The sequence below is a fragment of the Streptomyces sp. CB01201 genome (assembly GCF_002803085.1).
Taxonomy (GTDB): domain Bacteria; phylum Actinomycetota; class Actinomycetes; order Streptomycetales; family Streptomycetaceae; genus Streptomyces; species Streptomyces hundungensis.
The window spans coordinates 56533-110465 of sequence record NZ_NNBJ01000015.1; the positions used below are offsets into that span (position 1 = coordinate 56533).

Annotated in this window: 70 protein-coding genes and 1 pseudogene (1 of these 71 running past the window's edge); 56 read left to right on the forward strand and 15 right to left on the reverse strand. The window is 69.6% G+C overall.

The window, feature by feature from the left end; translation table 11 throughout:
- From CG740_RS28210 to CG740_RS28225, 4 genes are all read right to left on the reverse strand, one after another.
- On the reverse strand, positions 1-10 hold the beginning of the coding sequence (locus CG740_RS28210; RefSeq protein ID WP_442802857.1) for a hypothetical protein. The gene continues 230 nt to the left of window position 1, outside the view; 10 of the gene's 240 nt are visible here — the first part of the coding sequence; it begins with the start codon at positions 8-10; its stop codon lies beyond the left edge, outside the window.
- A 176-nt stretch (positions 11-186) separates the two neighbouring features.
- Positions 187-477, reverse strand: a complete 291-nt coding sequence (locus CG740_RS28215; protein ID WP_100578101.1) for a hypothetical protein — start codon at positions 475-477, stop codon at positions 187-189.
- A gap of 148 nt (positions 478-625) precedes the next feature.
- The gene (locus CG740_RS28220) at positions 626-1201 is read right to left on the reverse strand and encodes a phage tail tube protein (protein WP_100578102.1); all 576 of its coding nucleotides are present in this window, start codon (positions 1199-1201) and stop codon (positions 626-628) included.
- Between the two features lie 130 nt (positions 1202-1331).
- Positions 1332-1739: a hypothetical protein gene (locus CG740_RS28225; RefSeq protein WP_100578103.1), complete on the reverse strand. Its 408-nt coding sequence runs from the start codon at positions 1737-1739 to the stop codon at positions 1332-1334.
- 500 nt (positions 1740-2239) lie between these two features.
- Between CG740_RS28225 and CG740_RS28230 the strand changes: the two genes are divergently transcribed.
- Positions 2240-2539 carry a hypothetical protein gene (locus CG740_RS28230; protein ID WP_234376520.1) on the forward strand — a complete coding sequence of 100 codons (300 nt, stop codon included), beginning with the start codon at positions 2240-2242 and terminating at the stop codon, positions 2537-2539.
- Positions 2540-2776: 237 nt separating this feature from the next.
- Here CG740_RS28230 and CG740_RS28235 read toward each other — a convergent pair whose 3' ends face one another.
- Genes CG740_RS28235 through CG740_RS28245 form a run of 3 tightly spaced genes read right to left on the reverse strand, consistent with a single transcriptional unit; the run spans position 2777 to position 4028 of the window.
- The gene (locus CG740_RS28235; RefSeq protein WP_100578105.1) at positions 2777-3019 is read right to left on the reverse strand and encodes a hypothetical protein; all 243 of its coding nucleotides are present in this window, start codon (positions 3017-3019) and stop codon (positions 2777-2779) included.
- Positions 3016-3693 carry a hypothetical protein gene (locus tag CG740_RS28240; protein WP_100578106.1) on the reverse strand — a complete coding sequence of 226 codons (678 nt, stop codon included), beginning with the start codon at positions 3691-3693 and terminating at the stop codon, positions 3016-3018. The genes CG740_RS28235 and CG740_RS28240 overlap by 4 nt, the downstream gene beginning before the upstream one ends.
- Entirely contained in the window at positions 3690-4028 is a 339-nt protein-coding gene (locus CG740_RS28245) for a WhiB family transcriptional regulator (RefSeq protein WP_100578107.1), read from the reverse strand. Before CG740_RS28245 ends, CG740_RS28240 begins: the two co-directional genes overlap by 4 nt.
- Before the next feature lie 377 nt (positions 4029-4405).
- Here CG740_RS28245 and CG740_RS28250 point away from each other — a divergent pair, with 377 nt between their 5' ends.
- The 5 genes from CG740_RS28250 to tuf all read left to right on the forward strand — a co-directional run bounded on the left by CG740_RS28250 (position 4406) and on the right by tuf (position 9865).
- On the forward strand, positions 4406-4843 hold the full coding sequence (locus CG740_RS28250) for a helix-turn-helix domain-containing protein (protein ID WP_234376521.1): 438 nt from the start codon (positions 4406-4408) through the stop codon (positions 4841-4843).
- A 658-nt stretch (positions 4844-5501) separates the two neighbouring features.
- Positions 5502-5873, forward strand: coding sequence for a 30S ribosomal protein S12 (gene rpsL / locus CG740_RS28260; protein ID WP_003948652.1), 372 nt, complete (start codon positions 5502-5504; stop codon positions 5871-5873).
- 2 nt (positions 5874-5875) lie between these two features.
- Positions 5876-6346, forward strand: a complete 471-nt coding sequence (gene rpsG, locus CG740_RS28265) for a 30S ribosomal protein S7 (protein WP_053731192.1) — start codon at positions 5876-5878, stop codon at positions 6344-6346.
- A 39-nt stretch (positions 6347-6385) separates the two neighbouring features.
- Entirely contained in the window at positions 6386-8512 is a 2127-nt protein-coding gene (gene fusA, locus CG740_RS28270) for an elongation factor G (RefSeq protein ID WP_100578110.1), read from the forward strand.
- Positions 8513-8671: 159 nt separating this feature from the next.
- Positions 8672-9865 carry an elongation factor Tu gene (gene tuf, locus CG740_RS28275; RefSeq protein ID WP_100578111.1) on the forward strand — a complete coding sequence of 398 codons (1194 nt, stop codon included), beginning with the start codon at positions 8672-8674 and terminating at the stop codon, positions 9863-9865.
- A 155-nt stretch (positions 9866-10020) separates the two neighbouring features.
- Here tuf and CG740_RS28280 read toward each other — a convergent pair whose 3' ends face one another.
- Together CG740_RS28280 and CG740_RS28285 are read right to left on the reverse strand one after the other, a co-directional pair.
- Positions 10021-12060, reverse strand: coding sequence for a PIG-L family deacetylase (locus CG740_RS28280; protein WP_100578217.1), 2040 nt, complete (start codon positions 12058-12060; stop codon positions 10021-10023).
- Positions 12061-12168: 108 nt separating this feature from the next.
- A complete protein-coding gene (locus tag CG740_RS28285) occupies positions 12169-12609 on the reverse strand; it encodes an ATP-binding protein (protein ID WP_100578112.1) in 441 nt (146 codons plus the stop codon).
- 154 nt (positions 12610-12763) lie between these two features.
- On the opposite strand from CG740_RS28285, the gene CG740_RS28290 reads away from it, so the two are divergent.
- The gene (locus CG740_RS28290; protein WP_100578113.1) at positions 12764-13642 is read left to right on the forward strand and encodes a helix-turn-helix domain-containing protein; all 879 of its coding nucleotides are present in this window, start codon (positions 12764-12766) and stop codon (positions 13640-13642) included.
- Positions 13639-13848, forward strand: coding sequence for a DUF397 domain-containing protein (locus tag CG740_RS28295; RefSeq protein ID WP_100578114.1), 210 nt, complete (start codon positions 13639-13641; stop codon positions 13846-13848). The genes CG740_RS28290 and CG740_RS28295 overlap by 4 nt, the downstream gene beginning before the upstream one ends.
- 81 nt (positions 13849-13929) lie before the next feature.
- Here CG740_RS28295 and CG740_RS28300 read toward each other — a convergent pair.
- A pseudogene (locus tag CG740_RS28300) lies at positions 13930-14358 on the reverse strand (Uma2 family endonuclease); the annotation flags it as partial.
- Between the two features lie 35 nt (positions 14359-14393).
- On the reverse strand, positions 14394-15230 hold the full coding sequence (locus CG740_RS28305) for a DNA-binding protein (RefSeq protein WP_100578116.1): 837 nt from the start codon (positions 15228-15230) through the stop codon (positions 14394-14396).
- Positions 15231-15678: 448 nt separating this feature from the next.
- On the opposite strand from CG740_RS28305, the gene CG740_RS28310 reads away from it, so the two are divergent.
- The 32 genes from CG740_RS28310 (at position 15679) to truA (ending at position 33952) form a co-directional block, all read left to right on the forward strand.
- Positions 15679-16059 carry a hypothetical protein gene (locus tag CG740_RS28310; protein WP_159030424.1) on the forward strand — a complete coding sequence of 127 codons (381 nt, stop codon included), beginning with the start codon at positions 15679-15681 and terminating at the stop codon, positions 16057-16059.
- A gap of 390 nt (positions 16060-16449) precedes the next feature.
- Positions 16450-16758 carry a 30S ribosomal protein S10 gene (gene rpsJ / locus CG740_RS28315; protein WP_003948644.1) on the forward strand — a complete coding sequence of 103 codons (309 nt, stop codon included), beginning with the start codon at positions 16450-16452 and terminating at the stop codon, positions 16756-16758.
- Between the two features lie 14 nt (positions 16759-16772).
- A complete protein-coding gene (gene rplC, locus CG740_RS28320; RefSeq protein ID WP_100578118.1) occupies positions 16773-17417 on the forward strand; it encodes a 50S ribosomal protein L3 in 645 nt (214 codons plus the stop codon).
- A gap of 4 nt (positions 17418-17421) precedes the next feature.
- Positions 17422-18072: a 50S ribosomal protein L4 gene (rplD, locus tag CG740_RS28325; RefSeq protein WP_100578119.1), complete on the forward strand. Its 651-nt coding sequence runs from the start codon at positions 17422-17424 to the stop codon at positions 18070-18072.
- Positions 18072-18386: a 50S ribosomal protein L23 gene (rplW, locus tag CG740_RS28330; RefSeq protein ID WP_100578120.1), complete on the forward strand. Its 315-nt coding sequence runs from the start codon at positions 18072-18074 to the stop codon at positions 18384-18386. The genes rplD and rplW overlap by 1 nt, the downstream gene beginning before the upstream one ends.
- Before the next feature lie 39 nt (positions 18387-18425).
- Positions 18426-19262, forward strand: coding sequence for a 50S ribosomal protein L2 (gene rplB / locus CG740_RS28335; RefSeq protein ID WP_100578121.1), 837 nt, complete (start codon positions 18426-18428; stop codon positions 19260-19262).
- A 12-nt stretch (positions 19263-19274) separates the two neighbouring features.
- The gene (gene rpsS / locus CG740_RS28340; protein WP_100578122.1) at positions 19275-19556 is read left to right on the forward strand and encodes a 30S ribosomal protein S19; all 282 of its coding nucleotides are present in this window, start codon (positions 19275-19277) and stop codon (positions 19554-19556) included.
- Between the two features lie 43 nt (positions 19557-19599).
- On the forward strand, positions 19600-19947 hold the full coding sequence (gene rplV / locus CG740_RS28345; protein WP_004571827.1) for a 50S ribosomal protein L22: 348 nt from the start codon (positions 19600-19602) through the stop codon (positions 19945-19947).
- On the forward strand, positions 19947-20789 hold the full coding sequence (gene rpsC / locus CG740_RS28350; RefSeq protein ID WP_100578123.1) for a 30S ribosomal protein S3: 843 nt from the start codon (positions 19947-19949) through the stop codon (positions 20787-20789). The genes rplV and rpsC overlap by 1 nt, the downstream gene beginning before the upstream one ends.
- 5 nt (positions 20790-20794) lie before the next feature.
- Entirely contained in the window at positions 20795-21214 is a 420-nt protein-coding gene (gene rplP, locus CG740_RS28355; RefSeq protein ID WP_053727610.1) for a 50S ribosomal protein L16, read from the forward strand.
- A complete protein-coding gene (gene rpmC, locus CG740_RS28360; protein WP_100578218.1) occupies positions 21214-21438 on the forward strand; it encodes a 50S ribosomal protein L29 in 225 nt (74 codons plus the stop codon). Before rplP ends, rpmC begins: the two co-directional genes overlap by 1 nt.
- On the forward strand, positions 21438-21722 hold the full coding sequence (rpsQ, locus tag CG740_RS28365) for a 30S ribosomal protein S17 (protein WP_100578124.1): 285 nt from the start codon (positions 21438-21440) through the stop codon (positions 21720-21722). Before rpmC ends, rpsQ begins: the two co-directional genes overlap by 1 nt.
- A 100-nt stretch (positions 21723-21822) precedes the next feature.
- On the forward strand, positions 21823-22191 hold the full coding sequence (gene rplN / locus CG740_RS28370; RefSeq protein WP_053727611.1) for a 50S ribosomal protein L14: 369 nt from the start codon (positions 21823-21825) through the stop codon (positions 22189-22191).
- A gap of 2 nt (positions 22192-22193) precedes the next feature.
- A complete protein-coding gene (gene rplX / locus CG740_RS28375) occupies positions 22194-22517 on the forward strand; it encodes a 50S ribosomal protein L24 (protein ID WP_053727612.1) in 324 nt (107 codons plus the stop codon).
- Positions 22517-23074 carry a 50S ribosomal protein L5 gene (rplE, locus tag CG740_RS28380; protein WP_053727613.1) on the forward strand — a complete coding sequence of 186 codons (558 nt, stop codon included), beginning with the start codon at positions 22517-22519 and terminating at the stop codon, positions 23072-23074. Before rplX ends, rplE begins: the two co-directional genes overlap by 1 nt.
- A 5-nt stretch (positions 23075-23079) precedes the next feature.
- Positions 23080-23265, forward strand: a complete 186-nt coding sequence (locus CG740_RS28385) for a type Z 30S ribosomal protein S14 (RefSeq protein WP_003948630.1) — start codon at positions 23080-23082, stop codon at positions 23263-23265.
- Positions 23266-23488: 223 nt separating this feature from the next.
- Positions 23489-23887 carry a 30S ribosomal protein S8 gene (rpsH, locus tag CG740_RS28395; protein ID WP_003966947.1) on the forward strand — a complete coding sequence of 133 codons (399 nt, stop codon included), beginning with the start codon at positions 23489-23491 and terminating at the stop codon, positions 23885-23887.
- Between the two features lie 21 nt (positions 23888-23908).
- Positions 23909-24448 carry a 50S ribosomal protein L6 gene (gene rplF, locus CG740_RS28400; protein WP_100578125.1) on the forward strand — a complete coding sequence of 180 codons (540 nt, stop codon included), beginning with the start codon at positions 23909-23911 and terminating at the stop codon, positions 24446-24448.
- A gap of 3 nt (positions 24449-24451) precedes the next feature.
- Complete coding sequence (gene rplR / locus CG740_RS28405; protein ID WP_100578126.1) at positions 24452-24835, forward strand: 50S ribosomal protein L18; 384 nt, start codon at positions 24452-24454, stop codon at positions 24833-24835.
- A gap of 46 nt (positions 24836-24881) precedes the next feature.
- Entirely contained in the window at positions 24882-25484 is a 603-nt protein-coding gene (rpsE, locus tag CG740_RS28410) for a 30S ribosomal protein S5 (protein ID WP_100578127.1), read from the forward strand.
- Positions 25484-25666, forward strand: coding sequence for a 50S ribosomal protein L30 (gene rpmD, locus CG740_RS28415; protein WP_077971845.1), 183 nt, complete (start codon positions 25484-25486; stop codon positions 25664-25666). Before rpsE ends, rpmD begins: the two co-directional genes overlap by 1 nt.
- A gap of 1 nt (position 25667) precedes the next feature.
- Entirely contained in the window at positions 25668-26123 is a 456-nt protein-coding gene (gene rplO, locus CG740_RS28420; protein ID WP_100578128.1) for a 50S ribosomal protein L15, read from the forward strand.
- Positions 26124-26358: 235 nt separating this feature from the next.
- Positions 26359-27672: a preprotein translocase subunit SecY gene (gene secY, locus CG740_RS28425; protein WP_100578129.1), complete on the forward strand. Its 1314-nt coding sequence runs from the start codon at positions 26359-26361 to the stop codon at positions 27670-27672.
- Positions 27672-28328 (forward strand): adenylate kinase, encoded by a 657-nt coding sequence (locus tag CG740_RS28430; protein WP_100578130.1) that lies wholly within the window; start codon positions 27672-27674, stop codon positions 28326-28328. The genes secY and CG740_RS28430 overlap by 1 nt, the downstream gene beginning before the upstream one ends.
- Positions 28329-28590: 262 nt before the next feature.
- On the forward strand, positions 28591-29436 hold the full coding sequence (gene map / locus CG740_RS28435) for a type I methionyl aminopeptidase (protein WP_100578131.1): 846 nt from the start codon (positions 28591-28593) through the stop codon (positions 29434-29436).
- A gap of 277 nt (positions 29437-29713) precedes the next feature.
- Positions 29714-29935: a translation initiation factor IF-1 gene (gene infA / locus CG740_RS28440; RefSeq protein ID WP_003956442.1), complete on the forward strand. Its 222-nt coding sequence runs from the start codon at positions 29714-29716 to the stop codon at positions 29933-29935.
- Between the two features lie 60 nt (positions 29936-29995).
- On the forward strand, positions 29996-30109 hold the full coding sequence (gene rpmJ, locus CG740_RS28445) for a 50S ribosomal protein L36 (RefSeq protein WP_003956441.1): 114 nt from the start codon (positions 29996-29998) through the stop codon (positions 30107-30109).
- 189 nt (positions 30110-30298) lie between these two features.
- A complete protein-coding gene (gene rpsM / locus CG740_RS28450; protein ID WP_100578132.1) occupies positions 30299-30679 on the forward strand; it encodes a 30S ribosomal protein S13 in 381 nt (126 codons plus the stop codon).
- Positions 30680-30748: 69 nt separating this feature from the next.
- Complete coding sequence (gene rpsK, locus CG740_RS28455; protein ID WP_003956432.1) at positions 30749-31153, forward strand: 30S ribosomal protein S11; 405 nt, start codon at positions 30749-30751, stop codon at positions 31151-31153.
- A 168-nt stretch (positions 31154-31321) separates the two neighbouring features.
- Positions 31322-32344: a DNA-directed RNA polymerase subunit alpha gene (locus CG740_RS28460; RefSeq protein ID WP_010473911.1), complete on the forward strand. Its 1023-nt coding sequence runs from the start codon at positions 31322-31324 to the stop codon at positions 32342-32344.
- Between the two features lie 179 nt (positions 32345-32523).
- Positions 32524-32994 carry a 50S ribosomal protein L17 gene (rplQ, locus tag CG740_RS28465; RefSeq protein ID WP_100578133.1) on the forward strand — a complete coding sequence of 157 codons (471 nt, stop codon included), beginning with the start codon at positions 32524-32526 and terminating at the stop codon, positions 32992-32994.
- A gap of 85 nt (positions 32995-33079) precedes the next feature.
- Positions 33080-33952 (forward strand): tRNA pseudouridine(38-40) synthase TruA, encoded by an 873-nt coding sequence (truA, locus tag CG740_RS28470; protein ID WP_100578134.1) that lies wholly within the window; start codon positions 33080-33082, stop codon positions 33950-33952.
- Here the strand turns inward: truA and CG740_RS28475 are convergent.
- Positions 33923-34765 (reverse strand): hypothetical protein, encoded by an 843-nt coding sequence (locus tag CG740_RS28475; protein WP_100578220.1) that lies wholly within the window; start codon positions 34763-34765, stop codon positions 33923-33925. The genes truA and CG740_RS28475 overlap by 30 nt on opposite strands.
- A gap of 57 nt (positions 34766-34822) precedes the next feature.
- Here CG740_RS28475 and CG740_RS28480 point away from each other — a divergent pair, with 57 nt between their 5' ends.
- The 4 genes from CG740_RS28480 (at position 34823) to glmM (ending at position 39207) form a co-directional block, all read left to right on the forward strand.
- Positions 34823-36445 carry an ABC-F family ATP-binding cassette domain-containing protein gene (locus CG740_RS28480; RefSeq protein ID WP_199846600.1) on the forward strand — a complete coding sequence of 541 codons (1623 nt, stop codon included), beginning with the start codon at positions 34823-34825 and terminating at the stop codon, positions 36443-36445.
- A gap of 271 nt (positions 36446-36716) precedes the next feature.
- Complete coding sequence (gene rplM / locus CG740_RS28485) at positions 36717-37160, forward strand: 50S ribosomal protein L13 (protein ID WP_053727625.1); 444 nt, start codon at positions 36717-36719, stop codon at positions 37158-37160.
- Between the two features lie 47 nt (positions 37161-37207).
- A complete protein-coding gene (gene rpsI / locus CG740_RS28490) occupies positions 37208-37726 on the forward strand; it encodes a 30S ribosomal protein S9 (protein ID WP_100578135.1) in 519 nt (172 codons plus the stop codon).
- A gap of 122 nt (positions 37727-37848) precedes the next feature.
- Positions 37849-39207: a phosphoglucosamine mutase gene (glmM, locus tag CG740_RS28495; protein WP_100578136.1), complete on the forward strand. Its 1359-nt coding sequence runs from the start codon at positions 37849-37851 to the stop codon at positions 39205-39207.
- Here the strand turns inward: glmM and CG740_RS28500 are convergent.
- Positions 39204-40139 carry a DUF389 domain-containing protein gene (locus tag CG740_RS28500; protein ID WP_100578137.1) on the reverse strand — a complete coding sequence of 312 codons (936 nt, stop codon included), beginning with the start codon at positions 40137-40139 and terminating at the stop codon, positions 39204-39206. The two genes, glmM and CG740_RS28500, sit on opposite strands and share 4 nt — an antisense overlap.
- A gap of 46 nt (positions 40140-40185) precedes the next feature.
- Complete coding sequence (gene coaA, locus CG740_RS28505) at positions 40186-41175, reverse strand: type I pantothenate kinase (protein WP_100578138.1); 990 nt, start codon at positions 41173-41175, stop codon at positions 40186-40188.
- A gap of 209 nt (positions 41176-41384) precedes the next feature.
- On the opposite strand from coaA, the gene glmS reads away from it, so the two are divergent.
- The 8 genes from glmS to CG740_RS40455 all read left to right on the forward strand — a co-directional run bounded on the left by glmS (position 41385) and on the right by CG740_RS40455 (position 50478).
- Positions 41385-43232, forward strand: coding sequence for a glutamine--fructose-6-phosphate transaminase (isomerizing) (gene glmS / locus CG740_RS28510; protein ID WP_100578139.1), 1848 nt, complete (start codon positions 41385-41387; stop codon positions 43230-43232).
- A gap of 199 nt (positions 43233-43431) precedes the next feature.
- Positions 43432-43800, forward strand: coding sequence for a holo-ACP synthase (locus CG740_RS28515; protein WP_100578140.1), 369 nt, complete (start codon positions 43432-43434; stop codon positions 43798-43800).
- A gap of 798 nt (positions 43801-44598) precedes the next feature.
- On the forward strand, positions 44599-46032 hold the full coding sequence (locus CG740_RS28525; protein ID WP_100578142.1) for an NAD(P)H-hydrate dehydratase: 1434 nt from the start codon (positions 44599-44601) through the stop codon (positions 46030-46032).
- A 150-nt stretch (positions 46033-46182) separates the two neighbouring features.
- Positions 46183-47136: a L,D-transpeptidase family protein gene (locus tag CG740_RS28530; protein ID WP_100578143.1), complete on the forward strand. Its 954-nt coding sequence runs from the start codon at positions 46183-46185 to the stop codon at positions 47134-47136.
- Positions 47137-47236: 100 nt separating this feature from the next.
- Entirely contained in the window at positions 47237-48394 is a 1158-nt protein-coding gene (alr, locus tag CG740_RS28535; RefSeq protein WP_100578222.1) for an alanine racemase, read from the forward strand.
- 41 nt (positions 48395-48435) lie between these two features.
- Positions 48436-49671 carry an alpha/beta fold hydrolase gene (locus tag CG740_RS28540; RefSeq protein ID WP_100578144.1) on the forward strand — a complete coding sequence of 412 codons (1236 nt, stop codon included), beginning with the start codon at positions 48436-48438 and terminating at the stop codon, positions 49669-49671.
- The gene (gene tsaE / locus CG740_RS28545; RefSeq protein ID WP_100578145.1) at positions 49640-50149 is read left to right on the forward strand and encodes a tRNA (adenosine(37)-N6)-threonylcarbamoyltransferase complex ATPase subunit type 1 TsaE; all 510 of its coding nucleotides are present in this window, start codon (positions 49640-49642) and stop codon (positions 50147-50149) included. The genes CG740_RS28540 and tsaE overlap by 32 nt, the downstream gene beginning before the upstream one ends.
- 152 nt (positions 50150-50301) lie before the next feature.
- A complete protein-coding gene (locus CG740_RS40455) occupies positions 50302-50478 on the forward strand; it encodes a hypothetical protein (RefSeq protein ID WP_199846601.1) in 177 nt (58 codons plus the stop codon).
- A 129-nt stretch (positions 50479-50607) separates the two neighbouring features.
- On the opposite strand, the gene CG740_RS28550 is transcribed toward CG740_RS40455, so the two are convergent.
- Positions 50608-51156, reverse strand: coding sequence for a hypothetical protein (locus CG740_RS28550; RefSeq protein WP_100578146.1), 549 nt, complete (start codon positions 51154-51156; stop codon positions 50608-50610).
- Between the two features lie 145 nt (positions 51157-51301).
- On the opposite strand from CG740_RS28550, the gene tsaB reads away from it, so the two are divergent.
- Genes tsaB through CG740_RS28570 form a run of 4 tightly spaced genes read left to right on the forward strand, consistent with a single transcriptional unit; the run spans position 51302 to position 53854 of the window.
- Positions 51302-51955, forward strand: a complete 654-nt coding sequence (gene tsaB / locus CG740_RS28555; RefSeq protein WP_100578147.1) for a tRNA (adenosine(37)-N6)-threonylcarbamoyltransferase complex dimerization subunit type 1 TsaB — start codon at positions 51302-51304, stop codon at positions 51953-51955.
- Between the two features lie 20 nt (positions 51956-51975).
- Positions 51976-52449 carry a ribosomal protein S18-alanine N-acetyltransferase gene (gene rimI / locus CG740_RS28560; RefSeq protein ID WP_199846608.1) on the forward strand — a complete coding sequence of 158 codons (474 nt, stop codon included), beginning with the start codon at positions 51976-51978 and terminating at the stop codon, positions 52447-52449.
- On the forward strand, positions 52446-53594 hold the full coding sequence (gene tsaD, locus CG740_RS28565; protein WP_100578149.1) for a tRNA (adenosine(37)-N6)-threonylcarbamoyltransferase complex transferase subunit TsaD: 1149 nt from the start codon (positions 52446-52448) through the stop codon (positions 53592-53594). Before rimI ends, tsaD begins: the two co-directional genes overlap by 4 nt.
- Complete coding sequence (locus CG740_RS28570) at positions 53591-53854, forward strand: hypothetical protein (RefSeq protein ID WP_100578150.1); 264 nt, start codon at positions 53591-53593, stop codon at positions 53852-53854. The genes tsaD and CG740_RS28570 overlap by 4 nt, the downstream gene beginning before the upstream one ends.
- Positions 53855-53933: the final 79 nt, after the last annotated feature.

The following is a 53933-nucleotide window of genomic DNA, read 5'->3' on the forward strand; positions in this document are numbered from 1 at the left end:
CCCACTCCACCGCCTCGCCGTGCAGGTCGCGGTTGACCGCGCTGTCGCGCGGCAGGTGCTTGACCAGGACCGCGAGCCGGCGGGACGTCAGCGTGCCGCGGTGCCAGTCGAGGAGGTCGACGGCGTAGTGCCGCAGCAGGTCGGCTTCGAGAGCCTCGGCGTGTTCTTCGACGAACGCGTCGAGGCTCAGTCTTCCCCCAGGCCGAGCCCGGTCTCCTTGCCGTACGCCTCCAGGATCGCGGCGATGTCCTGCATCGTGATGTCGTGCTCCAGGAACTTCTTGAACTGCGCCTCGCCGAGCAGCAGTCCGAGGAGCCCATCGACATCGCTGTCGTCGAGCTCGCGCAGCGCACGGGCGGTGCGGTGGCCGATCTCGGTGGGGAGTTCGAAGGTGTCGCCGTCCAACTGGAAGGACCAGGCGGCCCCGTGGGCCTCCAGGCGCTGGGCGCGGGCCGCGTTGACGTCGAATCCGGGCATGGGGTGCTGCTCCTCAGGTAGGAAGAAGAAGGGGAAGGGGGGGGCGCCGCCCCGGGGAGGGGAGGGCGGGGCGGCGCCGATTCGGGTGGTGTGTGGAAACGGGCGGGGCCGACGCGGCCGAAGCGCGTCAACTCCCGCCCGCAGACGGCTACTTCGTGCCGAAGGACTTGTCCTTCATCAGCCACGTCGCCAGCGGCGCGTCCGCCTTCGCGGCCATCGCGGTGAAGGTGACGCCCAGCTTCACCGCGCCCTTGCGGTTGAGGTCGACGTCGTCGGAGACGGTCACCAGGCCGCGCGGGACCACGAAGCGGTAGCGCACCTCGGCGCCGTCGGAGAACTCGACGCCGAGCGCGCGCTCGTCCTCGCCCTGGTCGCTGTGGATCTCGTACTTGTAGAGACCCGAGTTCGGGGCGCTCTCGACGACCTCGCCGCCGCCGAAGAAGAACGGCAGCGTGTCCTCGTTGAGCTGGAGCATGCCGAACTTCAGGGTGAGCTCGCGCTCGGTGTAGATCGTGCGGGCCGGAGTCAGCGACTGCCAGGTGTCGATGTTGGCGGTCTTGCCCTTGCGGCCGAACTTCACGCCGTCGGTGCTGGTGTAACCCAGGTCGTGCCAGGCGGCGCCCCACTCCGTGGTGGTGTCGGCGGGGGCGTCGGTGCCGACCTTGGCGAGGAAGATGCGGCCGGTGCCGGCCACGCGGATCTCGCTCGGGTTCATTCCGGACATGTGGTTCTCCTTGTTCGTTGTTCGTTCGGGGTTCGGTCCGTTCGGGACCTGGCCCGTTCTGGCGCATGGCCCCTTCGGGACATGCGAAAGGCCCCGCCGATGTCGGCAGGGCCTCGATGGGGAGGGGCGGTCAGGACGGGCGCAGCGAGAGGCGCACCGTGGTGAGGTAGCGGTTGCCGGCCGGCCGGTTGTAGTCCGGCAGCCAGCGCACGGCCTCGGTCTCGACGGCATCGGTGACGACCGCCGTGCCGTATGTGGTGCCGCGGAGCTGGAGGAGCGCGGCGCGGACCGAGAGGGACACGGTGTGTGCCGCCGTCTTGGTCGGGCCGTACACCTCCAACTCGACGAGCGGGGTGTCGAGATGGAGGTCGTCGACCCAGGCGCCGCCGGTCCGGGAGACCAGCACCACCTGCTGCGTACCGTCGAAGCCGGCCGGCGGACGGTTGTCGACCGTCACCCCGGCCAGCTCCGGCCGGTACTTGAGGTGGTCGACGATCAGGCGCTCCACATCGGGGAACGTGAGCAGGGCCTCGCTCAACAGGGCCTCCTTTCGAAGGCTCGAAGGGTCGAAGGCTCGAAGACTTGGTGAGCCGAAGGGGAGGGGCGCGTCGAGCGGCCGGCGGGGCGCGGGCCGCGCGGGACAGTGCGGAGGGCGGGAGAGCGGGCTGCCGTTCGGCCCGTACGCCCCGTCGGAGCGCTCAACGCGAAGCGGCGGACGCCGACGCCCGGTTGAAGGCGCAGCTCCGCCGCTGCACTTATTGTGAACGAGATCGCGCGGGCGCGCAACTTGAAGTTTCTGGCGCGCAATTACGTGTGGGGGGGCAGGGGGTGCGGTCGAGCCGTCGGCCCATGGGCGGCGGGAGGTGCGGGCCTTAGGGAACACAGTGTCAGTTCCACGGGTTAGGTTTGTGGTTGTCGCGCGCTCCGGGACATCTCATGACGGATGGCCGGGGGCGGCAAGGAAGGGCGTATGAGCCGACGAAGAGCACCTGGGGGTGGCATGAGCGAGCAGGTCGTGGGGTGCGGGGGAGTCGCCCGGTGAGCGTGTACAGCGAGCGCGTCTCGGACGTGGTGATCGCCACCGTGGAAGTGGCCGCCGACTCGGCCAACTCCGGATCCTTCACGCCCGAAGTCGCCCAGGCGCTCACCGCGGTCGTCGGCAAGGTGGCTGAGCGGGCCATCGGAGACGCGGAGCTGAACGGGTTCGTCACCGGGTGGCAGGAGGCGATGGCCACCCTGGGGGACGACAGCCCGGCCGGCGCGCAGGTCTACCAGGTGCCGGCGTGGGACGTCCGGGGCCCGGTGGGCCGTGGCGCCCCGCGCCCCCGGGTGCGGTAGCCGTCGAACGCGTACGCAACAGTGCCCCGCAGCCACATCGGCTGCGGGGCACTGTTCGTATGGGGAGCGGAGGGGGCCGGGGAGGGCCGGCGTATGTATAGGAGCCCCGGCAGCACTGCACATGTAGCAGCACCGCACATATACATGTAGCAGCACCGCACATATAGGGGAGCCGGGCAGGCCGTATCTGTGGAGCCCTATCTCCCTGTCCATAGAGGCGGTACCTGTAGAGGAAGGTCAGGCACGGAGTTCGTGTGCTCGCCGGGTCGCGCGTTCGGCGGCGAAGACGTCCGCCAGGTGGAAGAGGTGGGATCGGCCGCTGCGGCCCGCCGGTGCGATGTGCCCGAGCTGGACCCACTTGCGGATGGTGCCCGGGGCGACCGCCGCCTCCTCGGCCGCCATCGCCGTGGTGATGAGGGCGGCGGTCGGCGGGTAGAGCGGTGTGGCACCGGCCGGTCGGACCGTACGCGTCGTACTCATCGTGCGCCCGCCCCCTTCGAGCCGGGCCGGTCGAGCCCGGCGGGACCCGGCCGCACCCCGTCCTGAGCCGACGTCAGCTCCGCCAGGTCGCCGGCCGTCGTCTCCGCCAGGTCCTGCCATTCGGCGCGGGTCCAGGCGTGCCGGTGCGCCGCGTCCGTGCGGCAGCCGCAGTCCGAAGTCGCGCAGCGGCAGCCCGGGTTGACGCACAGAACGGTCTCGCGGTGCGGGAAGACGCGCAGGGACACGGAGTCGCAGTGCGGGCAGCGGCCGCCGACGCGGACCGGGCTCTCGGCGTCGCCGAGCGCCAGCGAGCAGCGGCGGGCCATCCGGCGGGCCTCACCGCGTACGTGTTCGGCGAGGACCGGCCGCTCGGCGATCCGGTCGAGCAGGGCGACGAGCCGGCCCAGCCGGTCGGGCACCGTGCCGCGCGGCGGACGCGGCAGGCGGAGCTTCTCGCACACCGCCTCCTCCAGCTCGACCACGCCGTCCGTGATGTCGCGGATGGTGTCGGAGACGAAGAGGCGGATCGGCGCGGCCGGAGCGGTGGGCCGGCCCGAGTGCCCGCCGCCGAGCGGACGGGCGCCGCGGCTGGGGGCGAGCTCCTGGTGGAGCTCGGGAAACTGGCGGAGCAGGATGCCGAGCCAGACGGCGGCGGGGTCGGGACGGTGACTCATGACTGCTCCTGAAGACGGCCGGTACGGGACCGGGCGGTGACGGGGAGGGAGACGGGGGCGGCGACGGGAACTTCCTGGCCGTTGCGCCACAGCCGCCCGCCGCTCACGCCGTCGAACCAGCTGGTGCGCGGCGCGACGGCCTCCAGACAGGCGCGGCGGACGGGGCAGCCGCCGCAGGCGCGCAGGGCGGGCCGGGCGGCCTCGGGCTCGCGGGCGAAGACCGCACGGTCGGGCAGGCCGATGCAGGCGGCGCGGGTGCGCCAGTCCTGGGAGCGCCGGGCGGTGGGATGGGCTCCCCGGGACAGGGGTGCGCGGACGAGCGCGGGTGCGGGCATGGGATGGGATCCCTCTCGGGAAGCGTGAGTACGAAGTACGGAGTGCGGGGCTACGGGCTACGGGGAGCGCGAGGAGGCGAGGAGGCGAGAAGCGCGGGGAATGCGAGGGGTGGGGTGCGAACACCCTCTTGTTGCGGTTGCGCAATCAACGTTACCGATATTGCGTGCGAGTGCGCAACAAGCGTCGCTCGTTGTTGCGGGCCGCAGGCCGTCCGTCGTCTCTACGCCATACCTTCACGCTGGCAATACCGCGATTTTGCCTGCCGGGGTGGTTAGTTGCGGGCTCGCGCAGCATGCTGGTTATTGCGCGCGCGAACGAAACGGTAGGGTCGGGATGGTTGCGGAGGGAGCGTGCTATGGGCGAGAAAAGCTCGGATATGGAGCGGTTTGCGGGCTGGGTCGAGGACCTGATGCGCGAGCGCGGATATGACATCGACAGTCCGCGGGGCGGCGGCCGGTCCCGGCTCGCCGAGGACGCGGGCGTGCACCGGGCCGCGGTGACCCGGCTGTTGCAGCGGCAGAGCCTGCCCGACCTGGAGACCATGCGCGCTCTCGCGCGGGTCCTGGGGGTCGGCCTTCGGGACATGCTGATCGAGTCGGGCCGGGTCACGGCCGACGACCTGCCGGTGCCGGACGGGGCCGGCGGGGGCGCCGGGCGCGGCCGGGTCACACCGGCCGAGGCGGCCGAACTGCTCGGCATCCCGGACAGTCACCGCCGGCAGTTCGTCGAGATGGCGGAGATGATCATCGCGGTGAGCGGGGCCCGCCCCGAGGGCGTACACCCCAGGCGGCGCGACGCCTCGGCGAGCAGCTGAATGACGTGCCTCTTCGTCGACCTCGGTGCCAGACCCTGGACCGAAACCGGGGCCGACGAGGGGCCGACGAGGGGCCAACGCAGGGCCGCACCCGGGCCAACCTCGGCTCAACCCCGAGCCGAACCCCGGCCCAACCTCGGGCCGACCCCGGGGCCGACGAGGGGCCAACGCGGAGCCGATGCAGGGCCGACCCCGGCCCAAGCTCGGGTCGACCCCGGGCCCACCCCGGGCCAACCTCGGGCCGACCCCGGGGTCGAAGAGGGGCCAACGCGGAGCCGGTACAGGGCCGACCCCGCGCCAATCCCAGCCCAAGCTCGGGCCGACCCCGGGCCGGCCCTTAGGTCGACCGCGGCCCGGCGCGGGGTCGGGCCCCGGGATCGGGTGGCGCGGTCGCCGGGGCGTTCACCGGCGTGTCGGCGTGGACGGCATTTGTTTTGACCCAAGTCGATGAGGTAGGTACGCTCAGACCTTGTGCCTGGGGTGTGCCTGGGCTCCGCTGCGTGCCTACGTCCGCAGCGCGAGCTCCTAGACCGGCCGCCGCAATCTGCGCTTCTCCTGCCCTCGGGCGGGAGCATGCAGTATTCGACACACCCGACCGCGTGGGTCGGAGACGTGTTTCAGGTTAGTTTTACTACGGCACACAGAAACCGGAGAAGTAGTGCCTACGATCCAGCAGCTGGTCCGGAAGGGCCGGCAGGACAAGGTCGAGAAGAACAAGACGCCCGCGCTTGAGGGTTCCCCCCAGCGCCGTGGCGTCTGCACGCGTGTGTTCACGACCACCCCGAAGAAGCCGAACTCGGCACTCCGTAAGGTCGCGCGTGTGCGTCTGACCTCCGGCATCGAGGTCACGGCCTACATCCCGGGTGAGGGACACAACCTGCAGGAGCACTCGATCGTGCTCGTGCGCGGTGGCCGTGTGAAGGACCTGCCGGGTGTTCGTTACAAGATCATCCGCGGCTCGCTCGACACCCAGGGTGTCAAGAACCGCAAGCAGGCCCGCAGCCGCTACGGCGCCAAGAAGGAGAAGTAAGAATGCCTCGTAAGGGCCCCGCCCCGAAGCGCCCGGTCATCATCGACCCGGTCTACAGCTCTCCTCTTGTCACCTCGCTGATCAACAAGATCCTCCTGGACGGCAAGCGCTCCACCGCCGAGCGCATTGTCTACGGTGCCATGGAGGGTCTTCGCGAGAAGACCGGCAACGACCCGGTCATCACGCTGAAGCGCGCGCTGGAGAACGTCAAGCCGTCCCTTGAGGTCAAGTCCCGCCGTGTCGGTGGCGCGACCTACCAGGTCCCGGTTGAGGTCAAGCCCGGCCGCCAGTCGACCCTCGCGCTGCGCTGGCTCGTGGGTTACTCCCGCGCCCGCCGTGAGAAGACCATGACCGAACGCCTCATGAACGAGCTGCTCGACGCCTCCAACGGCCTCGGCGCTGCTGTCAAGAAGCGTGAGGACACCCACAAGATGGCCGAGTCCAACAAGGCCTTCGCGCACTACCGCTGGTAGTCGCTACCCACATCGAGACCGAGAGAAGACTGAGCCGATATGGCTACCACTTCACTTGACCTGGCCAAGGTCCGCAACATCGGGATCATGGCTCACATCGACGCGGGCAAGACGACCACCACCGAGCGGATCCTGTTCTACACCGGCGTCTCGTACAAGATCGGTGAGGTCCACGACGGCGCTGCCACGATGGACTGGATGGAGCAGGAGCAGGAGCGCGGCATCACGATCACGTCCGCCGCGACGACCTGCCACTGGCCGCTTGAGGACGTCGACCACACCATCAACATCATCGACACCCCGGGCCACGTGGACTTCACGGTCGAGGTGGAGCGTTCGCTCCGCGTCCTCGACGGTGCGGTCACCGTGTTCGACGGTGTCGCCGGTGTGGAGCCGCAGTCCGAGACGGTCTGGCGTCAGGCCGACCGTTACGGCGTTCCGCGTATCTGCTTCGTCAACAAGCTCGACCGCACCGGCGCTGAGTTCCACCGCTGCGTGGACATGATCGTGGACCGCCTCGGCGCGACCCCGATCGTGATGCAGCTGCCGATCGGTTCCGAGGCCAACTTCGAGGGCGTTGTGGACCTGGTCCGCATGAAGGCCCTCGTGTGGTCCGCGGAAGCGACCAAGGGCGAGATGTACGACGTCGTCGACATCCCGGCCACGCACACCGAGGCCGCTGAAGAGTGGCGCGGCAAGCTGGTCGAGACCGTCGCGGAGAACGACGACCAGATCATGGAGCTCTTCCTTGAGGGCGTCGAGCCCACCGAGGAGCAGCTGTACGCCGCGGTGCGTCGCATCACCATCGCGTCCGGCAAGGGCGGCGACACCACCGTCACCCCCGTGTTCTGTGGCACCGCGTTCAAGAACAAGGGCGTTCAGCCCCTGCTCGACGCCGTCGTCCGCTACCTGCCTTCCCCCCTGGACGTCGAGGCCATCGAGGGCCACGACGTCAAGGACCCGGAGGTCGTGGTCAAGCGCAAGCCGTCCGACGAGGAGCCCCTCTCGGCGCTGGCGTTCAAGATCGCGAGCGACCCGCACCTGGGCAAGCTCACCTTCATCCGGATCTACTCCGGACGCCTTGAGGCCGGCACCGCGGTGCTGAACCCCATCAAGGGCAAGAAGGAGCGCATCGGCAAGATCTACCGCATGCACGCGAACAAGCGTGAGGAGATCGAGTCGGTGGGCGCCGGTGACATCGTCGCCGTCATGGGCCTGAAGCAGACCACCACCGGTGAGACGCTGTGCGACGACAAGGCCCCGGTGATCCTGGAGTCCATGGACTTCCCGGCGCCGGTGATCCAGGTCGCCATCGAGCCCAAGTCCAAGGGTGACCAGGAGAAGCTGGGTGTCGCCATCCAGCGTCTCGCGGAGGAGGACCCCTCCTTCCAGGTGCACTCGGACGAGGAGACCGGCCAGACCATCATCGGTGGTATGGGCGAGCTTCACCTCGACGTCCTCGTCGACCGTATGCGTCGCGAGTTCAAGGTCGAGGCGAACGTCGGCAAGCCGCAGGTCGCGTACCGCGAGACGATCCGCAAGGTCGTCGAGCGCGTGGACTACACCCACAAGAAGCAGACCGGTGGTACCGGTCAGTTCGCCAAGGTGCAGATCGCGATCGAGCCCATCGAGGGCGGCGAGGCGTCGTACGAGTTCGTGAACAAGGTCACCGGTGGCCGCATCCCCCGGGAGTACATCCCGTCGGTGGACGCGGGTGCGCAGGAGGCCATGCAGTTCGGCATCCTGGCCGGCTACGAGATGACCGGCGTCCGCGTCATTCTTCTCGACGGTGGCTACCACGAGGTCGACTCCTCCGAGCTCGCGTTCAAGATCGCCGGTTCGCAGGCCTTCAAGGAGGCCGCGCGCAAGGCTTCGCCCGTGCTCCTTGAGCCGATGATGTCCGTCGAGGTCACCACGCCCGAGGACTACATGGGTGAAGTCATCGGTGACATCAACTCCCGCCGTGGCCAGATCCAGGCCATGGAGGAGCGCAGCGGCGCCCGCGTCGTGAAGGGCCTCGTGCCCCTCTCGGAGATGTTCGGCTACGTCGGCGACCTCCGCAGCAAGACCTCGGGTCGCGCAAGCTACTCGATGCAGTTCGACTCCTACGCCGAGGTTCCGCGGAACGTCGCCGAGGAGATCATCGCGAAGGCCAAGGGCGAGTAACTCTTCCGAGTTCACGCTTTAGGCTTGTCACCGGAGCCACTGGGGCATTCGGCGTAAACCATCAGGTTTACGGTGAATGCCCCGGGCCCCGGCATCCCAGCAAAGATCACCTGGCGCCGATGAAGCAAGGCGTACAGAACCACTCCACAGGAGGACCCAGTGGCGAAGGCGAAGTTCGAGCGGACTAAGCCGCACGTCAACATCGGCACCATCGGTCACATTGACCACGGTAAGACGACCCTCACGGCCGCCATTACCAAGGTGCTGCACGACGCGTACCCGGACCTGAACGAGGCCTCGGCCTTCGACCAGATCGACAAGGCTCCTGAGGAGCGCCAGCGCGGTATCACGATCTCGATCGCGCACGTCGAGTACCAGACCGAGTCGCGTCACTACGCCCACGTCGACTGCCCCGGTCACGCGGACTACATCAAGAACATGATCACGGGTGCCGCGCAGATGGACGGCGCGATCCTCGTGGTTGCCGCCACCGACGGCCCGATGCCGCAGACCAAGGAGCACGTGCTCCTGGCCCGCCAGGTCGGCGTTCCGTACATCGTCGTCGCGCTGAACAAGGCCGACATGGTGGACGACGAGGAGATCCTGGAGCTCGTCGAGCTTGAGGTCCGTGAGCTCCTCTCCGAGTACGAGTTCCCGGGCGACGACCTGCCGGTCGTCAAGGTCTCGGCGCTCAAGGCGCTTGAGGGCGACAAGGAGTGGGGCCAGTCGGTCCTGAACCTGATGGCCGCCGTCGACGAGGCGATCCCGCAGCCCGAGCGTGACGTCGACAAGCCGTTCCTGATGCCGATCGAGGACGTCTTCACGATCACCGGTCGTGGCACCGTCGTCACCGGTCGTATCGAGCGTGGTGTCCTGAAGGTCAACGAGACCGTCGACATCGTCGGTATCAAGACCGAGAAGACCACCACCACGGTCACCGGCATCGAGATGTTCCGCAAGCTGCTCGACGAGGGCCAGGCCGGTGAGAACGTCGGTCTGCTGCTTCGTGGCATCAAGCGCGAGGACGTCGAGCGCGGCCAGGTCATCATCAAGCCCGGTTCGGTCACGCCGCACACCGAGTTCGAGGCCCAGGCGTACATCCTGTCCAAGGACGAGGGTGGCCGTCACACGCCGTTCTTCAACAACTACCGCCCGCAGTTCTACTTCCGTACCACGGACGTGACCGGCGTCGTTACCCTCCCCGAGGGCACCGAGATGGTCATGCCGGGCGACAACACCGCCATGAACGTCGCGCTGATCCAGCCCGTCGCCATGGAGGAGGGCCTCAAGTTCGCCATCCGTGAGGGTGGCCGGACCGTGGGCGCCGGCCAGGTCGTCAAGATCGTCAAGTAAGTACTTGACCGTCTGACCTGGTAGCTCGCTGAGCTGTCAGAAGAGCCCCGCACCTTTCGAGGTGCGGGGCTCTTCGCCGTCCGTGCGGGGTTCGCCGTCCGTACGGGTTCGCTGTCCGTACGGGGTTCGCCGTCCGTACGGGGATCCGCGAGGCTTCAGGGCCGCCAGGACCAGGGAGCGGCGTCCACCCCGAGCCCCAGCGCGAGCGGGTGCCCTTCGCGGACGTACAGCGTGGGCGGGCCGACCGGGACCGTGCCCCGGGGCCGCTTCAACACCCGCCCCGCGCCCGCGAGTTGGACCTGCCCCTGCTCGTCCGTACCCAGCACGTATCCGCCGGCCGCGCCGACCGGCCCGTACCCGTCGAGGGAGACCGGCTTCGCCGCGCTGCCGTCCGCGTGCACGGAGGTGAGGCGCGCGGACGCGGGGGAGCCCGGGTCCTGGCGGGCCTTCTTCGGATCGGCCGAGGAGCGGTAGAGCAGCTGTACGCCGTCGCCGAGCGCGACCGGGGCCACCGCGTCCACGGCGAGCGGCAGCCGGGACGGCACGGGGGCGAGCGGGCGGCCGGGGGCGCTCTGGGTCCAGTGGTGCACGGTGTCGGCGCCGGCCGCGAAGACATGGACGCGCCCGCGCCCGTCCACGACGGCGCTCAGCCCCTCCTGCACGGACTCCCCGCCCAGATCGCGCCACGGCCCCCAGCTGCCGCCCGCCTCCCGGACACGGGAGCTGATGCCGCGCTCGGCGTTGCGCACGAAGAGGTGGACGCGGCCGTCCGGTGCGGCGACCGCGGTGGGCGGCCCGATCCGGCGCCCCCGGTCGTCCCCCCGCTCGGGGTTCCCGAGCCCCTTCCACGCCCCGAACTTCCCACCGGGCGCGCCCTGTTCAAGGGCGACGATCTCCCGGGTGTTGGCGCCGGCCCGCCCCTGGAGCGAGGAGAACCGCAGCGCGAAGAGCAGCTGCCGCCCGTCGGCCAGGGTGGCACCGCCGAGCACGGGGGCGAGCGGCGAGCCGCCCAGGTCCTCGGGCTCGCCCCAGCCGTCGTCGGCGTTGCGGCTCCACCGCACCGCCCGCAGCCCGAGCACGCCGTAGGCCTGGGCGCCGTCGCCGGACGCGAGCAGCCGGGCGCCGGGGTGTCGGTAGTGGGTGGAGCGCACCCACCCCTTCCAGTTGGTCAGCGGCCGGTTCCCGCCCACGTTGTAGTCCCCGCACCCACCGGGGTTCCCGCACTGCCAGTCCTTGCTGCCGCCGTACGGCACGAGATGCGCGGCCTTCTCGGCGAGCACCCTCGGCGGCAGGTTCTTGGGCCAGTGCCGGTTGTAGTACGCCCGGTAGGCGGTGGCGAGGAAGGCGTTGCCGCGCTCGGCGTGCCGGATCAGCGCGGCCCAGGCGAAGGAGGCGGCGGCGGTGTGGTCGGCGTGGTCGGAGTACCCCGGCTGTTCGGAGTCGTGCGACCGGTTGACCGGCGAGCTGTGCTGGATGTCCGGGTCGGGGTCGAGGGTCTGGACGAGGGTGGGCTCGTAGTCGGCGAGCAGCCCTTCGAGGACGTCCACCATGCTGTCGTACGTGTACGCCTTGGCCCGGGTGAGCGGGGACCCCTCGGCGATGACGACGGGCAGCTGGAGGTGACGGTCCTCCCAGAGGCTCGGCAGGCCCATCCTCCCCCCGAGCGGGGTGTGCATCGCGGTGTTGAGGAACACCAACTCCACGCTGCGGCCCCGGTGTTGGAGCCGGTTGACCTCGGCGCGGTGCCCGCCGCGCAGCTCGGCGACGGACTTCTCCCACGGGGTGTACCGGTCCATCCCGAGCAGGGTGGCGTACGCCTGCCGCAGCCCCTGGTGCCGGGCGGAGGAATAGGCGGCCTTGTCGTAGACGTGCGGCCCGGTGTCACTGACCACCCGGTTGTCCCCGTTGGCCTCCCCGCCGGTGACGTAGACGCTGACCAGCGGGACCCCGGAGTCCAGGGTGTGCTGGGTGTCCGGGTTCATGAAGTACAGGTCGTCGTCGGGGTGGGCGAGGATCTGGAGGAGGAGGGGGCGGTGGGATGCGGCGCCGAGCGGGGCGGCCGGGCCCGCCACGCGCCCCCGGCCCGTACTGGGCACGGAGCATCCGGCGAGGCCCACGGTGAGCCCTGCGGCGGCGCCCCCCAGCACGGCCCTTCGTCCCGGCCCCGCGGGCCTTGCCGTCTCGTCCACGTCCATCCCGTCCACCACTCGCCCCGGTTCCCGGCGATCCGGTGGGATCGCGCGTCCAGGTAGATGGGAGAGCGGCGGGAGGGGTTGCGTGCCAGGGTTGGCGGGGCCTCCGCTTTACCGTGCTTTCACCGGAAGAAGATCGACTTCGGCCCAGACGGTCTTTCTGGGGACGGGCCCGAGTGCGACGCCCCAGCGGTCGGCGAACGCCTCCACGAGGATCAGGCCGCGTCCCGATGTGGCATCCGGGGACGGGGGCCGGCGTCGGGGGAGATCGTCACCCCGGGTGTCCGTCACCTCGATGCGGAGCACGTCCGTGGTGGCGTGGAGGGCAAGCCGGAAGTCCCGCCCGGGGAGCCGGCCGTGCGTGGCGGCGTTCGCGGCGAGCTCGGCGACGAGGTGTTCGGCGGTGTCGATGACGCCGGGTGGCAGGCCCCAGGTGCGCAGCCACTCCGTGGCGAGGAAGCGGGCCAGGTGCGCGCCGCGTGGCGTGGAGGACAGCAGCACGCTGAACTGCCGTACGGGGGCGAGGGGTTGGGTGGAGTTTTTCGGATTCACGTGACCGAGCGTGGTGGTGCGCGCCTACCGTGAATAGTGACTTGGCGGGTCCGTACGGTGACTGTCCGGAGTTTGTCCGGCGTTGTCGTGGCTGTCGGCGCGGGCCGGACGGGTAGGGGCGTTGCGGCGTGTGCGTACGACGGAGGGGTGCGGGATGCGGCAGGTGGACGGCGAGGCGGCCCGGCTCAAGGGCGAGGCGGACGAGCCGGGCTGGGAGGTCGACCCGGACGACGACTGGGGCGTGGCCGTGGTCACGACGGTTGGGCGCCAGTTGAAGCTGCGGCGCGAGACGAGGGGGATGCGGGCCGCCGAGTTCGGGGTTGCGGTGGGGTACGGCGAGGACATGGTCTACAAGATCGAGGGAGGCAAGCGGATCCCTCAGCCCGAGTATCTGGACAAGGCGGACGAGGTCTTGGGGGCGGGTGGGCTCATCGCGGCGATGAAGGAGGACGTGGCGAAGGTCCGGTATCCGAAGAAGGTTCGGGAGTTGAAGAAGCTGGAGGCCAAGGCGGTCGAGATCGCCGTCTACGAGTGCAACATCATCGCGGGGCTGTTGCAGACGCCGGAGCACGCGTGGGCCCTGATCGGCGCAGCGCAGCCGCCGTACTCGCCGGACGATGTGGAGCGCATGGTGGCCGCACGCTTGTCTCGACAGGCGATCTTCGAGCGCGAGCCGGCTCCCTCGATCCACTTTGTGCTGGAAGAGGCCCCGCTGCGCCGACAGGTTGGGGGCACAATGGCGTGGGGACAGCAACTCGAACGTCTGCTGGAGGTGGGGCGATTGCGCAACGTCACGCTTCAGGTCATGCCGACGAACACCGAGGCGCATCCAGGCTTGGACGGCAGGATCGAGTTCCTGAAGTTCCCGGACGGGACGGCGGTGGGGCGTGCCGACGGCGAATTCAACGGGCGACCGACCACTGACCCAAAACAGCTTCGCATCATCGAGCTGCAATATGGCACCATCCGGGCGCAAGCTCTCCCGCCTCGGGAGTCGCTGGCCTTCATTGGACGACTGCTGGGAGAGACATGATCCGCAATGCCCCCACCAGGGACGCCTCCGGTTTGGCGTGGTTCAAGAGCAGCTACAGCGGCGGCACCAACGGCGAGTCCTGTGTCGAGGTGGCTACAGCCCCAGGCGCGGTCCGCGTCCGCGACTCCAAGACCATAGGCGGCCCCCAGCTTGCGCTGACGCCGGACGCGTGGGCGGATTTCGTGTTGTACGCGTCGAAGAGCTGATCCTTCAACTGGTGCTGCCCCACGCCTGGTTGGCGCCGGGTGCGGGGCGCAGAGGACGGCATGCGGCTGCGCGAGGAGACGCTACGGGTAGCGCGGCAGTGAATCGGTGGAGATCGTCCACTCCGCGATGGCGACGTCCTCGCCGTAGACGAAGTCCTTCCGCGTCGCGTAACGGGGGCCGTCGGTGGTGGAGTGGATCTCGGACAGAACGGCGCCGGTCCCCGTGCGGGGGTCGAAGACCGCGTAGACGGGGACGCCGAGCAGGGGGTAGTCCCGCATCTTGCCCACCCAGTCATTGTCCGGGTTGGAGCGGGAGACGACTTCGATGGCGGCGATGAGGGTGCGGGGGTCGAAGGAGCCGTCGCCTTCCATGTCGGGTTCGCGGATCACGATGATGTCGGGGCGACGCATGATGTGCGCCACCTCGTCCTCGACGTCGGGTGCTCCCGCATGGGTGACGAGATCCTCCGGCATCACCTTCTCCAGGCGTTTGCGCACCCGCACGGCGGTGAACCAGCCTTCGCATCGCCCGGTATCGGTGCACGTCAGGCAGCATCGTGGACATCGGGCCGGCAGTCGCGGCAGTGGCCGGGGGCGGGTCCCCGGAAGGCCCGGTCGCAGGCTTCGCAATTCTGGAGCGGATCCGGACGCACCTGCACGGGGATGGGTGGCGGGAGCAGCGCCGCGAGGCGGTGGGCCAGCAGGGACGCCGGGTGATGCAGCGGCTCGGGGAGGTTCGCCGTCAGGGTGCGGCGTACGGCGTCGGGGTGGGCCCCGCGGTCGAGCCATGCGGCTACGAGTGGCGTGAGGCGGTCTACGTCCCGTTCCGCGAGCAGGAGGCGGGGTTCGTCACCGCGCAGCCCCTTGAGGAGTTGTGCGGCCTCGGGTGAGGGCACGGGGGCAGCCGGGGGTGGTGTGGGCGAGGACACGGAGGCCGACGGGGCAGGGGGCATGGTTCTGCGGGGCCTCGGCTCCGGGCGACGCGCGTCGGGTGGGCTGCACGGCGTCGCGCGGCCGTGCCCGGGCTGATTGCAGGACACCGTACGGGTGACGACCCGGCCGCTGGGCAGCCGCTCCCGGCTGCGCCTCAGGTACCCGTGCGCCTCCAGCTCGCGCAGCGCCGCGGCGATGCGGGCCTCGCCCTCGGGGAAGCGGTCGGCGAGGACCTTGATGCCGATGCGGGCCCCGGCGGGCAGGGACTGGATGTGTACGGCGAGGCCGATCGCGAGCAGGGAGAGCTCGCGGTGCTGGGCGAGGTGGTTGCCGACGACCGTGTAGCGATTGGTGTGCCGGGTGTTGGCGTGTACGACACCGGAGTGGGTGGTGCCGTCGGGAACGCGGGACGAGGGGCGCGGGGGCGCGCTAGGGTTCTGAAGAGCCATCGGGAAGGTTGTGCTTCCTAGTTGGTCAGGCCCTCGATCGGGATGCCAGTCCCGGCCGGGGGCCGATGCATGTGTGGGGTTGTCGTCGCCTCGGAGGCCAGGGCTCCCGAGGCTGTCGGCGCGAGCATATGCCAGTCAACTGCCAGCAAATCCAGCGGAGTTGGGCGATGTCACCCGTGTGAGTGACGGGAGGCTGGAGGGGTTGGGAGGGGGATTTCCCTTCGGGAATTGAGGGCTTTTGATGGCGCGGGGCGCCGGGTCGCGGTGTGCCGGGCCGTGGGGAACCGAGTCGTGGGGGGTGCGACCCGGCGCCACCAACAGGAGGGGCATCGAGTGGTGTGCGGGGCTACGCGCGGCACTACCTGCCGCACGGGCAGTGCCGCGCGCCGGGGGAGTGTGAGGCAGGTGGGGATCGGTGGCAGGCCGGGGGCGGGGTTCTGTGGGGCCGGTGGCTGAGGTGCGGGTCCGGGGCCGGTCGGTCGAGGAGGTGGGCGCAACCGTTGCCGTCTGCTCGGTCGAGGAGGTGGGCGCAACCGCTGTCGTCTGCGTCGTCCGGTGCGTGGCCGGCGTCGTGCGCGTGGGGCAGGTGTTCGCCGTGGTGGAACCGGCGGTCCGGGCCCGGAGCATCGGGCGGGGCGGTCGCATCGAGCTCGACGGGCTGGAGCGGTACGGCCGTGCCGTGGACTTCGTCGATCCGCCGCACGCCGCGAGGGCCAGGCTCACCGGGCCCGGGATCGGACTGCCGGCGCCGGGGGTGATCATGGTCGCGGTGGCTCAGGGCGCCGGGGAAGAGGGGTCCGCACCGCACGGCTGCGTGCCGAATGCGTGAGCGCATGTGACGTGGGGTACGCTTCCCGGCTGCGATTGGCCAGGCCCTGCCCCGGTGTGGCAGACTATCGGGGTTGCTCGGTTGAGTGCCGATGCTGCGCGCCTCCCGCCGGGAGGACCGGAAGCGAGTCCCATCGTACTCGTCGCCCCTGATCAGAGGCGGACGTACGGGAATCTTCCGGGAAGTGTCAGCGGGGCTCCAGCCAGGCGTCCGGTGGGTGTTCTGCCCCCGTCCGCGAGGTCCTGTGGCCCGCGTCCCCTTGGTTGGGAAATTCCGTATGGGATTTCTGCGTAGAGGGAATGCGACACGCCCGACCGCGTGGGTCGGAGACAGAGTCGGTAGAGCCCCCGGGTTCCAGAGCGTTACGAGACAAAGGACTACTAGGTAGCCATGGCGGGACAGAAGATCCGCATCCGGCTCAAGGCCTACGACCACGAGGTCATCGACTCCTCGGCGAAGAAGATCGTCGAGACGGTGACCCGCACTGGTGCGTCGGTCGCAGGCCCGGTGCCGCTGCCCACTGAGAAGAACGTGTACTGCGTCATCAAGTCGCCGCACAAGTACAAGGACTCTCGCGAGCACTTCGAGATGCGCACGCACAAGCGCCTCATCGACATTCTCGACCCCACGCCGAAGACGGTTGACTCGCTGATGCGCCTCGACCTGCCGGCCGGTGTCGACATCGAGATCAAGCTCTGAAGGGACGGGCCGAGATGAGCAAGAACATCAAGGGCGTCCTGGGCGAGAAGCTCGGCATGACCCAGGTCTGGGACGAGAACAACCGGGTTGTCCCGGTCACCGTCATCAAGGCCGGGCCGTGCGTCGTGACGCAGGTCCGCACGAACGACGTCGACGGTTACGAGTCGGTCCAGATCGCCTTCGGCGAGATTGACCCGCGCAAGGTGAACAAGCCCCTCAAGGGTCACTTCGCCAAGGCCGACGTGACTCCCCGCCGTCACCTCGTGGAGCTCCGCACCTCCGACGCCAGCGAGTACACGCTGGGCCAGGAGATCACTGCCGAGGTGTTCGAGTCCGGCGTCAAGGTTGACGTCACGGGCAAGAGCAAGGGCAAGGGCTTCGCCGGTGGCATGAAGCGTCACAACTTCAAGGGCCTCGGCGCCGGACACGGCGTCCAGCGCAAGCACCGCTCGCCCGGTTCCATCGGTGGCTGCGCCACCCCTGGCCGTGTGTTCAAGGGCACCCGCATGGCGGGCCGCATGGGCAACGAGCGTGTCACCACCCAGAACCTGACCATCCACGCGGTTGACGCGGAGAAGGGTCTGCTCCTCATCAAGGGCGCGGTCCCCGGTCCGAACGGCGGCCTCGTCCTGGTCCGTACCGCGGCCAAGGGGGCTTGAGGTAATGAGCACCATTGACATCCTTTCGCCGGCAGGCGACAAGGCCGGTACCGTCGAGCTCCCCGCGGAGATCTTCGACGCGAAGACCAGCGTTCCGCTGATCCACCAGGTCGTTGTCGCGCAGCTGGCTGCTGCCCGTCAGGGCACGCACAAGACCAAGACTCGCGGCGAAGTCCGTGGTGGTGGCCGCAAGCCGTACCGCCAGAAGGGCACCGGCCGCGCGCGCCAGGGTTCGACCCGCGCGCCGCAGTTCGCCGGCGGTGGCGTCGTCCACGGCCCGCAGCCGCGTGACTACTCGCAGCGCACCCCGAAGAAGATGAAGGCCGCCGCCCTGCGCGGTGCCCTCTCCGACCGGGCGCGCCACTCCCGCATCCACGTCGTCACCGGCGTGGTCGAGGGCACGGCTTCCACCAAGGCCGCCAAGACGCTGTTCGGCAAGATCTCGGAGCGCGCCAACCTGCTCCTGGTCGTCGAGCGCGCCGACGAGGCCGCGTGGCTGTCCGCCCGCAACCTGCCCCAGGTCCACATCCTGGAGCCGGGCCAGCTGAACACGTACGACGTGATCGTCTCCGACGACGTGGTCTTCACCCAGGCCGCTTTCGAGTCCTTCGTGTCTGGCCCCAAGGCCGATGACAACGAGGGGAGCGAGGCCTGATGGCCGAGATCACCAGCAAGACCTTCACGGACCCGCGCGACATTCTTGTCAAGCCGGTTGTGTCCGAGAAGAGCTACGCGCTGCTCGACGAGAACAAGTACACGTTCGTCGTCAAGCCGGGCTCCAACAAGACCCAGATCAAGCAGGCCGTGGAAGCGGTCTTCTCGGTCAAGGTCACCGGGGTCAACACGATCAACCGCCAGGGCAAGCGCAAGCGCACGAAGACCGGTTTCGGCAAGCGCGCCGACACCAAGCGCGCCATCGTGACCCTTGCTGAGGGCGACCGTATCGACATCTTCGGCCAGGCCTCCTAACGGAGCGCCCTGGTCCGAATATCGGACGAGGACTGAGAAATGGGTATCCGCAAGTACAAGCCGACGACTCCGGGCCGTCGTGGCTCCAGCGTCGCCGACTTCGTCGAGATCACGCGGTCCACGCCGGAGAAGTCGCTGGTCCGCCCCCTGCACAGCAAGGGCGGCCGTAACAACACCGGTCGTGTGACCGTCCGTCACCAGGGCGGTGGCCACAAGCGCGCCTACCGCGTGATCGACTTCCGTCGTCACGACAAGGACGGCGTGCCGGCCAAGGTCGCTCACATCGAGTACGACCCGAACCGCACCGCGCGCATCGCGCTCCTGCACTACGCGGACGGCGAGAAGCGCTACATCATTGCGCCCCGTGGCCTGAGCCAGGGTGACCGCATTGAGAACGGCCCCGGGGCCGACATCAAGCCGGGCAACAACCTGGCGCTGCGCAACATCCCGGTCGGTACGACCATCCACGCCATCGAGCTGCGTCCCGGCGGCGGTGCGAAGTTCGCCCGCTCCGCGGGTGCTTCGGTGCAGCTGCTGGCGAAGGAGGGCACGATGGCCCACCTTCGTATGCCGTCCGGCGAAATTCGCCTGGTCGACGCCCGCTGCCGCGCCACCGTCGGTGAGGTCGGCAACGCCGAGCAGTCGAACATCAACTGGGGCAAGGCCGGCCGTATGCGCTGGAAGGGCGTTCGCCCGACCGTCCGCGGTGTCGCGATGAACCCGGTTGACCACCCGCACGGTGGTGGTGAGGGCAAGACCAGTGGTGGTCGCCACCCGGTCTCCCCGTGGGGTCAGAAGGAGGGTCGTACTCGCTCGCCGAAGAAGGCATCGAGCAAGTACATCGTCCGCCGCCGCAAGACGAACAAGAAGCGCTAGGAGCGGGTTTAGATGCCGCGCAGTCTCAAGAAGGGACCCTTCGTTGACGGCCACCTCGTAAAGAAGGTGGACGCTCAGAACGAAGCCGGTACCAAGAACGTCATCAAGACCTGGTCCCGTCGCTCGATGATCATCCCGGCCATGCTCGGCCACACGATCGCGGTGCACAACGGCAAGACCCACGTCCCGGTGTTTGTCTCCGAGTCGATGGTCGGCCACAAGCTCGGCGAGTTCTCGCCGACTCGCACCTTCCGCGGCCACGTCAAGGACGACCGGAAGTCGAAGCGCCGCTAACGCGGGGTGGGTAACGACTATGACTTACACCGAAGGGACAACCATGGAAGCCAGGGCCCAGGCGCGGTACATCCGCGTCACGCCCATGAAGGCCCGCCGCGTGGTGGACCTTATCCGTGGCATGGATGCCACGGAGGCTCAGGCGGTCCTGCGTTTCGCCCCGCAGGCCGCGAGCGTGCCGGTCGGCAAGGTGCTGGACAGCGCCATTGCCAACGCCGCGCACAACTACGACCACACCGACGCCTCTTCGCTGGTCATCAGCGAGGCGTACGTGGACGAGGGCCCGACCCTGAAGCGGTTCCGTCCGCGTGCTCAGGGCCGTGCCTACCGGATCCGTAAGCGGACCAGCCACATCACCGTGGTCGTCAGCAGCAAGGAAGGAACCCGGTAATGGGCCAGAAGGTAAACCCGCACGGGTTCCGACTCGGCATTACCACGGACTTCAAGTCCCGTTGGTACGCCGACAAGCTGTACAAGGACTACGTCAAGGAAGACGTCGCCATCCGTCGGATGATGACGTCCGGCATGGAGCGCGCCGGCATCTCGAAGGTTGAGATCGAGCGCACCCGTGACCGCGTGCGGGTGGACATCCACACCGCGCGTCCCGGCATCGTCATCGGCCGCCGTGGCGCCGAGGCCGACCGCATCCGCGGCGACCTCGAAAAGCTCACGGGCAAGCAGGTCCAGCTGAACATCCTTGAGGTCAAGAACCCCGAGATGGACGCTCAGCTGGTTGCTCAGGCCGTTGCCGAGCAGCTCTCCTCCCGCGTCTCCTTCCGTCGTGCCATGCGCAAGAGCATGCAGGGCACCATGAAGGCCGGCGCCAAGGGCATCAAGATCCAGTGTGGTGGCCGTCTCGGCGGCGCCGAGATGTCCCGCTCGGAGTTCTACCGCGAAGGCCGTGTGCCGCTGCACACCCTGCGCGCGAACATCGACTACGGCTTCTTCGAGGCCAAGACGACCTTCGGCCGCATCGGCGTGAAGGTCTGGATCTACAAGGGCGATGTCAAGAACATCGCCGAGGTTCGCGCCGAGAACGCAGCGGCCCGTGCGGGTAACCGCCCGGCCCGTGGTGGCGCCAACGACCGTCCGGCCGGTGGCCGTGGCGGACGTGGCGGCGAGCGTGGCGGTCGCGGCCGCAAGCCGCAGCAGGCTGCGCCGGCTGCCGAGGCCCCCCAGGCCGAGGCTCCCGCCGCTGCCGCTCCGGCTGAGAGCACCGGAACGGAGGCCTGACCGAAATGCTGATCCCCCGTAGGGTCAAGCACCGCAAGCAGCACCACCCCAAGCGCCGCGGTATGGCCAAGGGTGGTACGACGGTTGCGTTCGGCGAGTACGGCATTCAGGCCCTCACGCCGGCGTACGTGACCAACCGCCAGATCGAGGCGGCTCGTATCGCGATGACCCGCCACATCAAGCGTGGCGGCAAGGTCTGGATCAACATCTACCCGGACCGCCCCCTGACGAAGAAGCCTGCCGAGACCCGCATGGGTTCCGGTAAGGGTTCTCCGGAGTGGTGGGTCGCGAACGTTCACCCGGGCCGGGTGATGTTCGAGCTGTCCTACCCGAACGAGAAGATTGCTCGTGAGGCGCTCACCCGAGCCGCTCACAAGCTCCCGATGAAGTGCCGCATCGTCCGGCGCGAGGCAGGTGAGGCGTGATGTCGGCCGGAACCAAGGCGTCCGAACTGCGCGAGCTGGGTGACGAGGAGCTTCTCGGCAAGCTCCGCGAAGCCAAGGAAGAGCTGTTCAACCTCCGCTTCCAGGCGGCGACGGGCCAGCTCGAAAACCACGGCCGGCTCAAGTCCGTCCGTAAGGACATCGCCCGGATCTACACCCTGATGCGCGAGCGCGAGCTGGGCATCGAGACGGTGGAGAGCGCCTGATGAGCGAGAAGAATGTGACTGAGACGACTGAAGCGCGCGGTTTCCGCAAGACCCGCGAGGGTCTGGTCGTCAGCGACAAGATGGACAAGACCGTCGTCGTCGCTGTCGAGGACCGGGTGAAGCACGCGCTGTACGGCAAGGTCATCCGCCGTACGAACAAGCTCAAGGCGCACGACGAGCAGAACGCTGCCGGTGTCGGCGACCGCGTCCTCATCATGGAGACGCGTCCGCTGTCGGCGAGCAAGCGCTGGCGCATCGTCGAGATCCTTGAGAAGGCCAAGTAATTATCTGAGGGGTTTTCCCTTGGGTTAGTTCCGCCAGGCTCGGCCGGGGCTTGAGTCATCAGGCCCCGGCCGGGAACCGGCAGACGATCAGGAGATAGACGTGATCCAGCAGGAGTCGCGACTGCGTGTCGCCGACAACACTGGTGCGAAGGAAATCCTTTGCATCCGTGTGCTCGGTGGCTCCGGTCGCCGCTACGCGGGTATCGGTGACGTCATCGTCGCCACCGTCAAGGACGCGATCCCCGGTGGCAACGTGAAGAAGGGCGACGTCGTCAAGGCTGTCGTCGTGCGCACCGTCAAGGAGCGTCGTCGTCAGGACGGCTCGTACATCCGCTTCGACGAGAACGCGGCCGTCATCCTCAAGAACGATGGCGACCCCCGCGGCACCCGCATCTTCGGCCCGGTGGGCCGGGAGCTGCGCGAGAAGAAGTTCATGAAGATCATCTCGCTCGCGCCGGAGGTGCTGTAAGCATGAAGATCAAGAAGGGCGACCTGGTTCAGGTCATCACCGGTAAGGACAAGGGCAAGCAGGGCAAGGTCATCGCGGCCTTCCCCCGCGAGGACCGCGTCCTGGTCGAGGGTGTCAACCGGGTCAAGAAGCACACCAAGGCCGGCCAGACCGCTCGCGGTTCGCAGACCGGTGGCATTGTGACGACCGAGGCCCCGATCCACGTGAGCAACGTTCAGCTCGTCGTGGAGAAGGACGGCAACAAGGTCGTTACCCGCGTCGGTTTCCGCTTCGACGACGAGGGCAACAAGATCCGCGTTGCCAAGCGGACGGGTGAGGACATCTGATGGCTACCACCACCACTCCGCGTCTCAAGACGAAGTACCGCGAGGAGATCGCGGGCAAGCTGCGTGAGGAGTTCTCGTACGAGAACGTCATGCAGGTTCCCGGCCTCGTGAAGATCGTGGTCAACATGGGTGTGGGCGACGCCGCCCGCGACTCCAAGCTGATGGACGGCGCGGTTCGCGACCTCACCACGATCACCGGCCAGAAGCCGGCCGTCACCAAGGCCCGCAAGTCGATCGCGCAGTTCAAGCTGCGCGAGGGGCAGCCGATCGGCTGCCACGTCACCCTCCGCGGTGACCGCATGTGGGAGTTCCTGGACCGTACGCTGTCGCTCGCGCTGCCGCGTATCCGTGACTTCCGTGGTCTGTCGCCGAAGCAGTTCGACGGCCGTGGCAACTACACCTTCGGTCTCACCGAGCAGGTCATGTTCCACGAGATCGACCAGGACAAGATCGACCGTACCCGGGGTATGGACATCACCGTGGTCACCACGGCGACCAACGACGACGAGGGCCGCGCGCTCCTCCGTCACCTCGGCTTCCCCTTCAAGGAGGCGTAAGCGAGATGGCGAAGAAGGCTCTTATCGCGAAGGCTGCCCGCAAGCCCAAGTTCGGTGTGCGTGGCTACACGCGCTGCCAGCGCTGCGGCCGTCCGCACTCCGTGTACCGCAAGTTCGGCCTGTGCCGTGTGTGCCTTCGTGAGATGGCTCACCGTGGCGAGCTGCCGGGCGTGACCAAGAGCTCCTGGTAATTCCCCTCTGTCCCTTGGGACTTGGGAATTACCGGACGCTCTCGGTAAGTATCTGGTCGGTGGGTGCCCTCCTCCACATGCCGTAGGCTTGTGGGGTTGGGCGTCCGCCGCCCATAACGACTTACTACGCCGTAGGTCCCCGCACCGCACCCGTCCCGCCACTGAGTGGGGAGAGGGATGGCGCATACAGGAAACCGCGGCGAGAGAGGCCGAAGGCCGATTCATGACCATGACTGACCCGATCGCAGACATGCTGACTCGTCTGCGCAACGCGAACTCGGCGTACCACGACTCCGTCGTGATGCCGCACAGCAAGATCAAGTCGCACATCGCGGAGATCCTCCAGCAGGAGGGCTTCATCACCGGCTGGAAGGTCGAGGACGCCGAAGTCGGCAAGAACCTCGTCCTTGAGCTGAAGTTCGGGCCGAACCGTGAGCGCTCCATCGCGGGCATCAAGCGGATCTCGAAGCCCGGTCTGCGCGTGTACGCGAAGTCCACCAACCTGCCGAAGGTGCTCGGCGGCCTGGGCGTGGCGATCATCTCCACGTCGCACGGTCTGCTCACCGGCCAGCAGGCAGGCAAGAAGGGCGTAGGTGGGGAAGTCCTCGCCTACGTCTGGTAGTCGGGAACGGAGGAAAAGCTAATGTCGCGAATCGGCAAGCTCCCCATCCAGGTTCCCGCCGGTGTGGACGTCACCATCGATGGCCGTACGGTCCACGTGAAGGGCCCCAAGGGTTCCCTCACGCACGCCGTTGCGGCGCCCATCGAGATCGTGAAGGGTGAGGACGGCGTTCTGAACGTCACCCGCCCCAACGACGAGCGTCAGAACAAGGCCCTGCACGGCCTGTCCCGCACGCTGGTGGCCAACATGATCACCGGCGTGACCCAGGGTTACACCAAGGCGCTCGAAATCAGCGGTGTCGGTTACCGCGTCCAGGCGAAGGGCTCCAACCTGGAGTTCGCGCTCGGATACAGCCACCCGATCACCGTCGAGGCCCCCGAGGGCATCACCTTCAAGGTCGAGTCGCCCACGAAGCTCAGCGTCGAGGGCATCGACAAGCAGAAGGTCGGCGAGGTCGCCGCCAACATCCGCAAGCTGCGCAAGCCCGACCCGTACAAGGCCAAGGGTGTCAAGTACGCCGGCGAGGTCATCCGCCGCAAGGTCGGAAAGGCTGGTAAGTAAGCCATGGCATACGGTGTGAAGATCGCCAAGGGCGACGCTTACAAGCGTGCCGCCAAGGCACGTCGCCACGTCCGCATCCGCAAGCACGTGTCCGGTACGGCGGAGCGTCCGCGCCTCGTCGTGACGCGTTCCAACCGCGGTATCACCGCTCAGGTCATCGACGACCTCAAGGGTCACACCCTGGCGTCGGCGTCGACTCTGGACGCGTCGATCCGTGGTGGCGAGGGCGACAAGTCCGCGCAGGCCAAGTCGGTCGGCGCCCTGGTCGCCGAGCGCGCCAAGGCGGCCGGCGTCGAGACCGTCGTGTTCGACCGTGGTGGCAACAGGTACGCCGGGCGCATTGCCGCTCTGGCTGACGCCGCCCGCGAAGCCGGGCTGAAGTTCTAAGCCCCGGTTCCGGGACTAACGGACGTAACAGAGAGAGGTAAATCCAATGGCTGGACCCCAGCGCCGCGGAAGCGGTGCCGGTGGCGGCGAGCGGCGGGACCGGAAGGGTCGCGACGGTGGCGCTGCCGCCGAGAAGACCGCTTATGTTGAGCGCGTTGTCGCGATCAACCGCGTTGCCAAGGTTGTCAAGGGTGGTCGCCGCTTCAGCTTCACCGCGCTGGTCGTGGTGGGCGACGGTGACGGCACCGTAGGTGTCGGTTACGGCAAGGCCAAGGAAGTTCCCGCGGCCATCGCCAAGGGTGTCGAGGAAGCCAAGAAGAACTTCTTCAAGGTTCCGCGCATCCAGGGCACGATCCCTCACCCGATCACGGGCGAGCGTGCCGCCGGCGTCGTGCTCCTGAAGCCGGCTGCTCCCGGTACCGGTGTTATCGCCGGTGGCCCGGTGCGCGCCGTTCTGGAGTGCGCGGGCGTGCACGACATCCTGTCGAAGTCGCTCGGCTCCTCCAACGCGATCAACATCGTGCACGCGACCGTGGCGGCCCTCAAGGGCCTGCAGCGTCCCGAGGAGATCGCGGCCCGCCGCGGTCTGCCCCTTGAGGCCGTTGCCCCCGCGGCTCTGCTTCGTGCTCGTGCGGGAGCGGGTGCGTAATGGCCCGTCTCAAGATCACGCAGACGAAGTCGTACATCGGCAGCAAGCAGAACCACCGCGACACCCTTCGTTCGCTCGGGCTCAAGCGCCTGAACGACACGGTTGTCAAGGAGGACCGCCCCGAGTTCCGCGGCATGGTGCAGACCGTCCGCCACCTCGTGACGGTTGAGGAGGTTGACTGACATGGGTGAGAACAGCCCGCTGAAGGCCCATAACCTCCGTCCTGCCCCGGGCGCCAAGACCGCCAAGACCCGTGTGGGTCGTGGTGAGGCGTCCAAGGGTAAGACCGCAGGTCGTGGTACCAAGGGTACGAAGGCCCGTTACCAGGTTCCGGAGCGCTTCGAGGGTGGCCAGATGCCCCTCCACATGCGTCTTCCGAAGCTGAAGGGCTTCAAGAACCCGTTCCGCACCGAGTACCAGGTTGTCAACCTGGACAAGCTCGGCGCTCTCTACCCCGAGGGTGGAGAGGTCACGGTGGCCGACCTGGTCGCCAAGGGCGCGGTGCGCAAGAACAGCCTCGTCAAGGTCCTGGGCCAGGGCGAGATCTCCGTGGCGCTGCAGGTGACGGTTGACGCCGTCTCCGGCTCCGCCAAGGAGAAGATTGCCGCCGCCGGCGGCACCGTCACCGAGCTTGTCTGAGACAGCTTGATGGCTTGAACATCCGACCGGGGATGCCTCTCAAATGGGGCATCCCCGGTTGGTCGTTCCTAGGGGGGCACGGTCGCCGGTAAGGTGGCGTGCACTGTCTAAGTTCCGTGCTGTGTGCCTGGACGGCTACAGTACGGATTTTTGGCAGATCAAGACTTCTATCCTTATTCGTCGATCCTCAAGACCGTCACCCTGACGCACTTGCGCGGGGGTCGCAGGAGGCACCGTGCTCACCGCGTTCGCCCAGGCGTTCAAGACGCCTGACCTGCGCAAGAAGCTGCTCTTCACACTCGGCATCATCGTGGTCTACCGGCTCGGTACGCACATTCCGATGCCCGGGGTGAGCTACAAGAACGTACAGACCTGTGTCGACCAGGCTCAGCAGAACAGCGGCCTGTTCAGTCTGGTGAACATGTTCAGCGGCGGCGCGCTGCTGCAGATCACGATCTTCGCGCTCGGCATCATGCCGTACATCACCGCGAGCATCATCCTGCAGCTGTTGACCGTGGTGATCCCGCGCCTGGAAGCCCTCAAGAAGGAGGGCCAGGCGGGTACGACGAAGATCACGCAGTACACGCGTTACCTGACCGTCGCGCTGGCGATCCTCCAGGGCACCGGCCTGGTGGCCACCGCCCGCAACGGCGCCCTCTTCAGCGGCTGCCAGGTCGCCACCGAGATCATCCCGAACCGGTCGATCTTCACGACCATCACGATGGTCATCACGATGACCGCCGGTACCGCCTGCGTCATGTGGCTCGGCGAGATCATCACCGACCGCGGCATCGGCAACGGCATGTCCATCCTGATGTTCATCTCGATCGCCGCCAGCTTCCCGAGCTCCCTGTGGGCCATCAAGAAGCAGGGCCACCTGGCCGGCGGCTGGATCGAGTTCGGCACGGTGGTGCTGGTCGGCCTGGTCATGGTCGGGCTCGTGGTCTTCGTCGAACAGGCCCAGCGACGCATCCCGGTGCAGTACGCGAAGCGCATGATCGGACGCCGGTCCTACGGCGGGACCTCGACCTACATCCCGCTGAAGGTCAACCAGGCGGGTGTGATCCCGGTCATCTTCGCCTCGTCGCTGCTCTACATCCCGGCGCTGATCGTCCAGTTCTCCAACTCGACGGCCGGCTGGGCGACCTGGATCAAGGACAACTTGACCAAGGGCGACCATCCTTACTACATCGTCAGCTACTTCCTCCTGATCGTGTTCTTCGCCTTCTTCTACGTGGCGATCTCGTTCAACCCCGAGGAAGTCGCCGACAACATGAAGAAGTATGGTGGCTTCATCCCGGGCATCCGGGCTGGCCGACCGACCGCTGAGTACCTGAGCTACGTACTCAACCGGATCACCTGGCCGGGGTCGCTGTATCTGGGGCTGATCGCGCTCGTACCGACAATGGCGTTGATCATCTTCGGCGGCGTCCAGAGCTTCCCGCTCGGCGGGACGAGCATCCTCATCATCGTGGGTGTGGGTCTGGAAACCGTTAAGCAGATCGAGAGCCAGCTTCAGCAGCGCAATTACGAAGGGTTCCTCCGCTGATGCGAATCGTCCTCGTTGGACCGCCCGGTGCCGGCAAGGGAACGCAGGCCGCGTTCCTTGCCAAGAACCTGGCGATCCCGCACATCTCCACGGGCGACCTCTTCCGTGCCAACATCAGCCAGGGCACGGACCTGGGCAAGGCAGCCAAGGCGTACATGGACGCCGGCAACCTGGTGCCGGACGAGGTCACCATCGGGATGGCCAAGGACCGCATGGAGCAGTCGGACGCCGTGAACGGCTTCCTGCTCGACGGCTTCCCGCGCAACGTGGTGCAGGCCGAGGCGCTGGACGAGGTGCTGAAGGCGGACGGCGTGAAGCTGGACGCCGTGCTCGACCTCGAAGTCCCCGAGGACGAGGTCGTCAAGCGGATCGCCGGCCGGCGGATCTGCCGCAACAACAGCGCGCATGTCTTCCACGTGGCGTACAACGCCCCGAAGGCGGACGGCGTCTGCGACCAGTGCGGCGGTGAGCTGTACCAGCGCGGTGACGACACCGAGGAGACGGTGCGCAAGCGCCTGGAGGTCTACCACAGCGAGACCGAGCCGATCATCGACTACTACCGTGCGCAGGGTCTGGTCATCACGATCAGCGCGCTCGGCAAGGTGGACGAGGTCACGAAGAAGGCGATGGAGGCGTTGCGCCGCGAAGCGGCGTAGTCCCCGGCTTCCCTGAACGGCCGCGGTGCCCCCTGGCGGGGGGTGCCGCGGCCGTTCCGCGTCCTGGCCCGGGGCTCCGCCCGTCCTGGGGCTCCGCCCCAGACCCCGTATCGCGCCTGAACGGCGCTCGTCCTCAATTACCGGACGGGCTGGGTATGCCGGCACTGAGCCGCTCGGCCCCGGGCGGCCCGGTCGAGGCCGGTCCCGGAAGCCTTATCGTTGAGGGTGACCCATACCCGTACCGGAAAGGCGTGAGCCGCACATGGTGGAGATCAAGACCCCCGAGCAGATCGCGAAGATGCGCGAGGCGGGGCTTGTCGTCGCCGCGATCCACGCCGCCACCCGCGAGGCCGCGGTGCCGGGGTCCACGACGAAGGACCTGGACGAGGTCGCCCGCAAGGTGATCGCCGAGCACGGCGCGAAGTCGAACTTCCTGGGGTACGGCGGGTTCCCCGCCACGATCTGCACCTCGGTCAACGAGGTCGTCGTGCACGGCATCCCGGACGACAAGACCGTCCTGAAGGACGGCGACATCATCTCCATCGACGCCGGCGCGATCATCGACGGCTGGCACGGTGACGCCGCGTACACCGCCTTCGTCGGCGGCGGGCACGCCCCCGAGCTGATCGAGCTCTCCCGGGTGACCGAGGAGTCGATGTGGGCCGGCATCGCCGCGGTCAAGAAGGGCAACAAGCTCATCGACGTCTCGCGCGCGATCGAGTCGTACATCCGCCGCCAGCCTCGTCCCTCGACCGGTAAGTACGGGATCGTCGAGGACTACGGGGGCCACGGCATCGGCTCCGAGATGCACATGGACCCGCACCTCCTGAACTACGTCGACAAGCGCCGCATGCTGGGCCGCCACAACCCGAAGCTGATCCCCGGCTTCTGCCTGGCGATCGAGCCGATGGTCTCCCTCGGCACCGCCCGCACGGAGGTCCTGGAGGACGACTGGACCGTCATCACGACCGACGGTTCCTGGTCCTCGCACTGGGAGCACTCGGTCGCCCTGACGGAGAGCGGCCCGCTGGTCCTGACGATGCCGGACGGCGGCAAGGCGAAGCTGGCGGAGCTCGGGGTTGCGACGGCTCCGGATCCGTTGGGCTGAGCCCTGAGGCCCGGGATCGCCGGTCGGAGGCCGGCGCAGCCGCTCGAAGCTTGTGAGGCGCCCCGGCGCCGAGCCCGCGAGGGGGGCTTGGCCGGGCCGGGGGGTCGGGGGATAGGTGGCCCCGGCACCTGGCGTAACGATCTCCTCGTTGGGGCAAACTCATCTGATTCGTCTTTTCGAGTGCCCTGACGTAGACTGATGCGTCGGCTCTCGTGTACCCGTGTGTCCACACACGGCTGCGGGAGTCGATCAAGGTAGCCGATTCGAAAGGCGAAGCGTGGCCAAGAAGCAAGGTGCCATCGAAATCGAGGGCACCGTGATCGAGTCCCTCCCGAACGCCATGTTCAAGGTGGAACTCCAGAACGGTCACAAGGTCCTCGCGCACATCAGCGGCAAGATGCGGATGCACTACATCCGTATCCTCCCGGATGACCGGGTTGTGGTGGAGCTTTCTCCCTACGACCTGACGCGTGGCCGGATCGTCTACCGGTACAAGTAGATCTTGCCCACGTCGTCCTCACGGGCGGCGGTGGCACTGACCCGGAGAACCTGACATCCCATGAAGGTCAAGCCGAGCGTCAAGAAGATCTGCGACAAGTGCAAGGTGATCCGCCGTCACGGCCGGGTCATGGTCATCTGCGACAACCTGCGCCACAAGCAGCGCCAGGGCTGACGCACGCCGACCGACCTGCATTTCGCAGTTCTTCCCGCGACGCGAGCAAAACGTACATACGCAGCATCCACCTGGCCGGTTTCCCCGGCTGGTGACACCTCCGGCGGGGGCCGGGGACCCGAAACGTACCTAGTACGGCGGTCGGGAGCGGTGCTGTGGAAGACCCCCGAAAACAACTGGAGCCAGTAAATGGCACGCGTTTCAGGTGTTGACATCCCGCGCGAAAAGCGTGTGGAGATCGCACTCACCTACGTCTTCGGTATCGGGCGCACCCGGTCCAAGGAGATCCTCGACTCGACCGGTGTGAACCCGAACACCCGCGTTCGCGACCTGGCCGAAGAGGACCTGGTCAAGATCCGCGAGTACGTGGACGCCAACCTCCGCACCGAGGGTGACCTTCGCCGTGAGGTTGCCGCCGACATCCGCCGCAAGGTCGAGATCGGCTGCTACCAGGGTCTGCGCCACCGTCGTGGTCTGCCGGTCCACGGTCAGCGCACCAGCACGAACGCTCGTACCCGCAAGGGCCCGCGTCGCGCCATCGCCGGTAAGAAGAAGCCGGGCAAGAAGTAGTCCACAGCGGACGCTTTTCAGCGGTCTTCGCTGTAGGACCGATCACCTCCCCTCCATCTGGAGTAAGACATGCCCCCCAAGGGTCGTCAGGGCGCTGCCAAGAAGGTGCGCCGCAAGGAAAAGAAGAACGTCGCTCACGGCCACGCGCACATCAAGAGCACGTTCAACAACACCATCGTCTCGATCACGGACCCCTCGGGCAACGTGATCTCCTGGGCGTCCGCCGGCCACGTCGGCTTCAAGGGCTCCCGCAAGTCGACTCCGTTCGCCGCGCAGATGGCCGCCGAGTCGGCCGCCCGCCGCGCGCAGGAGCACGGCATGCGCAAGGTTGACGTCTTCGTCAAGGGTCCGGGCTCCGGCCGCGAGACCGCGATCCGCTCCCTCCAGGCCACTGGCCTTGAGGTCGGCTCGATCCAGGACGTCACCCCGACGCCGCACAACGGCTGCCGTCCCCCGAAGCGCCGCCGCGTCTGATCCGGGGCGGCGCTCCCCGCGCCGCCGCGTCTGACGCGAGGTTGCTTCAAGGATTGCCTTGAGGCTCGGGCGGTACGGCTCATTCGGGCCGTGCCGCCCGTACCCTTGCAGTACGCAGTACCCAGCAGGGCATCAAATAGTGGGTGCCCATGACTGAAGGATCTCCACATGCTTATCGCTCAGCGCCCTTCGCTGACCGAAGAGGTTGTTGACGAGTACCGCTCGCGGTTCGTCATCGAGCCCCTGGAGCCGGGCTTCGGCTACACGCTCGGCAACTCCCTGCGTCGTACGCTCCTCTCCTCGATCCCCGGTGCCGCTGTCACCAGCATCCGGATCGACGGTGTCCTGCACGAGTTCACCACCGTGCCGGGCGTCAAGGAGGACGTCACCGACCTCATCCTCAACATCAAGCAGCTGGTCGTCTCCTCGGAGCACGACGAGCCGGTCGTGATGTACCTGCGCAAGCAGGGTCCCGGCCTGGTCACCGCTGCTGACATCGCCCCGCCGGCCGGTGTCGAGGTGCACAACCCCGACCTGGTGCTCGCCACGCTCAACGGCAAGGGCAAGCTGGAGATGGAGCTGACCGTCGAGCGCGGTCGCGGCTACGTCTCCGCCGTGCAGAACAAGCAGCTGGGCCAGGAGATCGGCCGTATCCCGGTCGACTCCATCTACTCCCCGGTGCTCAAGGTCACGTACAAGGTCGAGGCGACCCGTGTCGAGCAGCGCACCGACTTCGACAAGCTGATCGTCGACGTCGAGACCAAGCAGGCCATGCGTCCCCGCGACGCCATGGCGTCGGCCGGTAAGACCCTGGTCGAGCTGTTCGGTCTGGCGCGCGAGCTCAACATCGACGCCGAGGGCATCGACATGGGCCCGTCCCCCACGGACGCCGCCCTCGCCGCCGATCTGGCGCTGCCGATCGAGGAGCTTGAGCTCACCGTTCGGTCGTACAACTGCCTCAAGCGTGAGGGCATCCACTCCGTGGGTGAGCTCGTGGCGCGCTCCGAGGCGGACCTGCTCGACATCCGCAACTTCGGTGCGAAGTCGATCGACGAGGTCAAGGCGAAGCTGGCCGGTATGGGCCTCGCCCTGAAGGACTCGCCTCCCGGCTTCGACCCGACCGCCGCGGCTGACGCCTTCGGCGCCGATGATGACGCGGACGCCGGGTTCGTGGAGACCGAGCAGTACTAAGAGCTCGGGCCATCCGGTCCGTTCTTGGGTGCGGGTCCGCTGTGCTTGATCGCGCAGTTCCCCGCGCCCCTTCCGGGCGCCCCCTTCGGGGAGCTCCCGGATCTCCGACGGGCGACCGCCTGCTCGGATACTGACCCTGGTACCTGATACGGCCGGGGCAGACACCAAGGAGAAACACCATGCCGCGTCCCGCAAAGGGTGCTCGTCTCGGCGGCAGCGCCGCGCACGAGAAGCTGCTCCTCGCCAACCTGGCGAAGTCGCTCTTCGAGCACGGCCGGATCACGACGACCGAGGCCAAGGCCCGTCGCCTGCGTCCCGTCGCCGAGCGCCTGATCACCAAGGCGAAGAAGGGCGACATCCACAACCGTCGCCTGGTGCTCCAGACGATCACCGACAAGGGCATCGTCCACACCCTCTTCACCGAGATCGCGCCCCGCTACGAGGAGCGTCCGGGTGGTTACACCCGTATCACCAAGATCGGCAACCGTCGTGGTGACAACGCTCCGATGGCCGTGATCGAGCTGGTCGAGGGCGAGATCGCCAAGAAGGCGACCGTCGCCGAGGCCGAGGCCGCCACCGTGCGCGCCGTCAAGGAGTCCGAGGCCAAGGCCGAGGACGCCGCGCCGGCCGACGAGGCGAAGGACGCGTAAGCGTTCTGAAGGCTGGTGAACGGGCCCGTTCCCTTCGGGGGGCGGGCCCGTTCCGCTGTGTGGACGCTTTGAGAGGATCTGTTACGTGAGTGATGAGGTGGAGCCCGGCCTCGTCCGGGTGCGTCTTGATCTGTCGTACGACGGCAAGGACTTCTCCGGCTGGGCCCGGCAGCCGCTCGGGCGCCGGACCGTGCAGGGGGAGATCGAGGACGCGCTGCGCACGGTGACCCGGTCGGACGTGACGTACGACCTGACGGTCGCCGGGCGCACCGACGCCGGGGTGCACGCGCGCGGCCAGGTCGCGCACGTGGACCTGCCCGAGCAGGTGTGGGCCGAGCACCGCGAGAAGCTGCTGCGGCGCCTGGCGGGGCGGCTGCCGCACGATGTGCGGATCTGGCGGGTGGCCGAGGCGCCGAGCGGGTTCAACGCGCGGTTCTCGGCGATCTGGCGGCGGTACGCGTACCGGGTGACGGACAACGTGGGCGGTGTCGATCCGCTGTTGCGGGGTCATGTCCTGTGGCACGACTGGGAGTTGGACGTCGAGGCGATGAACGCGGCCTCGGCTGCGCTGCTCGGCGAGCACGACTTCGCGGCGTACTGCAAGAAGCGCGAGGGCGCCACCACCATCCGCACGCTCCAGGAGCTGTCCTGGGTGCGCGGTGACGACGGGATCGTCACCGCGACCGTGCGCGCCGATGCCTTCTGCCACAACATGGTCCGCTCACTGGTGGGCGCGCTGCTGCACGTCGGCGACGGCCACCGCGGCCCGGAGTGGCCTGGCAGGGTGCTCGCGGCGGCGGTGCGCGACTCCTCCGTCCACGTGGTCAAGCCGCACGGCCTGACCCTGGAGGAAGTCGGTTACCCCGCCGACGAGTTGCTCGCCGCGCGCAGCAAGGAGGCGCGCAACCTGCGTACGCTTCCAGGGAGTTCAGCCGGCGGGGCGGGCGGCTGCTGCTGACGCCTGGTTGCGGCCGCGGGCGACGATCTGGTCGAAGGTGAACTTCGCGAGGTCGTCGCCGGCGGTGAAGACGGCCGCGTCGCTCTTCGTCACGCTCTTCCCGTTGGCGAAGCCGCCGATCGTGAAGTAGGCATAGCGGCCGTAGGAGTTGGTCGTGTTGCGGCAGACCGACCCGCCCCGGCAGAAGGTGTTCACGCCCGAGCCGGAGAGCGAGGCGATGCCGCCGTTCGCCTGCTGCTTGGCCTTCGTGGCCTGGCCGTCCGTGTCGAACACCGCGACGCCGACGGTGACCGCGACGCCGTCCTTGGTGAACGTGGCCCGGATGACCTGGCGGCAGCCGTTGCTGTTGAGGATCGGGCCGAGCGAACCCTGGGTGGCCGAGGAGCAGTCGGTGACCCTGTCGGTGGGGCCCTTGGTGTAGGCGCCGCTGCCCAGGGTGAGGGCCTTGCCGGGGAAGAGGGTGTCGGCGCTCAGCGGGGCCGTGTCCTTCTTCGCGCTCGCGACGTAGTCGTACGGGTTGGGCGGGGGCGGCGGGGCCACGTGCGAGAACGAGGGCCCCGGCTGGGCGCTGTTGCTCGGCAGCGCCGGGGGCGAGGGCAGATCGCTCGCGGACTTCCCGTCGTCCTTGGACCCCGCGGTGACGATGACGGTGGCCACCACCGCGACGACCGCCGCCGTGGCGAGCGCACCGCCGCCTATGAACAGCCACTTCCTGCGCCGGTTGCGCGCGGCCGACGCATCGGCCAGCGCCGCCCAGTCCGGCGTCTGCTGATCCCCCGGGCCCCACCCGGGTCCCCCTTGCCCAAAGCTCATGCCGCGCATCCTAATTCGATTGTTCAGGGGGGTAGTCGCTGGGCGACAATCCGCAGCATGGGACATCTAGAGGCTGCACACCTGGAGTACTACCTGCCGGACGGGCGGGTGCTGCTCGGCGACGCTTCGTTCCGGGTGGCGGAGGGCTCGGTGGTGGCCCTGGTGGGCGCCAACGGGGCCGGCAAGACGACGCTGCTCCGCATGATCTCCGGCGAGCTCCAGCCGCACGGCGGCTCGGTGTCGGTGAGCGGCGGGCTCGGGGTGATGCCGCAGTTCGTCGGTTCGGTGCGCGACGAGCGGACCGTGCGTGACCTGCTGGTCTCCGTGGCGCAACCCCGGATCAAGCAGGCCGCCGCGGAGGTCGACGCGGCCGAGCACCTGATCATGACGGTCGACGACGAGGCCGCGCAGATGAAGTACGCGCAGGCGCTCAGCGACTGGGCCGAGGCGCGCGGGTACGAGGCCGAGACGGTCTGGGACATGTGCACGATGGCCGCGCTCGGGATGCCGTACGACAAGGCGCAGTTCCGCGAGGTGCGCACGCTCAGCGGCGGCGAGCAGAAGCGTCTGGTGCTCGAAGCGCTGCTGCGCGGGCCGGACGAGGTGCTGCTCCTGGACGAGCCGGACAACTATCTGGACGTGCCGGGCAAGCGCTGGCTGGAGGAGCGGCTGCGCGAGACCCGTAAGACGGTCCTGTTCGTCTCGCACGACCGGGAGCTGCTGTCGCGGGCCGCCGAGCGGATCGTGAGCCTGGAGCCGAGCCCCGCGGGGACGGACGTGTGGGTGCACGGCGCCGGGTTCGGCACGTACCACGAGGCCCGCCGCGAGCGGTTCGCGCGCTTCGAGGAGCTCAAGCGGCGCTGGGACGAGGAGCACGCCCGCCTGAAGGCGCTGGTCCTCCGGCTGCGCAACCAGGCGGCGATCAGCCCCGACATGGCGTCCCGCTACCACGCGATGCAGACGCGCTTCAAGCGGTTCGAGGACGCGGGCCCGCCGCCGGAGCCGCCGCGCGAGCAGGAGATCACCATGCGGCTGCGCGGCGGCCGCACCGGTGTGCGCGCGCTGACCTGCGAGAACCTTGAGCTGACCGGTCTGATGAAGCCGTTCTCGCTCGAAGTCTTCTACGGCGAGCGGGTCGCGGTCCTCGGCTCCAACGGCTCCGGCAAGTCGCACTTCCTGCGGCTGCTCGCGGGGGATCCGTCGGTGGCGCACACCGGGAACTGGAAGCTGGGCGCGCGGGTCGTGCCCGGGCACTTCGCACAGACCCACGCCCACCCCGAGCTGCTCGGGCGCACCCTCGTCGACATCCTGTGGAGCGAGCACGCCAAGGACCGCGGGGCCGCGATGTCGGTACTGCGGCGCTATGAGCTGGAGCGGCAGGGGGACCAGCCGTTCGAGAAGCTCTCGGGCGGCCAGCAGGCCCGCTTCCAGATCCTGCTCCTGGAGCTGGCCGGCACCACCGCGCTGCTGCTGGACGAGCCGACCGACAACCTGGACCTGGAGTCGGCGGAGGCGCTCCAGGACGGTCTGGAGTCGTACGACGGGACGGTGCTCGCGGTCACCCACGACCGCTGGTTCTCGAAGTCCTTCGACCGCTATCTGGTCTTCGGCTCGGACGGCGTGGTGCGCGAGACGCCGGAGCCGGTGTGGGACGAGCGCCGGGTGGAGCGGGCGCGCTAAGGCGTTTGTGCAGGCCAGAGGCCGGAGGGCCGCCCCGGGGCAGGTGGTCCCGGGGCGGTTTTGACCCGCCTGGGGGCGCCCGGGTATCCTTCTGGTTTGTTATGCGTATTGGCTTGGTCGTTCTCACGCGACAGCCGTTGCGCAAGTTCTCTGGAGCAGTTACCAGTGGCTCGCATACGGGCATCGTCCCGGCACTGTGAGTCCCAGCTGCATGATCGCTTCAGGGTGCAATGTGTCTGCTCCCCATCCACTAAGAAGCGAAGGCTACGAAGTGCGTACGTACAGCCCCAAGCCCGGCGACATCACTCGCCAGTGGCACGTCATTGACGCTCGGGACGTCGTCCTGGGTCGTCTGGCGACCACCGCCGCGAACCTCCTCCGGGGCAAGCACAAGCCTGTGTATGCGCCCCACATGGACATGGGTGACTTCGTCATCATCATCAACGCCGACAAGGTTCACCTGTCCGGCAACAAGAAGACCCAGAAGATGGCGTACCGCCACTCCGGCTACCCGGGCGGTCTCCGCTCGGTGCGCTACGACGACCTCCTGGCGAACAACCCGGAGAAGGCCGTCGAGAAGGCCATCAAGGGCATGATCCCCAAGAACACCCTGGGCCGTCAGATGCTCTCGAAGCTGAAGGTCTACTCGGGCGACCAGCACCCCCACGCTGCCCAGCAGCCGGTGCCGTTCGAGATCACCCAGGTCGCGCAGTAGTTCCGGCCACCACACCCCCTAAGACAGAAAAGAATCTGAGGAGCATCGTGGCCGAGACCACTGTCGAGACCCCCATCGAGGGCGAAGAGACCTACGCGGAGGTCACCACCTTCGAGTCCGAGGTCCCCGTCGAGGGCGAGTACACCACCGAGTCGATGGCGTCCCGCTTCGGCGACCCGCAGCCGGCCGCCGGCCTGGGCCGTCGCAAGAACGCCATCGCCCGTGTCCGGATCGTTCCGGGCACCGGCAAGTGGAAGATCAACGGGCGTACCCTTGAGGACTACTTCCCGAACAAGGTCCACCAGCAGGAAGTCAACGAGCCCTTCAAGGTGCTCGAACTCGACAACCGCTACGACGTCATCGCCCGCATCTCGGGTGGCGGCGTGTCCGGCCAGGCCGGCGCCCTGCGCCTCGGCGTGGCCCGTGCGCTGAACGAGGCCGACGTGGACAACAACCGCGCCGCCCTCAAGAAGGCCGGCTTCCTCTCCCGCGACGACCGTGCGGTCGAGCGCAAGAAGGCCGGTCTCAAGAAGGCCCGCAAGGCTCCGCAGTACAGCAAGCGCTAAATCCGCGCCTGCCACTACGGCTCTCGTTCGCCCCGGCAGCACCTTCCGTGCTGCCGGGGCGTTCGTCTATCTCCACCCCCGCAGTTATCTACCCCGCATTTTCAGGTTTTCGGAGGACAGACGTGGGACGACTCTTCGGCACGGACGGCGTGCGCGGTGTCGCCAACTCGGATCTGACGGCGGAGCTCGCGCTCGGTCTGTCGGTCGCGGCGGCACATGTGCTCGCCGAAGCGGGGACCTTCGAGGGGCATCGGCCGACCGCCGTGGTCGGGCGTGACCCCCGCGCGTCGGGAGAGTTCCTCGAAGCCGCGGTCGTCGCGGGCCTCGCGAGCGCGGGCGTGGACGTCCTGCGGGTCGGTGTGCTGCCCACCCCCGCGGTGGCGTACCTCACCGGTGTGCTGGGCGCCGACCTCGGTGTGATGCTCTCGGCCAGCCACAACGCCATGCCGGACAACGGTGTCAAGTTCTTCGCGCGCGGCGGCCACAAGCTCGCCGACGAGCTGGAGGACCGCATCGAGGCGATCTACGAGCAGCACCGCACGGGCGAGCCGTGGGAGCGTCCGACCGGCGCCGGTGTGGGCCGGGTCCGCTCGTACGGCGAGGGCTTCGACCGGTACGTCGCCCACCTCATCGGGGTGCTGCCCAACCGTCTCGACGGTCTGAAGGTGGTCCTGGACGAGGCGCACGGCGCGGCCGCCCGGGTCTCGCCGGAGGCGTTCGCGCGGGCCGGTGCCGAGGTCGTCACCATCGGTGCGGAGCCCGACGGGCTCAACATCAACGACGGCTGCGGCTCCACCCACCTCGACCTCCTGAAGGCGGCCGTCGTGGAGCACGGCGCCGACCTCGGCATCGCGCACGACGGTGACGCCGACCGCTGCCTGGCCGTGGACGGCTCGGGCAACGAGGTCGACGGCGACCAGATCCTCGCGGTGCTCGCGCTCGCCATGCGCGAGGCGGGCACGCTGCGCCGCAACACCGTCGTCGGCACCGTGATGTCGAACCTGGGCTTCAAGATCGCCATGGAGGGCGAGGGCATCGAGCTCGTCCAGACCGGGGTCGGCGACCGTTACGTCCTGGAGTCGATGAAGGAGCACGGCTACGCGCTGGGCGGCGAGCAGTCCGGCCACGTGATCATCCTGGACCACGCGACCACGGGTGACGGCACGCTGACCGGTCTGATGCTGGCCGCCCGCGTCGCCGCGACCGGCCGCACGCTCGCCGATCTCGCCGGGGTCATGACGCGCCTGCCGCAGGTCCTGGTCAACGTCCCCGACGTCGACAAGTCCCGCGTCGCCACCTCCGCCGAGCTGGGCACGGCCGTCGCCGAGGCCGAGCGCGAGCTGGGTGCCACCGGGCGGGTGCTGCTGCGCCCCTCGGGCACCGAGCCGCTGGTCCGCGTGATGGTCGAGGCCGCCGACATCGAGCAGGCCCGCTCGGTGGCCGGCCGTCTGGCCGACGTCGTCAAGTCGGCGCTGGGTTAAGCGAGTCGACGCCCCCGCTGCCTCGCCCAGAAGAGTTTCTGGGCGAGCAGCGTGAGCGTGCCGGCCAGCACGATGCCGCCCAGGTTGGCGAGCAGCTGCCAGGTCGAACCCCAGGTCTGGCTGTACTCGGCGTAGCTGAAGGCCATCGCTGCGTTGGCCGCCGCGGGAACCGTCGTCACCGAGATCGCGACGCCGATCAGCGCGCCCGACTTGGCCGAGGTCAGCGAGAGCGTCCCCGCGATGCCGGCCAGGAAGGCGACCACGAACGACATCCAGTCCGGCTTCCAGATGAAGGCCGTGTTGGGGCGCGGAGCCTCCAGCAACTCCTTGGAAAACAGCCCGAGTTGCTCCATCAGCCAGCCGAATCCCGCGGTCATCACCATGGCCGCCGCGAAGCCGACGAGCAGGGCGACGAGCGAGCGCCACACCAGCCGGGGCGCGCGCCGCACCAGCGCCGTGGAGATCCCGGCCAGCGGCCCGAACTCCGGGCCGACCGCCATCGCGCCCACGATCAGGATCGCGTTGTCGAGCATCACGCCGCAGGCGGCCAGCATGGTGGCGACGGCCAGGAACGCGACGTAGGTGACCGACAGGGTCGACTCCTCGTGCGTCGCGTCCGTCAGCGACTCCCACAGCACCGCGTCCGCGCCCTCGCCGGGTGCCTCCGCCTCGGCCTCGTCGGCGCGCCGCGAGATCGAGAGGCCGATCTGGTCGACGGCGATCGCGCCGTCCCGGTCGAGTCCGATCGCCCGCAGCTCGGCGATCAGCCCGTCCCCGGCCTCGCGGGCCACATCGCACAGCACCAGGTCGCCCACGGGGTCACGGGCCGCGCCGGTCAGGACCGCCAGATGGGTGGTGCCGACCGTCGACTCGACGACGCGTACGACGTCATCGGTGCGGTCGGCGGGCACGGTCAGTCGCAGGTGCAGCACGTTTCCTCGCCGGGTCGGGCTCGTGGCCGCGGCCCGCGGCCCGTGGTCACAGTTTGCGCAGGGAGATCTTCTGGATCTTGTGGTCCGGCCCCTTGCGCACGACGAGGGTGGCCCGGCCGCGGGTGGGTGCCACATTCTCCACCAGATTGGGCCGGTTGATGGTCCGCCAGGTCGTACGGGCGTAGTCCAGGGCCTCCTCCTCGGAGACCTGGGTGTACTTGCGGAAGTACGAGAACGGGTTCTGGAAGGCGGTCTCGCGCAGTTTGCGGAACCGGTTGAGGTACCAGGTCTCGATGTCCTCGGTGCGCGCGTCCACGTACACGCTGAAGTCGAAGTAGTCGGCGAGACCGACCCGGGTGCGGCCGTCCTGGCCGGGCAGGGCCGGCTGGAGGACGTTGAGGCCCTCCACGATGAGGATGTCCGGGCGGCGCACCACGAGCTGCTCGTCCGGCACGATGTCGTAGATGAGGTGCGAGTAGACGGGCGCGGTGACCTCGTCCTTGCCCGCCTTGATGTCCGCGACGAACCGGGTCAGGGCCCGGCGGTCGTACGACTCGGGGAAGCCCTTGCGCGACATCAGGCCGCGGCGCTCCAGCTCGGCCATCGGGTAGAGGAAGCCGTCGGTGGTGACCAGCTCGACCCGGGGGTGCTCGGGCCAGCGGGCGAGCAGCGCCTGGAGCAGTCGGGCCACCGTCGACTTGCCGACCGCCACCGACCCCGCGACCCCTATGACGAAGGGGGTGCCGCGCTGGGTGCCGTGCCCGTTGCCCGCGTCGCCCAGGAACGTGTTGAGGGTGCCGCGCAGATTGGCGGTGGCCTCCACGTACAGGTTGAGCAGCCGGGACAGCGGCAGGTAGATGTCGCGCACCTCGTCGAGGTCGATGACATCCCCGAGCCCGCGCAGCCGCTCGACCTCCTCGGCGGTCAGCGGCAGCGGAGTCTTGTCGCGCAGGGCGCTCCACTCGGCGCGCGTCAGGTCCACATAGGGAGTCGCCTCCGGCTTGCGGTGGGCGCTCCGTGGCGGCGAAGTGATCACGACTCCATTGTTGCGGCTGTATGACCTGCGTGGGGGGTGGGGTGGGTCACGTGGCCGCACGGCATGAAATGGCCTACGGCGTGCAGGGGGCGGACCGGGGCGCGGGGTCGCGCGGACGAGGGGGCCGTCGCTAGGCGGGATGCGGGGACGCGGGACGCGGGGGCGCCGGGTCGCTCGGGAAAGGGGCCTCTCGGTCGTAGGCTGCCGCCATGTGCGGAATCGTGGGTTATGTGGGCGGACAGTCGGCGCTCGACGTCGTGGTCGCCGGACTGAAGCGGCTTGAGTACCGCGGATACGACTCGGCGGGCGTCGCGGTCCTCGCGGACGGCGGGATCGCCGCGGCGAAGAAGGCCGGCAAGCTGGTCAACCTGGAGAAGGCGCTGGTGGAGGCGCCGCTGCCCGCCGGGGCCACCGGCATCGGGCACACCCGGTGGGCCACGCACGGCGGGCCGACCGATGAGAACGCGCACCCGCACCTGGACAACGCGGGGCGGGTCGCGGTCGTGCACAACGGGATCATCGAGAACTTCGCCGCGCTCCGCGCCGAGCTGGCCGAGCGCGGCCACGAGCTGGCCTCGGAGACGGACACCGAAGTCGTCTCGCACCTCCTGGCCGAGTGCTACTCCTCCGCCGAGGACCTGGCGGAGGCCATGCGCCAGGTGTGCCGGCGCCTGGAGGGCGCGTTCACGCTGGTGGCCGTGCACGCCGACGAGCCGGACGTCGTGGTGGGCGCGCGGCGCAACTCGCCGCTCGTGGTGGGCGTCGGCGAGGGGGAGTCCTTCCTCGCCTCCGACGTCGCCGCGTTCATCGCGCACACCCGCTCCGCGATCGAGCTCGGCCAGGACCAGGTCGTCGAGCTGCGCCGGGACGGGGTCACCGTCACCGACTTCGACGGGGCGCCGGCCGAGACCCGGGCGTACCACGTCGACTGGGACGCCTCGGCCGCCGAGAAGGGCGGCTACGACTACTTCATGCTCAAGGAGATCGCCGAGCAGCCCAAGGCCGTCGCGGACACGCTGCTCGGCCGGATCGACGGGGCCGGCTCGCTGACCCTGGACGAGCTGCGCATCCCGCACAAGGTGCTGCGCGAGATCGACAAGGTCGTCGTCGTGGCCTGCGGTACGGCCTACCACGCGGGCATGATCGCGAAGCTGGCGATCGAGCACTGGACGCGGATTCCCTGCGAGACCGAGCTGGCCAGCGAGTTCCGCTACCGGGACCCGATCCTCGACCAGCGCACCCTCGTCATCGCCATCTCGCAGTCCGGCGAGACCATGGACACCCTGATGGCGCTGCGGCACGCCCGCGAGCAGGGTGCGAAGGTGCTCGCGATCTGCAACACCAACGGCTCGACGATCCCGCGCGAGTCGGACGCGGTCCTCTACACGCACGCGGGCCCCGAGGTCGCCGTCGCCTCGACGAAGGCGTTCCTGACCCAGCTGGTGGCCTGCTACCTCGTCGCGCTGTACCTCGGCCAGGTGCGCGGTACCAAGTGGGGCGACGAGATCCGGGCCGTCGTGCACGACCTCGCCGAGATCTCCCGCGAGGTCGACCGGGTCCTCGAAACCATGGAGCCGGTACGGGAGTTGGCGCGCTCGCTCGCCGACAAGAACACGGTGCTCTTCCTCGGCCGGCACGTCGGCTACCCCGTCGCCCTCGAAGGTGCGCTCAAGCTCAAGGAGCTGGCGTACATGCACGCCGAGGGGTTCGCGGCGGGCGAGCTGAAGCACGGGCCGATCGCCCTGATCGAGCAGGACCTGCCGGTGGTGGTCGTGGTTCCGTCGCCGCGCGGGCGGTCCGTGCTGCACGACAAGATCGTGTCCAACATCCAGGAGATCCGGGCCCGGGGAGCGCGCACGATCGTGATCGCGGAGGAGGGCGACGAGACGGTGGTGCCGTACGCCGACCACCTCGTCCGCATCCCGGCCACGCCCACGCTGCTCCAGCCGCTGGTCGCCACGGTGCCGCTCCAGGTCTTCGCGTGCGAGCTGGCGACGGCCCGGGGCAACGAGGTCGACCAGCCGCGGAACCTGGCCAAGTCCGTGACGGTGGAGTGAGTGCGTGAGGTGTGCGTGCCCGACCGAGGGCGTGTGTGCCCGACCGAGGGCGTGGGTGCCCGACCGAGGGCGTGCGTGCCTGACCGCGGGTGTGCGTGCCTGACCGCGGGTGTGGGTGCGTGACCGAGGGCGTGCGTGCCTGACCGAGGGTGTGAGTGCGTGATTGAGGGTGTGGGTGCGTGACTGAGGGAGGGGTCAATTGATCATCGGGGTCGGCATCGACGTGGCCGAGATCGAACGGTTCGCGGCGTCCATCGCGCGGACTCCCGGGATGCTCCAACGGCTGTTCGTGGAAGGCGAGTTGCTGCTCCCCAGCGGTGAGCGCCGCGGCGACGCCTCGCTCGCCGCCCGCTTCGCCGCGAAGGAGGCGCTCGCGAAGGCGCTGGGGGCGCCGGGAGGGCTGTTGTGGACGGATGCGGAGGTGTACGTGGAGGGGAGCGGGCAGCCCCGGCTCCGCGTCCGGGGCTCTGTCGCGGCGCGGGCGGCTGAGCTGGGGGTTCGGCAGTGGCATGTTTCGCTCAGCCATGATGCGGGGGTGGCGTCTGCGGTGGTGATCGCGGAGGGCTGACCCCTCCCGGCTGCCGCCGGGACCGCTCGGCGGGGCCGGGCGCGCCTGGGCTCCGCCCCAGGGGTGTGCCGGGGCTGCGCCGAGGCTGCGCTGGGGCTTTCGCCCCGGGCCCCGGGGTTTGGCTCCTCCCCGTCCCTTCCCGCTGTGACATTTGCGGCTCCGCCGCGTGGCCTCCGGGGGGGGGTGGGGGTGGGCGGGTCTCCGGGGGCTGCGCCCCGGGGCCCCGGTTCGGCTGCGGACCGTGCGTGGCTGGTCGCGCAGTTCCCCGCGCCCCTAACCCCGTTCCGGTCTGCGGACCGCGGTCGCTCCTCGCGCAGTTCCCCGCGCCCCTAACCTCGTTCCGGTCTGCGGACCGTGGTCGCTCCTCGCGCAGTTCCCCGCGCCCCTAACCTCGTTCCGGTCTGCGGACCGTGGTCGCTCCTCGCGCAGTTCCCCGCGCCCCTAACCCCGTTCCGGTCTGCGGACCGTGGGTGGCTGGTCGCGCCGTTCCTCGCGCCCCTAACCCCGTCTGCGTGCGCAGGCCGTGGTCGTTTCTCGCGCAGTTCCTCGCGCCCCTGTAGGTGGCCCCGAATGGCTCGGTGCTGGCCCGTACAGGCATACCCAGCCCGTCCGGCGATTGAGGACGAGCGCCGTTCAGGCGCGAACGGGGGTGCAGGGGGCGGAGCCCCCGCAGGGGTCTGGGGCGGAGCCCCAGGGGCCGGACCCTTCGACCCGCTGCACGGGCGGGTGGGTGGGCAACCCCCCCCCAGGGGGAGGCCCCGGTGGCCCGGGGTGGGGGTCTCGGGGGAGAGTGGGCGCATGCGTACTGGGCACGACGTCACCACCGTCCGCACCGCCGAGCGCGAGCTCATGGCCAAGCTCCCCCCGGGCACCCTGATGCAGCGCGCCGCAGCCGGACTCGCGGCCACCTGCGCCGGGCTGCTGGGCCGCACGTACGGCGCCCGAGTCGTCCTGCTGGTGGGCAGCGGCGACAACGGCGGCGACGCGCTGTACGCCGGCGCCCGCCTGGCCCGCAGGGGCGCAGGCGTCAGCGCGGTGCTGCTCGCCCCCGACCGCTCCCACCCGGAGGGCCTCGCCGCGTTCACCCGCGCCGGCGGCCGCGTCGCCGACGACCCCTTCGAGGTGCTGGCCGTCGCCGATCTCGTACTGGACGGCATCACCGGCATCGGTGGTCGCGGAGGCCTGCGCCCCGACGCCGTACCGCTGGCCCGAGCGGCCCGGGGCTCGAACGCGCTGGTCGTCGCCGTCGACCTGCCGAGCGGCGTGGACGCGGACACCGGCGAGGCCGCGGGCGAGGCGCTGCGCGCGGACGTCACCGTCACGTTCGGCGCGTACAAGCCGGGTCTGCTCATCGATCCCGCGCGGGAGTACGCGGGCGTGGTGCACCTGGTCCCGATCGGCCTCGGCCTGCCCTCCGTGCCGGCCGTCGAGGCGCTCCAACACGCCGATGTGGCCGACCTGTTGCCCGTCCCGGCCGCCGAGAGCGACAAGTACCGGAGGGGTGTCGTCGGGGTCGTCGCGGGCTCCGGCCGGTACCCGGGCGCGGCCGTCCTCGCGGTCGCGGGCGCGTTGCGCGGCGGCGCCGGGGCCGTGCGGTACGTGGGCCCCGGCGGGGACGCCGTGATCGCCCGCTTCCCCGAGACCCTCGTGTCGGACGGCTCGCCCGACCAGGCCGGCCGCGTCCAGGCGTGGGTGGTCGGCCCGGGCCTCGGTGAAGGGCCGGGCGTGGCCGAGGTGCTCGCCTCCGACGTGCCGGTCCTGGTGGACGCGGACGGCCTGCGCGGCCTGGACGCCGACGCCGTACGGGCCCGCCCGGCCGCCACGCTGCTCACCCCGCACGCGGGCGAGGCCGCGGCCCTGCTCGGGGTCCCGCGCGAGCGGGTCGAGGCCGAGCGGCTCGCCTCGGTGCGCGAACTGGCCGCGCGGTTCGGGGCGACGGTGCTCCTGAAGGGCTCGACCACCCTGATCGCGGATGCAGAGGGACCGGTCCGGGTCAACTCGACCGGCACCCCGTGGCTGGCCACGGCGGGCAGCGGCGACGTCCTGTCCGGCCTGGCCGGCTCGCTGCTCGCGACAGGACTGCCCGCACGGGACGCGGCGTCGGCGGCCGCCTACCTGCACGGCCTGGCCGGCCGGCACGCCGCCCAGGGCGCCCCGACCTCGGCGTACGCGGTGGCCGAGGCGCTCCCGGACGCCTGGCGCGACATCGCGGGCGCCTCGGCCGAGCGGTAGGGCGGGCCGCTCGGGAGCCGACGCCGAGCAGGGCCCCGGGCCCGCCCCGCCCTCCCCCGAGCTCTTCATGAGCAGGGGGGACCCCCATCCTGGGTGACATGCGCCGCGCGGCTTCCGTGACTTGCCCCGGGTCCGGGGTTCGCTGGGGGCATGAGCCAAGGACAAAAGCGTAATAAACGCCAGAGATGGGGAGCTTGCGGGCTGGTGCTCGCGGCCGCGCTCGCGCTCGGCGCGGCCGCGCCCGGCAGTGGCGACGCACCACCCCCGCCGCCCCGGCCCGCCGCCCCCGCGCCGCCCGCCCCACCCGCACCGGATGGCGGCTCCGCCGCCGAGACGCTGGTGCCCGGGGTGGCGTCGGCGGCACCCGAAACGCCGCTCGACACCCCGGACCAGGTGCTGCCGCCGCTCGTGTACGAGCCCGGGGCCACCGAGGACCGGGCCGAGCCGGCCGCGGCACCGGAGGACGCGTACCGGCTCATCGAGTACGTGCCGCAGAGCGAGGTCACCGCCAAGCCCGGCAGCTGCACCACCAAGACCGGGCCCTACCAGCGGCAGGTCGAGCGCTGGCTGCGGCTCAAGGTGGACGGCCGGCAGTCCGCCGCCGACTGCGCGGCGATCCGCAAGTTCCAGCAGCAGCAGGGGATTTCGCCCACCATCGGCTTCGCGGGCCCGGTCACCTGGTCGCGGATGCAGTTCCTGTCCGCCCGCAAGAACCCCAACGCCGCCCACAAGTGCCCGGTCAGGAAGCAGCGGGTGGCGTGCGTCGATCTGACGCGCCAGCTGATGTGGGTGCAGACCGGCAGCAAGGTGACGTTCGGCCCGGTGCCGATCCGCAGCGGGCGGGCCTCGCTGCCCACCCGGGGCGGCTGGCACAAGATCTACTGGCGGCACAAGAACCACGTGTCGTCGATCTACCACCAGGCCATGCCCTACGCCCAGTTCTTCGACGGCGGCCAGGCCTTCCACGCGATCTACCACAGCGTGTACACCTCGGTCGGCAGCCAGGGCTGCGTCAACCTCAGCCTGACCGACGCGCGCAGGCTCTGGGACGTACTGCGCAACAAGGACCTCGTCTACGTGTGGGGCCACCGCGACGGCACCTGACGCCGGGGGACGGCACCGGTGACGGCACCTGACACGGGGTGTGGCCCGCGGCACAATCCGGCGGTCCGTGCGCTCTGAGAGACTTGGGGCGATGACCGCGATGACTCAGAACCCCGCCGGACGCGTCCGCGCCGAGATCGACCTCGGCGCGCTGCGCGCCAACGTGCGGACGCTGCGCGCCCGTTCGTCCGGCGCGCGGCTCATGGCCGTGGTGAAGGCGGACGCGTACGGGCACGGTGCCGTGCCGTGTGCCAGGGCGGCCCTGGAGGCGGGCGCCGCCTGGATCGGCACCGCCACCCCGCACGAGGCGCTCGCCCTGCGTGCGGCCGGCATCGAGGCGCCGATGCTGTGCTGGCTGTGGACGCCGGGCGGCCCCTGGCGCGAGGCGATCGAGGCGGACATCGATGTCTCGGTGAGCGGCATGTGGGCCCTGCGGGAGGTGGCCCACGCGGCCCGCGCGGCGGGACGTACGGCCAGGATCCAGCTCAAGGCCGACACCGGCCTCGGCCGCAACGGCTGCCAGCCCGCCGACTGGCCGGAGCTGGTGCACGAGGCACTCGCCGCCCCCGAGGTGCGGGTCACCGGCCTGTGGTCGCACCTGGCCTGCGCCGACGAACCCGGCCACCCCTCGATCACGGCCCAGCTCTCGGTGTTCCAGGAGATGACCGCGTACGCCGAGAAGGCGGGCGTCGCCCCCGAGGTGCGGCACATCGCCAACTCCCCGGCCACGCTCACCCTCCCCGAGTCCCACTACGACCTCGTACGCACCGGCATCGCCATGTACGGCGTCTCCCCGTCACCCGAGCTCGGCACCTCGCGCCAGTTGGGGCTGCGGCCGGTCATGACGCTGTCCGCCTCGGTCGCGCTCAGCAAGCAGGTCCCGGCGGGTCACGGCGTCAGTTACGGGCATCACTACGTCACACGGGACGAGACCACCCTCGCCCTGGTCCCGCTCGGCTACGCCGACGGCATCCCGCGGCACGCCTCGGGGCGCGGTCCGGTTCTGGTGGGCGGGAAAGTGCGTACCGCGGCGGGCCGCATTGCGATGGATCAGTTCGTGGTCGACCTTGAGGGGGACACGGTCGAGCCGGGCGCGCGGGCCGTGCTGTTCGGTCCGGGCGACGACGGGGAGCCGACGGCCGAGGACTGGGCGCGGGCGGCCGACACGATCGCGTACGAGATCGTGACACGCATCGGTTCGCGGGTACCGCGCGTCTATGTGAACGAGCGGGCCGAGGCCGCGGGCCCGCAGACGTGAATGAGTGTTCCGGCGACGACGAATAAGAGCGGAGCGGCACGGTGAGCGAGACCAGCACGGGGGACGCCGTCGTATCCGCGGTGCGGGACGCCCAGTCGGCGGTCGGCAACTGGCGCCTGGCCTCCATCGCGGGCGCCGCGATAGGCGTGGTCGCGGCGGGCGCGGCGGCGGGCGTCGCCATAGAGCGGCTCACCGTCGGGCGCGGCATGCGCCGGAAGGCCCGCCTGGCCCTGGACGCGTCCGGACCGTACGGCGCGCTGCGGGGCATGCCGGGCAAGGCGGCCGCCGACGACGGGACCGTCCTGTACTACGAGACCGACGAGGTCGAGCCCGAGGCGGGCGCCAACGGCCCGCGCAAGCGCAGGCTCTTCGGGCGCAAGGTGCCGGCCCCGGTCACCGTGGTGTTCTCGCACGGCTACTGCCTCAACCAGGACTCCTGGCACTTCCAGCGCGCGGCCCTGCGCGGGGTGCTGCGCACGGTCCACTGGGACCAGCGCAGCCACGGCCGCTCGGACCGCGGCACGGCCCAGCGCGAGGGCCTGCCCGTCGACATCGACCAGCTGGGCCGGGACCTGAAGGCCGTCATCGACGCGGCCGCGCCCGAGGGGCCGCTGGTCCTGGTCGGCCACTCCATGGGCGGCATGACGATCATGGCCCTGGCCGAGCAGTACCCCGAGCTGATCCGGGACCGGGTGGTCGGCGTCGCCTTCGTCGGCACGTCGTCGGGCAGGCTCGGCGAGGTCAACTACGGGCTGCCGGTGGCCGGCGTCAACGCGGTGCGCCGGGTCCTTCCGGGCGTGCTCAAGGCGCTCGGCTCGCAGGCGGAGCTGGTGGAGCGGGGGCGGCGGGCGACGGCCGACCTGTTCGCAGGGATGATCAAGCGCTACTCGTTCTCCTCGAAGGACGTCGACCCGGCGGTCGCCCGGTTCGCCGAGCGGATGATCGAGAGCACCCCCATCGACGTGGTCGCCGAGTTCTATCCGGCCTTCTCCGAGCACGACAAGACGGCGGCCCTCGCGATCTTCGCGGAGGTCCCGGTCCTGGTCCTGGCCGGCGACCGCGACCTGGTCACGCCCAGCTCGCACAGCGAGGCCATCGCCGATCTGCTGCCCGACGCGGAGCTGGTCATCGTGCCGGACGGCGGCCACCTGGTGATGCTGGAGCACCCCGAGACGGTCACCGACCGCCTGGCCGACCTGCTGGCCCGGGTCGGCGCGGTGCCGCAGGCCGCTAACGTTGGGACGTATGGAAGCACCGCACACCAGCCCGGCCGCTGACGCCGGCACCAGCCTCACCCTCAACTCACCTTCCGAAATGCAGGAGTTGGGGCGCCGCATCGCCAAACTGCTCCGTCCCGGCGATCTCGTGATGCTCACCGGGGAGCTCGGCGCCGGAAAGACGACCCTCACCCGCGGCCTCGGCGAGGGCCTCGGTGTGCGCGGCGCCGTGACGTCCCCCACCTTCGTCATCGCCCGGGTGCACCCCTCGCTCGTCGGCGGCCCGGCGCTGGTGCACGTGGACGCCTACCGGCTCGGCGGCGGCCTCGACGAGATGGAGGACCTCGACCTCGACGTGTCGCTGCCCGAGTCCGTGGTGGTCGTCGAATGGGGCGAGGGCAAGGTCGAGGACCTGTCCGACGACCGCTTGCAGGTGCTCATCGACCGCGTCGTGGGCGAGACCGACGACGACCGCAGGACGGTGACGATCACCGGAATCGGGCCGCGCTGGAGCGGCGCGGGGGTCGAGGCGCTCTGAGGCCGGGCAGGGGAGCGGCCTGCGCGAGCCGTACGTTCCGACAAGACGTCGGCAAAATGTTGCGTTGGTCGCACCAGGCATGGTCACATGGAGGAAGAGACCTGGTTAGGTCTGCCTAACCGCGCCTTCTTCCGCAGCCCCTGGAGGCCGCCATGACCGTGCCGGAACGCGAAGCGAAGCCGTCGGCCCCGCGGGGCGTCACGGTGCCGCTCGGGGTGTCGATACACGATCTGCTCGCCTCCTGCGCGGCGGCCAGCGCCGTCTCGACGCCGCCGCGCGAGAGCGCGCCGAAGGCCGGCGAAGGGGAAGCACACCAGGACGCCGCGTAGTCGCGTCGTCCTATCGGGTGATTGTCGGTGCCGCGGCCGCGCCCGCGCGCGTCGGCCGCCGCGGGACGGCGGGAGCGGTCGGCCGCACGGGCCGACCGCCCGCGCAGCTGCCCGCTGCGGAACGGCCGGCTACGGAACGACGACGACCTTGGAGTTGCGGGTCGCGAACGTCCACATCGCGTCCCCGTCCGCCCGCGTCATGCGGATGCCGCCGGCCTTCTTGCCCGTCTTCGGAATCGTCATCGAGCCGTCGACCGCCGAGCTGAAGCCGATCGCCACGTTCTCGTTGCTGGCGAACCGCACGACGTGGTCGATGGCGACGCCGTCCGAGCCGGTGATCTTGTTGCCGGTCCGTGAGAGCACCACATACGTGCCCGGCTTCGGGTTGATCGCGGACGGCACGACCGCGAAGGTCTTCGGCGTCTTGGCCACGCCCACCAGCCACACCCGCTTCGCGCCGAGCGCGTACACGACCCGGACCCCGGTGCCCGAGTTCTCCGGCACCGCGAGGTCCGGCTTGCTGGCGGGGGAGCCCGCGGGGGGCAGGTTCGACGGCTTCGCCGACGGGGAGGCGCTGGCGCCCGGGGCCGCGAGATCGGCGGCCGGAGGCGCGCTCGCCGAGGCCTGGTAGGCGAGGAAGCCGACCACCGCGAGAGCGGCGGCGGTGATCCCGGCCACGAATCCCGTGCTGCTCCGTGCCACCTGGGCTTCCCCTTTCGTACGTACATGCATGCCTACGGTCATACCTGCGGCTGACGGTAGCAGCAGGTGACGGCTCGGGCGGGACGCCGTGCCCCCGTCGGCTTGGTCGTAGGCTGTTCGCGTGCTCCTGCTCGCCGTTGATACCGCCACCCCCGCCGTCACCGTCGCCCTGCACGACGGGACCTCCGTCGTCGCCGAGGCCCGCCAGGTCGACGCCCGCCGGCACGGGGAACTGCTGCTGCCCGCCGTCGACCGGGTACTCGCCGAGGCCGGACTGGCCCTCGACGCCGTGACGGACCTGGTCGTCGGCGTCGGTCCCGGCCCCTACACCGGCCTCCGCGTCGGCCTCGTCACCGCCGCGACGTTCGGCTCGGTGCTCGGCGTGCCCGTGCACGGCCTGTGCACCCTGGACGGACTCGCCTACGCCTCCGGCATCGAGGGCCCCTTCGTGGTCGCCACGGACGCCCGCCGCAAGGAGGTCTACTGGGCCCGCTACGACGACTTCCGCACCCGTGCGGGCGAGCCGTCCGTCGACCGGCCCGGCGACATCGCCGAGGAGCTGAGCGGCCTGCCGGTCGTCGGCCAGGGCGCGGTGCTGTACCCGGAGGCGTTCCCCGAGGCGCGCGGCCCCGAGCACCAGTCGGCGGGCGCGCTCGCCGCGCTGGCCGCCGAGAAGCTCGCCGCGGGCTCGGAGTTCCTGCCGCCGACACCGCTGTACCTGCGCCGCCCGGACGCGCAGGTGCCCAAGAACTACAAGGTGGTCACCCCCAAGTGACCGGGGCCGTACTGCGCGAGATGCGCTGGTGGGACATCGGGCCCGTGCTCGACCTCGAACACGAGCTGTTCCCCGAGGACGCCTGGTCGGCCGGGATGTTCTGGTCCGAGCTCGCGCACGCGCGCGGGCCGGGCGCCACCCGCCGTTATGTGGTCGCCGAGGACGAGCGGGGGCGGCTGGTCGGATACGCCGGGCTCGCCGCCGCGGGGGACCTCGCGGACGTCCAGACCATCGCCGCCGCCCGCGACCAGTGGGGCACCGGTCTCGGCGCCCGCCTCCTGACCGACCTGCTCAAGCACGCCACCGCCTTCGAATGCGACGAGGTCCTGCTCGAAGTGCGTGTGGACAACACCCGGGCCCAGAAGCTCTACGAGCGCTTCGGCTTCGAGCCCATCGGCTTCCGCCGCGGCTACTACCAGCCGGGCAATGTGGACGCGCTCGTGATGCGACTGACCGTCCAGGAATACGTCCAAGGAACAGAAGAGACTGACTGATGGCTGACGAACCGCTCGTACTGGGCATCGAGACCTCCTGCGACGAGACCGGCGTCGGCATCGTGCGCGGTACCACCCTGCTCGCCGACGCCGTGGCCTCCAGCGTGGACACCCATGCCCGGTTCGGTGGCGTGGTCCCCGAGATCGCCTCGCGCGCCCACCTCGAAGCGATGGTCCCGACCATCGAGCGCGCCCTGAAGACCGCCGGCATCTCCGCGCGGGACCTCGACGGCATCGCGGTCACCGCCGGGCCCGGGCTGGCGGGCGCGCTGCTCGTCGGCGTCTCGGCCGCCAAGGCGTACGCGTACGCCCTGAACAAGCCGCTGTACGGGGTCAACCACCTCGCCTCGCACATCTGCGTCGACCAGCTGGAGCACGGACCGCTGCCCGAGCCGACGATGGCTCTGCTGGTGTCCGGCGGCCACTCCTCGCTGCTGCTCGCGCCCGACATCACCTCCGACGTCCGCCCGATGGGCGCCACCATCGACGACGCGGCCGGCGAGGCCTTCGACAAGATCGCCCGGGTGCTCAACCTCGGCTTCCCCGGCGGCCCGGTCATCGACCGCCTCGCCAAGGAGGGCGACCCCAGGGCGATCGCCTTCCCGCGCGGCCTGACCGGCCCGCGCGACCCGGCGTACGACTTCTCCTTCTCCGGTCTGAAGACCGCCGTGGCCCGCTGGATCGAGGCCAAGCGCAACGCGGGCGAGGAGGTGCCGGTGCGGGACGTGGCCGCGTCCTTCCAGGAGGCCGTGGCGGACGTACTGACCCGCAAGGCCGTACGGGCCTGCAAGGACGAGGGCGTCGACCACCTGATGATCGGCGGCGGCGTGGCCGCCAACTCCCGGCTGCGCGCGCTGGCCCAGGAGCGCTGCGAGCGGGCCGGGATCCGGCTGCGGGTGCCGCGGCCCGGCCTGTGCACGGACAACGGCGCGATGGTCGCGGCCCTCGGCGCGGAGATGGTGGCCAGGAACCGGCCCGCCTCCGACCTGGAGCTCTCGGCGGACTCCTCGCTGCCGGTGACCGAGCCGCACGTACCGGGCGCGGCACACGAACCGGGTGGGGCGCACGAACCGGGTGGGGCGCACGCCCACCCGCACGATCACGACCACGTGCACGAGGTCAGCAAGAAGAACCTGTACTCATGACCGTCGCCCTGATGTGGGAGGCCCGGGCCGCCGAGGGCCGGGGTCCCGAGCTGCTGGACTGGGTCCGCGAACACCCGGTGGCCGGTCCGCCGCTGCGCCGCGAGATCCTGCGCGCGCCCGGCGACCGGGTCCTGGTGATCACCTGGTGGGACGCGCCCTACGACGCCGACCTGCCCGAACTCCCGGAACCGGCAGGGGAGTTGGTGGCCCGGCCGGTGCATCGCTGGCGCTTCGAGTCGCTCGGGACGCCGGACGCCTGAGCCTTCCTGGGTCGGTATCGCTGCGCCGTCTGATCGCTTCAGGCAACCCTGTGACCGTTTCTGGCATCAAGCTATGAGT

Coding starts and splice junctions, on each gene's coding strand:
- CG740_RS28215 (WP_100578101.1), bottom strand. CDS start 477: ATGCCCGGATTCGACGTCAACGCGGCCCGCGCCCAGCGCCTGGAGGCC.
- CG740_RS28220 (WP_100578102.1), bottom strand. CDS start 1,201: ATGTCCGGAATGAACCCGAGCGAGATCCGCGTGGCCGGCACCGGCCGC.
- CG740_RS28235 (WP_100578105.1), bottom strand. CDS start 3,019: ATGAGTACGACGCGTACGGTCCGACCGGCCGGTGCCACACCGCTCTAC.
- CG740_RS28240 (WP_100578106.1), bottom strand. CDS start 3,693: ATGAGTCACCGTCCCGACCCCGCCGCCGTCTGGCTCGGCATCCTGCTC.
- CG740_RS28245 (WP_100578107.1), bottom strand. CDS start 4,028: ATGCCCGCACCCGCGCTCGTCCGCGCACCCCTGTCCCGGGGAGCCCAT.
- CG740_RS28250 (WP_234376521.1), top strand. CDS start 4,406: ATGGAGCGGTTTGCGGGCTGGGTCGAGGACCTGATGCGCGAGCGCGGA.
- rpsG (WP_053731192.1), top strand. CDS start 5,876: ATGCCTCGTAAGGGCCCCGCCCCGAAGCGCCCGGTCATCATCGACCCG.
- fusA (WP_100578110.1), top strand. CDS start 6,386: ATGGCTACCACTTCACTTGACCTGGCCAAGGTCCGCAACATCGGGATC.
- CG740_RS28280 (WP_100578217.1), bottom strand. CDS start 12,060: ATGGACGTGGACGAGACGGCAAGGCCCGCGGGGCCGGGACGAAGGGCC.
- CG740_RS28290 (WP_100578113.1), top strand. CDS start 12,764: ATGCGGCAGGTGGACGGCGAGGCGGCCCGGCTCAAGGGCGAGGCGGAC.
- CG740_RS28295 (WP_100578114.1), top strand. CDS start 13,639: ATGATCCGCAATGCCCCCACCAGGGACGCCTCCGGTTTGGCGTGGTTC.
- CG740_RS28305 (WP_100578116.1), bottom strand. CDS start 15,230: ATGGCTCTTCAGAACCCTAGCGCGCCCCCGCGCCCCTCGTCCCGCGTT.
- rpsJ (WP_003948644.1), top strand. CDS start 16,450: ATGGCGGGACAGAAGATCCGCATCCGGCTCAAGGCCTACGACCACGAG.
- rplC (WP_100578118.1), top strand. CDS start 16,773: ATGAGCAAGAACATCAAGGGCGTCCTGGGCGAGAAGCTCGGCATGACC.
- rplD (WP_100578119.1), top strand. CDS start 17,422: ATGAGCACCATTGACATCCTTTCGCCGGCAGGCGACAAGGCCGGTACC.
- rplW (WP_100578120.1), top strand. CDS start 18,072: ATGGCCGAGATCACCAGCAAGACCTTCACGGACCCGCGCGACATTCTT.
- rplB (WP_100578121.1), top strand. CDS start 18,426: ATGGGTATCCGCAAGTACAAGCCGACGACTCCGGGCCGTCGTGGCTCC.
- rpsS (WP_100578122.1), top strand. CDS start 19,275: ATGCCGCGCAGTCTCAAGAAGGGACCCTTCGTTGACGGCCACCTCGTA.
- rplV (WP_004571827.1), top strand. CDS start 19,600: ATGGAAGCCAGGGCCCAGGCGCGGTACATCCGCGTCACGCCCATGAAG.
- rpsC (WP_100578123.1), top strand. CDS start 19,947: ATGGGCCAGAAGGTAAACCCGCACGGGTTCCGACTCGGCATTACCACG.
- rplP (WP_053727610.1), top strand. CDS start 20,795: ATGCTGATCCCCCGTAGGGTCAAGCACCGCAAGCAGCACCACCCCAAG.
- rpmC (WP_100578218.1), top strand. CDS start 21,214: ATGTCGGCCGGAACCAAGGCGTCCGAACTGCGCGAGCTGGGTGACGAG.
- rpsQ (WP_100578124.1), top strand. CDS start 21,438: ATGAGCGAGAAGAATGTGACTGAGACGACTGAAGCGCGCGGTTTCCGC.
- rplX (WP_053727612.1), top strand. CDS start 22,194: ATGAAGATCAAGAAGGGCGACCTGGTTCAGGTCATCACCGGTAAGGAC.
- rplE (WP_053727613.1), top strand. CDS start 22,517: ATGGCTACCACCACCACTCCGCGTCTCAAGACGAAGTACCGCGAGGAG.
- CG740_RS28385 (WP_003948630.1), top strand. CDS start 23,080: ATGGCGAAGAAGGCTCTTATCGCGAAGGCTGCCCGCAAGCCCAAGTTC.
- rpsH (WP_003966947.1), top strand. CDS start 23,489: ATGACCATGACTGACCCGATCGCAGACATGCTGACTCGTCTGCGCAAC.
- rplF (WP_100578125.1), top strand. CDS start 23,909: ATGTCGCGAATCGGCAAGCTCCCCATCCAGGTTCCCGCCGGTGTGGAC.
- rplR (WP_100578126.1), top strand. CDS start 24,452: ATGGCATACGGTGTGAAGATCGCCAAGGGCGACGCTTACAAGCGTGCC.
- rpsE (WP_100578127.1), top strand. CDS start 24,882: ATGGCTGGACCCCAGCGCCGCGGAAGCGGTGCCGGTGGCGGCGAGCGG.
- rpmD (WP_077971845.1), top strand. CDS start 25,484: ATGGCCCGTCTCAAGATCACGCAGACGAAGTCGTACATCGGCAGCAAG.
- rplO (WP_100578128.1), top strand. CDS start 25,668: ATGGGTGAGAACAGCCCGCTGAAGGCCCATAACCTCCGTCCTGCCCCG.
- CG740_RS28430 (WP_100578130.1), top strand. CDS start 27,672: ATGCGAATCGTCCTCGTTGGACCGCCCGGTGCCGGCAAGGGAACGCAG.
- map (WP_100578131.1), top strand. CDS start 28,591: ATGGTGGAGATCAAGACCCCCGAGCAGATCGCGAAGATGCGCGAGGCG.
- rpmJ (WP_003956441.1), top strand. CDS start 29,996: ATGAAGGTCAAGCCGAGCGTCAAGAAGATCTGCGACAAGTGCAAGGTG.
- rpsM (WP_100578132.1), top strand. CDS start 30,299: ATGGCACGCGTTTCAGGTGTTGACATCCCGCGCGAAAAGCGTGTGGAG.
- rpsK (WP_003956432.1), top strand. CDS start 30,749: ATGCCCCCCAAGGGTCGTCAGGGCGCTGCCAAGAAGGTGCGCCGCAAG.
- CG740_RS28460 (WP_010473911.1), top strand. CDS start 31,322: ATGCTTATCGCTCAGCGCCCTTCGCTGACCGAAGAGGTTGTTGACGAG.
- rplQ (WP_100578133.1), top strand. CDS start 32,524: ATGCCGCGTCCCGCAAAGGGTGCTCGTCTCGGCGGCAGCGCCGCGCAC.
- CG740_RS28475 (WP_100578220.1), bottom strand. CDS start 34,765: ATGAGCTTTGGGCAAGGGGGACCCGGGTGGGGCCCGGGGGATCAGCAG.
- CG740_RS28480 (WP_199846600.1), top strand. CDS start 34,823: ATGGGACATCTAGAGGCTGCACACCTGGAGTACTACCTGCCGGACGGG.
- glmS (WP_100578139.1), top strand. CDS start 41,385: ATGTGCGGAATCGTGGGTTATGTGGGCGGACAGTCGGCGCTCGACGTC.
- CG740_RS28525 (WP_100578142.1), top strand. CDS start 44,599: ATGCGTACTGGGCACGACGTCACCACCGTCCGCACCGCCGAGCGCGAG.
- CG740_RS28530 (WP_100578143.1), top strand. CDS start 46,183: ATGAGCCAAGGACAAAAGCGTAATAAACGCCAGAGATGGGGAGCTTGC.
- alr (WP_100578222.1), top strand. CDS start 47,237: ATGACTCAGAACCCCGCCGGACGCGTCCGCGCCGAGATCGACCTCGGC.
- tsaE (WP_100578145.1), top strand. CDS start 49,640: ATGGAAGCACCGCACACCAGCCCGGCCGCTGACGCCGGCACCAGCCTC.
- CG740_RS40455 (WP_199846601.1), top strand. CDS start 50,302: ATGACCGTGCCGGAACGCGAAGCGAAGCCGTCGGCCCCGCGGGGCGTC.
- rimI (WP_199846608.1), top strand. CDS start 51,976: ATGCGCTGGTGGGACATCGGGCCCGTGCTCGACCTCGAACACGAGCTG.
- CG740_RS28570 (WP_100578150.1), top strand. CDS start 53,591: ATGACCGTCGCCCTGATGTGGGAGGCCCGGGCCGCCGAGGGCCGGGGT.